General features: G+C 56.8%; 57 protein-coding genes and 1 riboswitch. Of the genes, 33 read left to right on the top strand and 24 right to left on the bottom strand.

The features are described 5' to 3' along the window. Positions 1–161: 161 nt before the first annotated feature. The 4 genes from QC823_RS06800 (at position 162) to QC823_RS06785 (ending at position 3,188) form a co-directional block, all read left to right on the top strand. A complete protein-coding gene (locus tag QC823_RS06800) occupies positions 162–860 on the top strand; it encodes an ABC transporter permease (RefSeq protein ID WP_309655605.1) in 699 nt (232 codons plus the stop codon). Next, a complete protein-coding gene (locus QC823_RS06795) occupies positions 857–1,597 on the top strand; it encodes an ABC transporter ATP-binding protein (RefSeq protein ID WP_309655604.1) in 741 nt (246 codons plus the stop codon). The genes QC823_RS06800 and QC823_RS06795 overlap by 4 nt, the downstream gene beginning before the upstream one ends. Positions 1,598–1,640: 43 nt before the next feature. Further along, positions 1,641–2,447 carry an ABC transporter substrate-binding protein gene (locus tag QC823_RS06790; protein ID WP_309655603.1) on the top strand — a complete coding sequence of 269 codons (807 nt, stop codon included), beginning with the start codon at positions 1,641–1,643 and terminating at the stop codon, positions 2,445–2,447. A gap of 87 nt (positions 2,448–2,534) precedes the next feature. Continuing rightward, positions 2,535–3,188: a peroxiredoxin gene (locus QC823_RS06785; RefSeq protein ID WP_309655602.1), complete on the top strand. Its 654-nt coding sequence runs from the start codon at positions 2,535–2,537 to the stop codon at positions 3,186–3,188. A 70-nt stretch (positions 3,189–3,258) separates the two neighbouring features. Here QC823_RS06785 and QC823_RS06780 read toward each other — a convergent pair whose 3' ends face one another. After that, on the bottom strand, positions 3,259–3,510 hold the full coding sequence (locus tag QC823_RS06780) for a hypothetical protein (RefSeq protein ID WP_309655601.1): 252 nt from the start codon (positions 3,508–3,510) through the stop codon (positions 3,259–3,261). Positions 3,511–3,637: 127 nt separating this feature from the next. On the opposite strand from QC823_RS06780, the gene QC823_RS06775 reads away from it, so the two are divergent. Next, entirely contained in the window at positions 3,638–4,501 is an 864-nt protein-coding gene (locus QC823_RS06775) for an alpha/beta hydrolase (RefSeq protein WP_309655600.1), read from the top strand. On the opposite strand, the gene QC823_RS06770 is transcribed toward QC823_RS06775, so the two are convergent. The 7 genes from QC823_RS06770 to QC823_RS06740 form a co-directional block, all read right to left on the bottom strand. Continuing rightward, the gene (locus tag QC823_RS06770; RefSeq protein ID WP_309655599.1) at positions 4,496–4,933 is read right to left on the bottom strand and encodes a protein tyrosine phosphatase family protein; all 438 of its coding nucleotides are present in this window, start codon (positions 4,931–4,933) and stop codon (positions 4,496–4,498) included. The two genes, QC823_RS06775 and QC823_RS06770, sit on opposite strands and share 6 nt — an antisense overlap. A 100-nt stretch (positions 4,934–5,033) precedes the next feature. Continuing rightward, positions 5,034–5,942 carry an MBL fold metallo-hydrolase gene (locus QC823_RS06765; RefSeq protein ID WP_309655598.1) on the bottom strand — a complete coding sequence of 303 codons (909 nt, stop codon included), beginning with the start codon at positions 5,940–5,942 and terminating at the stop codon, positions 5,034–5,036. A gap of 185 nt (positions 5,943–6,127) precedes the next feature. Beyond that, complete coding sequence (locus tag QC823_RS06760; RefSeq protein ID WP_309655597.1) at positions 6,128–7,129, bottom strand: cytochrome d ubiquinol oxidase subunit II; 1,002 nt, start codon at positions 7,127–7,129, stop codon at positions 6,128–6,130. Next, on the bottom strand, positions 7,126–8,544 hold the full coding sequence (locus QC823_RS06755; protein ID WP_309655596.1) for a cytochrome ubiquinol oxidase subunit I: 1,419 nt from the start codon (positions 8,542–8,544) through the stop codon (positions 7,126–7,128). The genes QC823_RS06760 and QC823_RS06755 overlap by 4 nt, the downstream gene beginning before the upstream one ends. Positions 8,545–8,737: 193 nt before the next feature. After that, positions 8,738–10,429 (bottom strand): thiol reductant ABC exporter subunit CydC, encoded by a 1,692-nt coding sequence (gene cydC, locus QC823_RS06750; protein ID WP_309655595.1) that lies wholly within the window; start codon positions 10,427–10,429, stop codon positions 8,738–8,740. Beyond that, complete coding sequence (gene cydD / locus QC823_RS06745; RefSeq protein ID WP_309655594.1) at positions 10,416–12,134, bottom strand: thiol reductant ABC exporter subunit CydD; 1,719 nt, start codon at positions 12,132–12,134, stop codon at positions 10,416–10,418. Before cydD ends, cydC begins: the two co-directional genes overlap by 14 nt. Positions 12,135–12,266: 132 nt before the next feature. Beyond that, positions 12,267–13,010 carry a ZIP family metal transporter gene (locus tag QC823_RS06740; protein ID WP_309655593.1) on the bottom strand — a complete coding sequence of 248 codons (744 nt, stop codon included), beginning with the start codon at positions 13,008–13,010 and terminating at the stop codon, positions 12,267–12,269. Between the two features lie 131 nt (positions 13,011–13,141). On the opposite strand from QC823_RS06740, the gene QC823_RS06735 reads away from it, so the two are divergent. Beyond that, complete coding sequence (locus QC823_RS06735; RefSeq protein WP_309655592.1) at positions 13,142–13,522, top strand: cupin domain-containing protein; 381 nt, start codon at positions 13,142–13,144, stop codon at positions 13,520–13,522. A gap of 21 nt (positions 13,523–13,543) precedes the next feature. On the opposite strand, the gene QC823_RS06730 is transcribed toward QC823_RS06735, so the two are convergent. Next, positions 13,544–13,708: a hypothetical protein gene (locus QC823_RS06730; protein ID WP_309655591.1), complete on the bottom strand. Its 165-nt coding sequence runs from the start codon at positions 13,706–13,708 to the stop codon at positions 13,544–13,546. Positions 13,709–13,823: 115 nt separating this feature from the next. Then, positions 13,824–15,578: a sensor domain-containing diguanylate cyclase gene (locus QC823_RS06725; protein WP_309655590.1), complete on the bottom strand. Its 1,755-nt coding sequence runs from the start codon at positions 15,576–15,578 to the stop codon at positions 13,824–13,826. 54 nt (positions 15,579–15,632) lie between these two features. On the opposite strand from QC823_RS06725, the gene QC823_RS06720 reads away from it, so the two are divergent. After that, complete coding sequence (locus tag QC823_RS06720; RefSeq protein WP_309655589.1) at positions 15,633–16,193, top strand: YgjV family protein; 561 nt, start codon at positions 15,633–15,635, stop codon at positions 16,191–16,193. Between the two features lie 72 nt (positions 16,194–16,265). Here the strand turns inward: QC823_RS06720 and QC823_RS06715 are convergent, their stop codons facing one another. After that, positions 16,266–17,525 (bottom strand): D-amino acid dehydrogenase, encoded by a 1,260-nt coding sequence (locus QC823_RS06715; RefSeq protein WP_309655588.1) that lies wholly within the window; start codon positions 17,523–17,525, stop codon positions 16,266–16,268. Between the two features lie 165 nt (positions 17,526–17,690). Beyond that, a riboswitch (glycine riboswitch) is annotated at positions 17,691–17,795 on the bottom strand. 41 nt (positions 17,796–17,836) lie between these two features. Here QC823_RS06715 and QC823_RS06710 point away from each other — a divergent pair. Beyond that, positions 17,837–18,154, top strand: coding sequence for a hypothetical protein (locus QC823_RS06710; protein WP_309655587.1), 318 nt, complete (start codon positions 17,837–17,839; stop codon positions 18,152–18,154). A gap of 12 nt (positions 18,155–18,166) precedes the next feature. Here the strand turns inward: QC823_RS06710 and QC823_RS06705 are convergent, their stop codons facing one another. Continuing rightward, entirely contained in the window at positions 18,167–18,739 is a 573-nt protein-coding gene (locus QC823_RS06705; RefSeq protein WP_309655586.1) for a gamma-glutamylcyclotransferase, read from the bottom strand. 79 nt (positions 18,740–18,818) lie between these two features. Between QC823_RS06705 and QC823_RS06700 the strand changes: the two genes are divergently transcribed. Together QC823_RS06700 and QC823_RS06695 are read left to right on the top strand one after the other, a co-directional pair. After that, a complete protein-coding gene (locus tag QC823_RS06700; RefSeq protein WP_309655585.1) occupies positions 18,819–19,745 on the top strand; it encodes a histone deacetylase family protein in 927 nt (308 codons plus the stop codon). Between the two features lie 18 nt (positions 19,746–19,763). Next, positions 19,764–20,636, top strand: coding sequence for a sirohydrochlorin chelatase (locus QC823_RS06695; RefSeq protein WP_309655584.1), 873 nt, complete (start codon positions 19,764–19,766; stop codon positions 20,634–20,636). A gap of 104 nt (positions 20,637–20,740) precedes the next feature. On the opposite strand, the gene QC823_RS06690 is transcribed toward QC823_RS06695, so the two are convergent. Next, entirely contained in the window at positions 20,741–21,859 is a 1,119-nt protein-coding gene (locus tag QC823_RS06690) for an alkene reductase (RefSeq protein ID WP_309655583.1), read from the bottom strand. A gap of 410 nt (positions 21,860–22,269) precedes the next feature. Here QC823_RS06690 and QC823_RS06685 point away from each other — a divergent pair, with 410 nt between their 5' ends. Next, positions 22,270–24,006 carry a methyl-accepting chemotaxis protein gene (locus QC823_RS06685; protein WP_309655582.1) on the top strand — a complete coding sequence of 579 codons (1,737 nt, stop codon included), beginning with the start codon at positions 22,270–22,272 and terminating at the stop codon, positions 24,004–24,006. Between the two features lie 117 nt (positions 24,007–24,123). Here QC823_RS06685 and QC823_RS06680 read toward each other — a convergent pair whose 3' ends face one another. Genes QC823_RS06680 through QC823_RS06670 form a run of 3 tightly spaced genes read right to left on the bottom strand, consistent with a single transcriptional unit; the run spans position 24,124 to position 26,797 of the window. After that, positions 24,124–24,765 carry a transglycosylase SLT domain-containing protein gene (locus QC823_RS06680; RefSeq protein ID WP_309655581.1) on the bottom strand — a complete coding sequence of 214 codons (642 nt, stop codon included), beginning with the start codon at positions 24,763–24,765 and terminating at the stop codon, positions 24,124–24,126. Positions 24,766–24,792: 27 nt separating this feature from the next. Beyond that, complete coding sequence (locus QC823_RS06675; protein WP_309655580.1) at positions 24,793–26,328, bottom strand: FAD-binding domain-containing protein; 1,536 nt, start codon at positions 26,326–26,328, stop codon at positions 24,793–24,795. Positions 26,329–26,353: 25 nt separating this feature from the next. Continuing rightward, complete coding sequence (locus tag QC823_RS06670) at positions 26,354–26,797, bottom strand: copper chaperone PCu(A)C (RefSeq protein ID WP_309655579.1); 444 nt, start codon at positions 26,795–26,797, stop codon at positions 26,354–26,356. Between the two features lie 165 nt (positions 26,798–26,962). Here QC823_RS06670 and hmuQ point away from each other — a divergent pair, with 165 nt between their 5' ends. Together hmuQ and QC823_RS06660 are read left to right on the top strand one after the other, a co-directional pair. Beyond that, the gene (gene hmuQ, locus QC823_RS06665; RefSeq protein WP_309655578.1) at positions 26,963–27,265 is read left to right on the top strand and encodes a heme-degrading protein HmuQ; all 303 of its coding nucleotides are present in this window, start codon (positions 26,963–26,965) and stop codon (positions 27,263–27,265) included. A gap of 191 nt (positions 27,266–27,456) precedes the next feature. Further along, positions 27,457–30,537 carry a bifunctional diguanylate cyclase/phosphodiesterase gene (locus tag QC823_RS06660; protein ID WP_309655577.1) on the top strand — a complete coding sequence of 1,027 codons (3,081 nt, stop codon included), beginning with the start codon at positions 27,457–27,459 and terminating at the stop codon, positions 30,535–30,537. On the opposite strand, the gene QC823_RS06655 is transcribed toward QC823_RS06660, so the two are convergent. From QC823_RS06655 to QC823_RS06635, 5 genes are all read right to left on the bottom strand, one after another. Then, positions 30,511–31,542, bottom strand: coding sequence for a CobW family GTP-binding protein (locus QC823_RS06655; protein WP_309655576.1), 1,032 nt, complete (start codon positions 31,540–31,542; stop codon positions 30,511–30,513). The genes QC823_RS06660 and QC823_RS06655 overlap by 27 nt on opposite strands. A 2-nt stretch (positions 31,543–31,544) precedes the next feature. Beyond that, on the bottom strand, positions 31,545–32,552 hold the full coding sequence (moaA, locus tag QC823_RS06650; protein WP_309655575.1) for a GTP 3',8-cyclase MoaA: 1,008 nt from the start codon (positions 32,550–32,552) through the stop codon (positions 31,545–31,547). A 144-nt stretch (positions 32,553–32,696) separates the two neighbouring features. Continuing rightward, complete coding sequence (gene moeA, locus QC823_RS06645) at positions 32,697–33,995, bottom strand: molybdopterin molybdotransferase MoeA (protein WP_309655574.1); 1,299 nt, start codon at positions 33,993–33,995, stop codon at positions 32,697–32,699. Continuing rightward, a complete protein-coding gene (gene mobA, locus QC823_RS06640; RefSeq protein ID WP_309655573.1) occupies positions 33,992–34,591 on the bottom strand; it encodes a molybdenum cofactor guanylyltransferase MobA in 600 nt (199 codons plus the stop codon). Before mobA ends, moeA begins: the two co-directional genes overlap by 4 nt. Further along, complete coding sequence (locus QC823_RS06635; protein WP_309655572.1) at positions 34,588–35,490, bottom strand: formate dehydrogenase accessory sulfurtransferase FdhD; 903 nt, start codon at positions 35,488–35,490, stop codon at positions 34,588–34,590. Before QC823_RS06635 ends, mobA begins: the two co-directional genes overlap by 4 nt. A 123-nt stretch (positions 35,491–35,613) precedes the next feature. On the opposite strand from QC823_RS06635, the gene QC823_RS06630 reads away from it, so the two are divergent. From QC823_RS06630 to QC823_RS06575, 12 genes are all read left to right on the top strand, one after another. Next, entirely contained in the window at positions 35,614–36,054 is a 441-nt protein-coding gene (locus QC823_RS06630; protein WP_309655571.1) for a DUF3305 domain-containing protein, read from the top strand. Beyond that, positions 36,051–36,680 (top strand): DUF3306 domain-containing protein, encoded by a 630-nt coding sequence (locus QC823_RS06625; protein ID WP_309655570.1) that lies wholly within the window; start codon positions 36,051–36,053, stop codon positions 36,678–36,680. The genes QC823_RS06630 and QC823_RS06625 overlap by 4 nt, the downstream gene beginning before the upstream one ends. Before the next feature lie 154 nt (positions 36,681–36,834). Next, positions 36,835–38,577, top strand: a complete 1,743-nt coding sequence (locus tag QC823_RS06620) for a 4Fe-4S binding protein (protein ID WP_309655569.1) — start codon at positions 36,835–36,837, stop codon at positions 38,575–38,577. 3 nt (positions 38,578–38,580) lie between these two features. Continuing rightward, positions 38,581–39,228 (top strand): TorD/DmsD family molecular chaperone, encoded by a 648-nt coding sequence (locus tag QC823_RS06615; protein WP_309655568.1) that lies wholly within the window; start codon positions 38,581–38,583, stop codon positions 39,226–39,228. A 67-nt stretch (positions 39,229–39,295) separates the two neighbouring features. After that, positions 39,296–39,496 carry a twin-arginine translocation signal domain-containing protein gene (locus QC823_RS06610; RefSeq protein WP_309655567.1) on the top strand — a complete coding sequence of 67 codons (201 nt, stop codon included), beginning with the start codon at positions 39,296–39,298 and terminating at the stop codon, positions 39,494–39,496. A 23-nt stretch (positions 39,497–39,519) separates the two neighbouring features. After that, positions 39,520–42,372 carry a formate dehydrogenase subunit alpha gene (locus QC823_RS06605; protein WP_309655566.1) on the top strand — a complete coding sequence of 951 codons (2,853 nt, stop codon included), beginning with the start codon at positions 39,520–39,522 and terminating at the stop codon, positions 42,370–42,372. A gap of 60 nt (positions 42,373–42,432) precedes the next feature. Then, a complete protein-coding gene (fdh3B, locus tag QC823_RS06600; RefSeq protein ID WP_309655565.1) occupies positions 42,433–43,047 on the top strand; it encodes a formate dehydrogenase FDH3 subunit beta in 615 nt (204 codons plus the stop codon). Between the two features lie 11 nt (positions 43,048–43,058). Next, positions 43,059–44,114 carry a formate dehydrogenase subunit gamma gene (locus QC823_RS06595; protein WP_309655564.1) on the top strand — a complete coding sequence of 352 codons (1,056 nt, stop codon included), beginning with the start codon at positions 43,059–43,061 and terminating at the stop codon, positions 44,112–44,114. 118 nt (positions 44,115–44,232) lie between these two features. Beyond that, positions 44,233–44,565, top strand: a complete 333-nt coding sequence (locus QC823_RS06590) for a DUF1244 domain-containing protein (RefSeq protein WP_309655563.1) — start codon at positions 44,233–44,235, stop codon at positions 44,563–44,565. 4 nt (positions 44,566–44,569) lie between these two features. Then, positions 44,570–45,091, top strand: a complete 522-nt coding sequence (gene moaB, locus QC823_RS06585) for a molybdenum cofactor biosynthesis protein B (protein ID WP_309655562.1) — start codon at positions 44,570–44,572, stop codon at positions 45,089–45,091. After that, positions 45,084–46,286: a molybdopterin molybdotransferase MoeA gene (locus QC823_RS06580; protein ID WP_309655561.1), complete on the top strand. Its 1,203-nt coding sequence runs from the start codon at positions 45,084–45,086 to the stop codon at positions 46,284–46,286. The genes moaB and QC823_RS06580 overlap by 8 nt, the downstream gene beginning before the upstream one ends. A 237-nt stretch (positions 46,287–46,523) precedes the next feature. Continuing rightward, on the top strand, positions 46,524–47,444 hold the full coding sequence (locus tag QC823_RS06575; protein ID WP_309655560.1) for a hypothetical protein: 921 nt from the start codon (positions 46,524–46,526) through the stop codon (positions 47,442–47,444). A gap of 8 nt (positions 47,445–47,452) precedes the next feature. Here QC823_RS06575 and QC823_RS06570 read toward each other — a convergent pair whose 3' ends face one another. Beyond that, a complete protein-coding gene (locus QC823_RS06570) occupies positions 47,453–48,394 on the bottom strand; it encodes an exopolyphosphatase (RefSeq protein WP_309655559.1) in 942 nt (313 codons plus the stop codon). Between the two features lie 127 nt (positions 48,395–48,521). Here QC823_RS06570 and QC823_RS06565 point away from each other — a divergent pair, with 127 nt between their 5' ends. The 5 genes from QC823_RS06565 to QC823_RS06545 are packed head-to-tail and all read left to right on the top strand — an operon-like array spanning position 48,522 to position 52,522. Further along, on the top strand, positions 48,522–49,460 hold the full coding sequence (locus tag QC823_RS06565; RefSeq protein ID WP_309655558.1) for an ABC transporter ATP-binding protein: 939 nt from the start codon (positions 48,522–48,524) through the stop codon (positions 49,458–49,460). Next, on the top strand, positions 49,457–50,248 hold the full coding sequence (locus QC823_RS06560; RefSeq protein WP_309655557.1) for an ABC transporter permease: 792 nt from the start codon (positions 49,457–49,459) through the stop codon (positions 50,246–50,248). Before QC823_RS06565 ends, QC823_RS06560 begins: the two co-directional genes overlap by 4 nt. Positions 50,249–50,297: 49 nt before the next feature. After that, positions 50,298–51,296 carry a nucleoid-associated protein YejK gene (gene yejK / locus QC823_RS06555; RefSeq protein ID WP_309655556.1) on the top strand — a complete coding sequence of 333 codons (999 nt, stop codon included), beginning with the start codon at positions 50,298–50,300 and terminating at the stop codon, positions 51,294–51,296. Continuing rightward, entirely contained in the window at positions 51,289–51,915 is a 627-nt protein-coding gene (locus QC823_RS06550) for an exopolysaccharide biosynthesis protein (RefSeq protein WP_309655555.1), read from the top strand. Before yejK ends, QC823_RS06550 begins: the two co-directional genes overlap by 8 nt. A 34-nt stretch (positions 51,916–51,949) precedes the next feature. Then, positions 51,950–52,522, top strand: a complete 573-nt coding sequence (locus QC823_RS06545; RefSeq protein ID WP_309655554.1) for a YqhA family protein — start codon at positions 51,950–51,952, stop codon at positions 52,520–52,522. 53 nt (positions 52,523–52,575) lie between these two features. Here the strand turns inward: QC823_RS06545 and QC823_RS06540 are convergent, their stop codons facing one another. Continuing rightward, positions 52,576–52,881: a hypothetical protein gene (locus QC823_RS06540; RefSeq protein ID WP_309655553.1), complete on the bottom strand. Its 306-nt coding sequence runs from the start codon at positions 52,879–52,881 to the stop codon at positions 52,576–52,578. A gap of 215 nt (positions 52,882–53,096) precedes the next feature. On the opposite strand from QC823_RS06540, the gene QC823_RS06535 reads away from it, so the two are divergent. Then, positions 53,097–53,375, top strand: coding sequence for a peptidylprolyl isomerase (locus QC823_RS06535; protein ID WP_309655552.1), 279 nt, complete (start codon positions 53,097–53,099; stop codon positions 53,373–53,375). Between the two features lie 141 nt (positions 53,376–53,516). Then, positions 53,517–53,984, top strand: coding sequence for a tellurite resistance TerB family protein (locus QC823_RS06530; protein ID WP_309655677.1), 468 nt, complete (start codon positions 53,517–53,519; stop codon positions 53,982–53,984). Here QC823_RS06530 and QC823_RS06525 read toward each other — a convergent pair. Next, the gene (locus QC823_RS06525) at positions 53,978–55,000 is read right to left on the bottom strand and encodes a serine hydrolase domain-containing protein (protein WP_309655551.1); all 1,023 of its coding nucleotides are present in this window, start codon (positions 54,998–55,000) and stop codon (positions 53,978–53,980) included. The genes QC823_RS06530 and QC823_RS06525 overlap by 7 nt on opposite strands. 904 nt (positions 55,001–55,904) lie before the next feature. Between QC823_RS06525 and QC823_RS06520 the strand changes: the two genes are divergently transcribed. Further along, a complete protein-coding gene (locus tag QC823_RS06520) occupies positions 55,905–56,258 on the top strand; it encodes a hypothetical protein (protein ID WP_309655550.1) in 354 nt (117 codons plus the stop codon). Positions 56,259–56,533: the final 275 nt, after the last annotated feature.

Genomic DNA, 56,533 nt, shown 5'->3' with positions numbered 1-56,533 from the left:
TTTCATGGGGCCGCTCCTCTGTGCGTTTGTGATAGTTTGACGTATTCTCATTGTCTCCGCGAAAGAGGGTTTTACGAGTCATCGCCATCGCTTTCTCAACACTTGCCCGGCCATACCATAAAAACGCCGAGCTGTATAAAGAGGTATAAGGAGGCGCGGCCGTGGAAAACAATGCGTTTTATGTGGCGCTATCACTACTGCTGAACCTAGACGCCACGCTATTTCAGATCGTCGCCCTATCGCTTAAGGTGTCGTTGTTAGCGGTTCTCGTCGCCGCTGTGCTCGGGTTTCCTTTAGGGGCGGCGGTGGCGCTGTGGCGCTTTCCTGGGCGCGGTGCGGTCGTCGTGGCGCTCAACGCACTAATGGGGCTGCCACCGGTTGTGGCGGGGCTATCCGTTTATTTGCTGCTCTCACGCGCTGGGCCGCTGGGCGAGTGGGGGCTTCTGTTTACGCCATCGGCCATGGTGATGGCGCAGGTGGTGCTGGTGCTGCCAATTCTGGCCGCGCTCTCGCGCCAGAAGGTAGAAGAGCTTCTGGGCGAGTACCGTGAGCAGTTTATGTCGCTGGGCATGTCGCGCGCGCGCATGATGCCGACCCTTTTATGGGATGCCCGCTTTGCGCTTTTGACCGTGCTGCTTGCCGGCTTTGGCCGTGCCAGCGCCGAGGTGGGGGCGGTAATGATGGTGGGCGGCAACATTGAGGGCGTTACCCGGGTGATGACCACCGCCATCGTGCTGGAAACCAGTAAGGGCAACTTACCCTTGGCGTTGGGGTTGGGGATTGTACTGCTAACGCTGGTGATGCTGATTAACGCTGGCGCTTATGTGGTGGGTGAGCTGGCTAAAAGGCGGATGGAATGACTTCATTTAATACATCGCTCACTGCCGCGACCACGCTATTGGCGCCACCAGCGCTAGGCTTCGATGACGTCACGTTTAGCCACCAGGGTAAACCGCTATTGGGGCCGTGTTCGTTTACCCTGGCAGGCGCCGGCCCAACCCTGGTGATGGGCGCGAACGGCGCGGGAAAAAGCCTGTTGTTGCGCTTGGCGCATGGCTTGCTGTCACCGACGCAAGGGCAAGTGACGTGGGACGGGCCAGCGCCGCGCCAGGCGATGGTGTTTCAAAAACCGGTGTTGTTGCGCCGCTCGGCCTTGGCCAATCTCACGCATGCCTTGGCGGTGAATCACACCCCACGCAAGGCCTGCAAGCCGCTTGCGTTTGAGGCCTTGGCGCGCTTTGGTCTCACCGCCTGCGCGGATACGCCTGCGCGCGTGCTCTCCGGCGGCGAGCAGCAGCGCCTAGCGCTGGCGCGGGCCTGGGTGCTTGAGCCCGAGGTGCTGTTTCTGGATGAACCCACCGCCGCGCTCGACCCGGCGGCGATTAAAGCCGTAGAGGCGGCAGTGCGCGAGTTTCATCAGCGGGGAACGCGCATTGTGATGACCACGCACGACCTTCACCAAGCCAAACGTCTCGCTGGGGATGTGCTGTTTCTCGCCGGCGGCAAAGTGCGCGAACATACCCCCGCTGAGGTGTTTTTTACGGCGCCTGCTTCAAAAGAGGCCCAGGCGTTTCTTGCAGGAGAGCTTATCGAATAACGGTGTTCTGACCGTTTTTGCGCCGTGACAGGAGAACGACAAGATGAAAACAACGTTATCATTTGCCCTGGTTGGCATCCTGATCGCAGGCGGGTCCGCACAGGTTCATGCCGATGACTACATTACCTTGGCGTCGACGACCTCGACCGAAAACTCAGGGCTTTTTGACGCACTCTTGCCGCAATTCAAAGAGGCCACCGGTATCGCGGTGCGCGTGGTCGCCGTGGGTACCGGGCAAGCGTTTGAAATTGCCCGCCGCGGCGATGCCGATAGCCTGCTGGTGCACGATACTGCCGGCGAGCAGCGTTTTATTGAGAACGGCGACGCCAGCGAGCGTGCCGATGTCATGGTTAACGATTTCGTGTTGATTGGCCCAAGCGATGACCCGGCGAAGGTCAGTGAAGCACAACGCACTATCGAAGCGTTGGCGAGTATCGCGAAGGCTCAAGCGCCTTTTGCCTCGCGCGGCGATGACAGCGGCACCCACCGCGCCGAGCAGCGTCTGTGGGAGCGCGCGGGGGTGGCGCCGGGAGGTGATTGGTACCGCGAACTCGGCAGCGGCATGGGGCCGACGCTCAACATCGCCGCGGCCATGGATGCCTACGTGATGGCGGATCGTGCCACTTGGCTCGCGTTTGAAAATCCGCAAAACTTAACGCTGCTATTTGAAGGCGACGACGAGCTGTTCAACCAGTACGGCAGCCTTTTGCTTTCCGAAGAGAAACACCCGCACGTAAAGCATGACTTGGCTGAGCAGTGGCACCAATGGTTGCTGTCGGATGAGGGGCAGCAGGCGATTGCGGCGTTTGAGGTCAAAGGCCAGCCGCTGTTTTTCCCCAACGCGCAATAGGCCCCGTGACGGGTGGTCGCGGTTGTAATGTGATCGATTTGCACCCATGTTATAAAAGCGTTACTCAACTCACATCAGGAGCCGATTATGTCATTACGCATCAACGAAGTTGTACCGGATTTTGAAGCCGATACCAGCCAGGGGAAAATTCGCTTTCACGACTGGATCGGGGATAGCTGGGCGATTTTGTTCTCCCACCCGAAAGACTTCACGCCGGTGTGCACCACTGAATTCGGCGCCGTGGCAACACTCGATGAAGAGTGGAAAAAACGCGGCACCAAAGTCATTGGCGTCTCGGTCGATGGCGTCGAAGAGCATAAGCGCTGGATCAACGACATCGAAACCTACTGCGGTAACGATGTGAACTTCCCCATCATCGCCGATGAAGACCTGCAGGTCTCCAAGCTGTTCAACATGCTGCCGGCAGAAGCCTACCTGCCCGATGGTCGCACCCCGGCGGATAGCGCCACGGTACGTTCGGTGTTTATTATCGGCCCGGATAAACAGCTCAAGCTCTCCATGACCTACCCGATGTCGGTGGGCCGTAACTTTGCTGAAGTGCTTCGCGCCCTCGATGCGCTGCAGACCACGACGCAGTTCGGCATCGCGACGCCGGCTGATTGGACGATTGGTCAAGATGTCATCATTCCGCCGAGCGTGTCTGACGACGACGCTAAGGCAAAATACGGTGAATTCGACACTATCTTCCCTTACCTGCGTAAGACCAAGCTGCCAAAATAAGTCGCCTAAAGGGGGCAGTATTTCCCTTTAACGAATAACGAGCCACCTCGAGATATCGAGGTGGTTTTTTTTATCGTAAGGCCCAGTTGGCATTATCCCAGGCGTGGCTCGGCTCGGGTTTGAAGTAACGGCGAGCTTCTTCTAACTCTTGTTCGGTGACATCGGTTAAACCGTAATCATACCCAAGCCGTTTGGCACGGCCTTCAATCCAGCCATTGGTATAGCGAAAGCCTGGAATGCCTTTCAGTGTCTGGTGACGTTTGCCGCGTTCACCATCAACAAAGCCATGGAGCCAGGCAAGCCGATATTTACGAATGAACATACAAAATCCTTAATACTGAGGTTCTTAATATCTAAGCTAATCGCCTTATAGTATAGTGCATATTTACTGCATTGCAGCAATTAGGGGTGGTGGCGACACACGGGCTGTCAAACAGGAGAAGGGGTAGGTGAACATTTGGCTTTACGCGGTAGGATTGTTAGCGGGTGGCTCGGCGCTGGGGATAACCCTGCAAAAGCGTTTTCATCGCCGCTTGCATCGTGAGCTTGCCGCACCCAGAGAGCCTGTGGAAACAACGCTTAACGCCCACTCATTGCGTGGCGAAACGGTGCGTTTTCCCACCCAGCGTGGGCGTTATTTGGAAGGGTGGTGGTTGTCTGCTCCTTCTCCGCAGGGGCATGCTGTGATAACTCACGGTTGGGGAACCAATCGGGCCACTCTTTTGGTCTTGGCACCGCTGCTGCTTGAAGCGGGGTGGAATGTACTGCTGTTTGACGTGCGCAATCACGGCAACAGCGACAGCGATACGTTTTCCTCCATGCCGCGTTTTGCCGAGGATATCGAAGCGGCGCTGGCCTGGCTACACAAGGCTCAAACGCCACGGCCGACCGCCCTGATCGGTCATTCGGTAGGTGCAGCCGCCACGTTGCTAGCCGCCTCGCGCCGCGACGATATCGCCACGGTGGTGAGTGTTTCAAGTTTTGCCCACCCCGATGGCATGATGCGCCGCTGGTTAGCCGAGAAAGGCGTGCCGTTTTTCCCCTTGGGGTGGTACGTGCTGCGCTATGTCGAGCGCGTGATTGGTCACCATTTCGACGCCATTGCCCCGGTAAATACAGTGGGCAAAATCCACTGTCCGGTGCTTTTGGTGCATGGGGAAAACGATACCGTCATCCCGCCTCACGATGCCCAAGCGCTGGCGGAGAGCGCAGATAATGCCACTCTGCGCTTGGTCGAAGGAGGGCACGATCTGAGCGAACGCCTTATCGATCATGGTGACGAACTGATAGCGTTTTTGCGCGACGCGCTATGATGATGTGTCCTGAGCGGCTTCTAGCGCGCTACGACGATCTTCTAGATCGTGGCCGGCTTCGCGGGCGGCATTAAGCAGTGCGGGAATATCACAACGCTTGCCCTGGCATTTAGCGTGTGCCCATAAGTGTACAGAGCGCTTGCCGCTGCGGCAGAAAGCGAGTATCGGCGTTGGCAGTTCATCCAGCGCGCGACTAAAGGCGGCAATGTCGGCGTCGCTGTATTCGCCCGGCGTGACAGGAATGCAGCGCCACTCTAGTCCCAATGATTTCGCCTTTTCACTAAGTCGTGCATCATCCGGGTGGTCTTCGGCCTCACCGGGGCGGCGGTTGCAGATAACGGATTTGTAGCCACGCTGAGCAACTTCTTCAAGATCCTCAGGCGTAATCGCTTCGCTGATGGCAAATCCCGGTTCGAGCTCATGAATATTCACGGCAGCCTCCATATCGTCGTTTGAGTGAAATACCCACGACGCCACCTGAGCCGGTGACGCCATGGGCAGTTTAGTTTGCTGCGTTGCATTGTGCCCCAGATTAATCCCAGGCAGCACCCTCTAAGGCATCCAATGGGATTTTCAGGTAGCGCTTGCCGTTGGCTTCTGGTTCCGGCAGGCGCCCGCCGCGGGTATTAACCTGCAGTGCATGCAGGATCAACTTGGGCATCGGTAACTCGCTATCGCGCTTGTCGCGCAAGGCAATAAAATCTGCCTCACTGATGCCTGCCAAATGCGGGTTCTCTGCTTTCTGCTGTTTTACCGTGCTTTCCCACTGTGGTTCGCGGCCATTCGGCATGTAGTCGTGGCCGGTGAACAGGCGCGTGTCATCTGGCAAGGCGAGAATGGCCTGAATCGAATCCCACAGCGCTTTAGCGCTGCCACCGGGAAAGTCGGCGCGCGCGGTGCCAAAATCCGGCTGGAAGAGGGTGTCGTGGACAAACGCCGCCTCGCCGATCACGTAGGTGATGGAAGCAAGCGTGTGGCCGGGCGAAAACATTACCTGCGCCTCAATATTGCCGACCTTAAACGTATCGCCCTCGGCAAAGAGGTGGTCCCACTGACGGCCGTCAGCGGGGAAGTCCGGCCAGTGGTAAATGCCTTTCCACAGTTGTTGAACGTCTTTGACGTAAGCACCAATCGCCGTGGGCGCGCCGGTTTTTTCTTTCAGGTAGTGCGCGGCCGAAAAATGGTCGGCATGCGGGTGCGTATCGAGAATCCACTGTACCGTAAAGCCTTGCTCTTTGACGTAATCAAGCAACTCATCGGCGTGATGGGTCGCGGTAGCGCCCGATTTCTCGTCGTAATCAAGCACAGGATCGATAATCGCGCACTGCTTCGTCGCCGGGTCGCTGACGATGTATTGCACGCTGAAGGTGCGCGGCTCAAAAAAACCGGCGACATCGGGGGCGTTGGCATTTGTGCTACGTGAAAGGGCAAACGTTTGCATTTAGGCCTCCTGGAAGGAGTAGGATTTGATATATAGTTCTAAATATAGCTGATATTGTTATATAAAGAAAGTCACCTCTTACTATCGCTAGAATAGTGTGGAGTTATCAAAAAAGGGGCGCCGCGAGGGCGCCCAAGTCTGCATAGGGAATATGCAGAGGGGAGATAATCGATACTAAAGATGGCTCAATGGTAGCCTTCGCCAACTTTGACCTTGCCGCGGAAAACCCAGTAAGTCCATGCGGTGTAGGCGACCACAATAGGGATGATGAAGACCACGCCAATCAGCAAGAAGAGCTGCGACTCGGGCGCTGAAGACGCATCCCAGATGGTGTAGTCGGGCGGCACGATCACCGGCCACTTACTGGCGACCAGCCCTAAGTAGGTGAAGATAAAAAGCCCCAATGCCATGACGAAGGGTTGGCCTTCTCGTTGCTGCTTTACAGCTCGATAGAGCATGCCGGCGCAGACCAGTGCCAAGATGGGGAAGATCCAAATAAGGTGAATTTGATCCAGCCAGCGCGACCTGACCTCAAGGCTTACCAGCGGAGTCCACAGGCTAACGATAGCGAACACCGCCAGCACCGCGAGCAGCAACTTCGGGGTAATACGGTATGCCCACTTCTGGACATAGCCTTCTGATTTAAGAATCAACCAGGTGGACCCCAGTAGGGCGTAGCCGGCCATTAAGCCAAGCCCCGTGAGCACGGTAAACGGTGTGAGCCAGTCGAGCGCGCCGCCAACGTAGACAAAATCTTCCACCGCAAAACCCTGGATGTAGGCGCCAACGACCGCACCCTGAGCAAATGCAGCAACGCCCGACCCCCAACAAAAAGCACGGTTCCACCAGCGGCGATTTTTACTCGACTTAAAGCGAAACTCGAACGAGATGCCGCGGAAGATAAGCCCTGCCAGCATCAAGAAAACACCAATATAAAGGGCAGGCAAAAACACCGAATACACCAGCGGGAAAGCCCCCAACAGGCCTGCGCCGCCGAGCACTAACCACGTTTCGTTGCCGTCCCATACGGGCGCGACAGAGTTCATCATGACATCGCGAGCTTCGTCATCCGGGGCAAAGGGAAACAAGATTCCTAAGCCTAAGTCGAAACCGTCCATCAGCACGTACATAATGATGCCAAAGCCGATGATGCCGGCCCAAATCAATGGCAAATATGAATCGATCATGAGCGGGCTCCTTGCATGTCGTTGTCGCTGTCATCAAACGGCGTGTGTGCAGCAGAGAGCGGACGCTTGGGACGCTCTACTTCGCCATGCGTTTCTTCTGGGTCTTCCAGCATGCCAAAGCGCACAACGCGGGTGAGGTAGTAGACACCTACACAGAACACCACGCTATACACCGTGATATAGCCAATTAGCGTGAACAACGCCATTCCGCCGGTAAGCGAGGGAGTAAGGCCTTGTGCGTGAGTCATGACGCCATATACCAGCCACGGCGCACGGCCAGTTTCGGTGACAATCCAGCCCGCTAACACTGCCAGGAAGGGCGATACGATCATGGCCACCAACGCTTTCAGGAACAGCGGATTTTCGTAAACCCGGCCACGGCGGCGCAGTATCAGCCCGGCAATGGCCACGCCGATCATGGCAAAGCCAAGCGCCACCATGATGCGGAACGCCCAAAACACAATCGCGACTGGCGGCTGTTCATCAGGTGCCGCCTCGGTAATACCCGGCACGACACCGTCAGCGCTGTGCTTGAGAATAATGCTCGCCATGCTAGGGATACCGATTTCAAAGCGATTGGTTTGCGCGTCTTGATCCGGTATCGCAAACAGCAATAGCGGCGCGTGGGATTGGGTTTCCCAATTACCTTCCATCGCGGCCACTTTAGTCGGCTGGTGCTCCAGCGTATTCAAACCATGGAAGTCGCCGACAACGGCTTGCGCCGGTGCGAGAAATAGCAGCAGCCACAAGCACATGGAAAGCGCCTTCTTGTTCGCTTCCACATCGCGCTTGCGCAGGAGGAACCAAGCACTGACCCCCGCCACGACAAAACCGCCGGTCAAAAACGACGCCATGCCCATGTGCACAAAGCGGTACCAGAATGAGGGATTAAAGATTGCCTCCATCCAAGACGTAATGTGGAAACGACCGTCAATGACCTCAAAGCCCGCCGGTGTTTGCATCCAGCTGTTGGCGGAAAGAATCCAGAACGAGGAGATAAACGTGCCCACGGCCACCATAATGGCAGCAAACAGGTGTACGCCTTCGGGCACTTTATGGCGGCCAAAGAGCAGCACGCCAAGGAAAGCGGCTTCAAGGAAGAAGGCCGTCACCACTTCGTAACTCAGCACGGGGCCAAGAAAGTTGGATGTTGCCTGGGAGAAGTTGCTCCAGTTAGTACCAAACTGAAACGACATCACGATCCCTGAGACCACGCCCATGCCGAAAACGACGGCAAACACCTTGGTCCAAAAGAGCGCTAAGCGATCCCAGGCCGGGTTTTCTGTTTTATAGAAAAGGCCGTGCAATACGGCAATATAAGACGCCAACCCAATGGTGAATACCGGAAAAATGGCGTGAAAAGAAACCACAAAGGCAAATTGCAGCCTTGAGAGTAACAGCGGATCAAGCTCCATGATGACCTCCCAGAGCACGTCGCGGGGGAAGAGATAAGCACGCCACTAACAATCAAAACGACGCGGTAACGTCCGAAGTTTATTTACTAATGGAATATGCTTATCACGTATAATCTATTGTAGAGGAAAACCTTGCGTGCAATAACCTTAAGTTAATCAGTTGGCAATGGCGTATTGTCGCAGTAAAGGGTAATTAACCGGCTAACGCCAAGGTATGCGTGATACGCGGCGGCATAGGGGCGTTCACGTTAAGGCCATGAACAAGATAGATCACACTGCGCCCCGCTAACCAAGCATCTAAAAAATTAGACAAATGTTGTGCAGTAAGTTCGTCAACGCCAGCAAACGGCTCATCGAGCAGTACAAGGTCAGGGTCTCGCAGGAAAAGCCGGGCCAATGCGACCCGGCGAGCCTGCCCACCCGAGAGTTGCCGGCCACCTTCGCCCACGCGTGTATTTAACCCTTGAGGTAGGGTATTCGCCCATTCGGCCAGGTCGACGTTTTTTAGTACCTGCCACAGAGCGGCATCGTCGGCATCGGGGGCAGCCAAGCGCAGGTTAGCCGCCAGGCTATCGTCCAACAGTTCGGTTTGCTGGGTAAGCACGGCAACGCGTTGGCGCAACGTGTCGTCCGGCCACTGCCCAAGCGGTACGCCGCCAAGTGTGATGTGCCCGGTGGTGGGGGATAGCTGGCGGCTAACCAGGGCAGCCAGGGTAGATTTCCCCGCGCCGGAAGCGCCGGTGACGGCCAAGCGATCGCCGGGGGTAAGCGTCAGCGAGAGCGATTTAAGCGCAGGCTGTAGCGCCCCAGGGTAGTGAACGGAGACATTTTCCAGCGTCAGCGTTTGGGCGCTACTCACCGACTGAGTGGCCTCAGCGTTCACCGGAATTTGCTGGTCGTTAAGCTGGTTTAAGCGCGCTGCGGCGCCTTTGGTAGCACCCAGCCAGGTGAATGAGGCCGGCAGCGCTCCGAGTGCCTCGTTCATGGCGAGTACCGCCATCGGGAGCATTACCATCACTGGGCCGCTAATGGTCCCGGCTTGCCACGCGTGGGCGGTAAGCCAAAGTGTCGCCAGCGTGGCGGCGCTGACGAGCCACCCCTGAAGCGCGTTGCCAAGGGCTGAGAGGCGCCCAAGCGTGCGCTGGTCATGCTGAAGACGAAGCTCAATATCATCAAGGCGAGCACGATGAACCGCCAAACTGCCGTACGCTTCTAGCTCCGCCAGCCCCTGAAGCTGCTCAATGGTGCGGCTACGCAGCGCTTCCAGCTGGTGAACGTGGCGTTCGCTCGCCGCCATGCCCAGCCGCGCCTGACCCAGCGTTAGCCATAGCCAGCCAAGAAGGAGCCCGGCGGCAAGTAGGGCACCGGCGTTAGGTACAAAAATCGCGACACCACCGCTGAGTAGGAGAATCGCAACCAAGGCCACCGCAGGCGGCGCGAGCAGGCGCAGATAAAGGCTATCCAGCGTATCAATGTCGGCGGTTAAACGGTTGAGCCAATCGCTGGCGCGACGTTTGGCTAGCGTGCGGCTATCGAGCCCTGCCAGCACAGCAAAAAGTTGGGTGCGTAAATCTGCCAGCAGGCGCAGCACCGTGTCGTGGTTGTAGATGCGCTCGACGTAGCGAGTCACCGTGCGGCTGACGGCAAAAAAACGAATCGCCCCGCCGGGCACATACACCTCAAGGCTGGCGGCAACGCCCGCGGCGAGCAATAGCCCAGTGATACCGGTGGCGGTAATAAACCACCCGGAGACGGCCAGAAGCCCAAGCGCTGAGAGCAAGGTGAGCGCCATGAGCAGCGCCCCCAGCCACAGCCGCGCGCGGCGTTTGGCCAGCGCCGAAAGCCACGGGCGTAGCGTGGCGAAAAGCGAATCAGGCGGAGTCATCGCGCACCTCCTCTCCTTGAACCGAGTAAAGCCTGCCGTGTTCGATATGCCAATGACGATCAGCCAAGGCCTTAAGCGCCGGGTGGTGAGTGGCAATCACCAGCGTGCGGCCTTCGCGCTTGAGCGTTTCAAGCCCCTGCATCACCGCACGCTCGGTGTGTTCATCCAAACTCGCGGTAGGTTCATCGAGGAGTACCAGTGGCGCTTGGGAGAGAAACACCCGCGCCAGTGCCAGCCGCTGCGCTTGCCCGCCGGAAAGCCCCACGCCGCGTTCACTAATAGAGGTTTCGATACCCTGGGGTAAACCGTTGACGAGATCACTTAGCTCCGCCTGGGCGAGCGCTTGGTAAAGCGCCTCGTCGCTGGCGTTCGGGTCGGCAAGGCGGAGATTTTCCGCTAGCGTGCCCTGAATCAGCAGCGGGCGTTGATCCATCCAGGCGAAGCGGAAGTCTTCCGCTATCAGGCGTTCGCCATCGCCGGGGGCAACAAAACCGGCAAGTAGCTGCAAAAGCGTCGACTTACCGCTACCCGAGGCGCCGGTGAGGATCACCGTTTCACCGCGCGAAAGCGCAAGAGAGACCGGGCCAAGCACCACGCCACGTTCCGGGTGGGTCACGTTAGCGTTTTGCAGCGCGACAAGCGTGCTGGGTGCTTGTGGGGCGACCGCTGACGCGTGATCGGTGCGTGTGGCCGGTGGCGATTCGGCGAGCAAATTGACCAAACTGTCTGCGGCCCCTAGGGCGGCGGCGCGGTCGTGATAATGCTGAGCGAGGCTTCTTAATGGCTGAAAAAATTCTGGTGCTAGCAACAGAATTAGCAAGCCACTGAACAGCGTCAGCTCATCCGAGGGGCCGTAGTCGATGTAGCCCAGAAGCCCAAAACCGATATAAATTGCCACGACGGCAATTGCCACCGCGGCGAAAAATTCCAATACCGCTGAGGAGAGAAACGCAAGGCGCAGCGTACGCATGCTGCGGGTGCGGTACCCTTCGGAGGCCGCCCACACGCTTGCGCGCGCTTGCGCCGTTTGGCCGAAAAGCTGCAAGGTGGTAAGGCTTCTCACACGGTCAATAAAGTGCCCAGAAAGCCGTGCGACCGCAGCGAACTGGTCACGGTTTAAGCGCTCAGCCCCCATGCCGACGAGTGCCATAAAAAGCGGAATCATCGGCGCTGAAAGTGCAAGAAACAGTGCTGCCAGCCAATCCTGGCTCAGGGTGATGAACAAGATGCCTAACGGCAGCAATGTGGCCAGCCAAAGTTGAACCCGAAAGCGGGCAAAGTAGCCGTCCAGTGCCTCCACTTGTTCCACCAGCTGATAGGAAAGCGACGCTGAGTGATAGTCTGACAGGTGCACTGGCCCAAGGGCGACCATATGATCTAAAAGCCGCGCACGTAAGCGCTTACGAATGGCAAGAGATGCTTGCTGGCTCAGTGTCTCTTGCCCGTAGGTGAGTAGCCCCCGTAGCGGCAGAATCAAAAACCATAAGACAAAGAGCGGGGTTAGCTGTCTTAGCGGCTGTGAATTGACCAACAGTGCGGTGACACACCAAGCAAAGAGCCCCATTTGCACCCACGTAAGCGTACCGGCAAGCAGGCCGCTAACCACGGCAACGCCAAAACGGCGTCGTTCCTCGCGCGCGAGTTGGTTGAGCAATGACTTAGCGTTCTTGCCATCTTTGTCGCTTTTAGCACTCGGTGCCGCCATGACAGTCCCTTAACGTCGAGCCCCTGAAGTGTGGACTCACAAACTTGATAAAATCAGTCGGGTAATGTCATTAGAATACGGCGAAAGTCGATCGTGACCAAGGCAAGTGCGGCAAAGCGTCTCGATAGCGCTTCAATGCATGGCGTACTGGAAGGCGTACATGCAAAAAAACGCAAGCACAACGGTGGTAGCAACGGCTCCAGGCGAGGCATCTTTAAGGGCATCGGGGAGCAGTTCGGCGAAGACCATCCACATCATAGCACCGGCGGCGATACCCAGGCCCACGGGCAAAAAAGGCGCAAACCAGGTAACAAACAAAAACGCGGGTACTGCCATCAGCGGCTGCGGCAAACTGGTGAAAATACTCCATCCCCCGGCTTTTAACACCGACATACCGCGCGGAATCAGCACCAGGCTGATGGCCAACCCCTCAGGGATATTGTGAATGGCAATCGCGGCGCTAATGAACATACCGAGCGATTCCCCGCCGCCGTAAGAGACCCCCACGCCAACCCCTTCGGCGAACGAATGAATGGTCATAATCCCGAGGATGAGAAGAGCCTTTCGCGCATTGGCGCCGCTTAATTCGTTGACATCCGGCGCACCGCGGCGGGAAATAATCCGATCAGAGACCACGACGAGCAAAAGCCCCAGGGCCATGCCTAACAGGGTTAACCAAGGGGCATCGCCACTGCCTTCACCTACCAAACTGTGACTGGCAGCCAGCATCAGCCCGGCAGCGAGTGCGTTAAAAAGGCTGAGCCAACGAGGACTGAACTGCTTCACAAATAGAAACGGGAGCGCACCTAAGCCGGTTGCGATAGCGGTAATCATTGCGGCAACAAACACGACCCAAACGGTAGCCTCGACAGACATAATAAGCTCCAATTCTATAAAAGAATTACGTTATTCAATTTAGCATTTTTCTCGCAAGCTGCTAAGGTAATGATGTTAGGGAAGGCAGATATAGTCCTTACGATATTTTCACCCGATAGCGGGAGCTCTATATGATGAAAGAAGTTCGTGAAACCACGCTGCCCATTGTCAAAATGGCTAAGGAAAACGAAGAGTTTCGTCACGTCATCTGGACTGGTGATAACACCCAACTGGTGCTAATGGCGATCCCCGCCGGCGGTGAAATCGGCGGGGAAGTCCACCAAGGTCATGATCAATTGCTTTACTTTGTCGAAGGGGAAGGCGAGGCAACGATCGGTGAGACCAAGGTGTCTGTGCAGGCAGGGGACGTCAGCATCGTGCCGTCTGGTGTGTTTCATAATTTCCGCAATACCGGCAGTGTCATGCTCAAACTCTACACCACGTATTGCCCGCCAGAGCACGCGCCCGGCACTGAACACGAAACCAAAGATCAGGCTGACGCCGACGAATAACCCTGCATCGCAGTGGGCATCTTAAAATGTTGACTGCTCGGAGCTATCCGACTCTGACTGCCCTGTCCGTTCGGGGTTAAGCTCTTGCTCAATCCAGCTTGTGACGTCGCGGCGGTAACGCCGCTTCACCAGCTGTTCGGTATGGATGTTTTGTGGGTAGAGGCGCGTGCGCTGTTGGTATGGCAAGGCACAAGGCATCCTACGGATACCGCGTTTGTATCCACTCCCTTCTCACGCCGCGACTCAGGAAGTGGTTTTACGCGCTTTTGGATAAAGTGATTGTCTCTTAAGGCAATATCGCTTAATGCACCTGGTCACGGGTGCTGATGATAGGCGGTGCGCCGATGACCTGATTGCGGCCTGCGTGTTTTGCGCCATAGAGGGCTTCATCGAGGCGCTTTATGCAACTGTGAGGGCAGTCGGTGGGCTGCAATATTGTCACGCCAAGGCTTGCGGTGATCGTTCCCACTACGCCAAAGCGGTGCGAGGCGATCAGCTGGCGTAATCGCTCGGCGAGGTAGTGGGCTTCGCTCATGCCAGTATCGGGAAGTAGCAGTACGAACTCTTCACCGCCCCAGCGCGCGAGAAAATCCGGCACACGCAAGCTATTCTGGATGAGTTGAGTCAGCTCTACCAGGACCTGGTCGCCGACATCATGGCCGTGAGTGTCATTAACGGGCTTAAAGTGGTCGATATCGAGCAGTATTAGCGCGGTGGAAACGCCGTTGCGGCGGCGGCGGGCAAGCGCTTTTTCTATCTCTTCGTCAAAACGTTTGCGGTTAAAGGCGCCTGTCAGGTGGTCGGTAATGGCGTTGCGCGCAAGTTCGGCTTCCAAGTGTTTCTGTTCGGAAATATCGCGGATCATGGTTGAAGTTTGGTCGACGTTACCGTGTTCATCGTAGTGGACGATGATCACCTGCGAGACGGGCACTTCGTCGCCGTCAGGGTTAAGAAGCGCTGACTCGCCCTGCCAAATGCCGGCACGGAGGGCCGTGGGCATGGCCTTCTGCTCGATACGCTGGGCGGCCCACTCGGGATGAAAGAAGCGTATCGTTTCAGCAATGCTGCGTGTGGCTTGGGGTAGCGCATGACGCCGCCAGCCTTGCTCGGGGTTCCATTCATCGCTGACACTGGCCGCTGGCAGCCCGTGGAAGCGGCGCCCGGCGCTGTTCATGTACAGCATGCCGCCGTCGGGGCCGTGCATGGTGATAAAGTCCGAGGTGCTATCGAGAATCGCGACCAGTCGGCGTAGGTTGTGCTCAAGGGTTTTTTGCTCGGTAATATCTTGCACGGTACCGATCATCCGCCGTGCTTGGCCTTTGGGGCCGAACTCTATCTGGCCGCGTTCGTGTACCGTGCGCACATTGCCATCGGGGGGTACCACCCGGTGCGTGATATCGTAGGGCGCACCGCGCAACGCGGCATCAAACGCCGCCTGCACACGCTCGCGGTCGTCAGGGTGAACGGCCTGCATAAAAATCGCATGGGTGATGGGCTCGCCTAGGGGGCGACCGAACATTTGATAGATCTGTTCGCACCAGCGGATTTCACCGCGCTCAAAGTCGGACACCCAGTTGCCTAAGCGGGCAATGCGCTGCGCTTCGAGTAAGTCTTGCTTGCGCTGAAGCAGTGCTTGGCGCTGTGCTTCCTGCTCGCTGATATCGCGTACCGTGGCTTGTAGTACGGTGCCTTCCGGCAGATCGAGGCGGTAGAGCATCACCTCGGCGGGAAACTCGCGCCCGTTAAGGTCGCGCATCTGCCAGTCAAAGAATGCTTGGCCGGTGTTAAACGCCAACCTAATGTGAGCGGTGCTTTCCATATCACTGCGCTGGCCGCTTGGCTGCGTGGGCGGTGAGAGCTTGACGATATCTAGCTTAGCGAGTTGCGTAGGGTCTTGAATGCGAAAAAGCGCAAGGGCGGCGGGATTACAATCAAAGATGCGTCCATGCTGAAAAAACAAAATGGCTTCGCGCGACTGGGTAAACGCGGCACGATAGCGGCGTAAGAGGGCGATATCGTCGGCGGGCGCATCGTGTATCGAGTCGTGGTTTGCCATCTCAAATCCTTTCGAGGCATCAAATTTAGAGCGCTACTACGGAGACATCAGCGCATGTTAAGTGAAATGAGTGTCAGCGCGCTAGCCGGACAGTTTTTTGGTCTGGTCGCTTTGGTTATCTGCCTGGTGGCGTTTGCAAGTAAAAACGATGACCGCCTGTTGGTGTTGCTGATTTCTGCCAATGTCGCCTTCGCCCTGCAGTTTGTGTTTTTCGCCAGCTGGACGGCCGCCGCGCTGACGTTATTGGTTATCGTGCGGATTATCCTCGCCCGGCGTTTTGTGGGCAGTAACGTCGTCATGATCGGTGTGCTTGTCGCCAATGTCGTCGCTGCCACGCTGACCTGGCAAAGCGCGGTGGATACGTTGCCGCTAACAGCGGCCACCCTAGGTACCGTGGGTATGTTTATGTTACGTGGTATCGCCATGCGCGTGGTGTTGGGGTTGGCGGCATTCGCTTGGATGCTCAATAACGTCATTATTGGCTCGGTTGGCGGCACATTGGCCGAGGGACTCATTGTGGTGACCAATATGGTTACCATTATTCTCATGCTCCGCGCCAAGCGACGCTATCCCGACGTATTTGAAGAAAAGGTAGAGCAAGAAGGCGTGAAGTAAGGAGGCAGAAACACTACTGAGCGCGGCGCGGCAGGGGCTCGACGCGTGCCGCGCTCAGGGTGAATGGCCTACTTAGCGGGCGAGGGCGGCGCTTTTTTGCGCCGCGCTGTTTTCCACCGCATCAGCGAGTAGCTCTGCGGTAATGGCCGATAGCGTCCAGCCTAGGTGCCCGTGGCCGGTGTTGTAAAACACCGTTGGCCGCTTTCCGCTTCCGACGCGCGGCATCATGTTCGGCAGCATTGGGCGCAGTCCCGCCCACGGCACAACACGGCGGGTGCTGACATTGGGGAAGCACTCCTCTACCCAACGAATCAGCGGGCGAATGCGGTCGTCACGGATGTCGCGATTGAGGCCGTTAAACTCCGCCGTACCCGCGACACGAAAACGGTCATCCCCTAAGCGGCTGGTGACCAGCTTGGTTTCATCGTCGAGCAGGCTGACCGTCGGCGCGCCTTGCTGCGACGCTGGATCATCGAGTTCTACGGTGATCGAATAGCCTTTGACCGGATAGATATTAACCCGGTCGCCAAGCTTAGCTGCCAGCGCACGGCTGCCAACGCCCGCACAAATCACGATGCCGTCAAAGGTTTGGCGCACGGGTTCACCGTCCGCTTGGGCGGTGACCCAAGCGGTGCGCTCATCGGCGCCGACATCCTGCACGCTATGGCCATAGTTAAGCGTGGCGCCGCGGCGCTCGGCGGCTTGGGCGAGTCCGTGGGTGAACTTATGAATATCGCCGGTGGCATCGCTATCGGTGAAGAAACCGCCGTAGTAGCTTCCCGCCAGTGTCGGCTCGATGGAGCGCATTTCCTCCTGGGTGACCGCACGGCGTTCAAGCCCACCTTTCGCAAGTAATTGAGATACCTTGGCGGCGTGGTCAAACCCGGCTTTGTCGCGGTAGATATGCAAAATGCCTTCGCGCTTGAGGTCGAAATCAATGGCTTCTTCCTCGGCCCACTGAAACAGGTGTTCACGGGCGGCGATGGCAAGTCGCGCGGTTTCGCTCGTATTGTCAGCGTATTGTGGAATGTAACGAATAAATTCGCCGAACCAGCTCAGCTTGTGCCAGGAAGGACGCGGGTTGACGAGCAACGGTGCGTCGCGGCGCAGCATCCAGCGCAGGCCTTTGCTCACCGTGGGCCAGTGGTTCCACACCTCGGCGTTAGAAGCGGAGAGCTGCCCGCCATTGGCGAAGGAGGTTTCCATGGCAGCGTAACGGTTTTTTTCAAACACAGTGACATCGAAGCCGCGCTTGATCAGGCTGTAAGCGGTGGTAATGCCGGTGATACCGCCACCGATGACGGCGATATGGCGCGGGGAAGTAGAAGGCATGTTGTCTCTCCGGGGGTTAGGCGTCAGGGAAATACACGCTGGGTTAACGCATGTTAAGTCAACGTGTGCCCCTTCCGTCTATAACCTGAGAGATTCACAAGCGGTTGGCTTGTTTGCTCCTTCGGTGGGCTAAATGACGCTAAAACAGCCGCTCTTCGGAAAGTGATCGCGCAAACGGTCCGGGGGCCTGAGAGTTTCCGGGGCGGTTGCTCCTTCGGCGCTGCCGCTATCAACATAGAGGGATAGGGCAGTCTCTCCCGCAAGCGCATAAATCATGCTAGCGTGCATTAATACCGCGTAAGGGAAACATTGTGCAACCCATTAAAGGTCTAATGATGCAAGCAAACGGTTTTTTTCAGGGAATTGGCGAAGCCGTTGGCGAAGCGGTTCATGCGCTGGTGACGTTTTTACTCTCGGTGTTTACGAACTTTTTCGATGCCTTTGAGGCGTTTATCGACGGTTTGGCCCGTTCATTGGGCATCAGCCCGACCTTTTTCAGTATTTTGGTGCTGGTGATTGGGTTGTGGATTTTGTGGGGGGCGCTGCACGCTTTTTTACGCGGCGCGCTGCTAGGCGGGATTGTGCGCACCGCCGTGGGTCTTGTGGTGCTCGGTTGGCTGTTGATGTAGACAAGGAAGTGATCAATTGATGGCGTCTTGCCCTTTTACGCGATCCGCCAGGGCAAAAGTGTGCGGGTCATCGATACCGAGCTTGCGCAAGGCGCCAGCAAGGTTGAGCAAGTACTCGCGATTCGCGCCGCTCGGGCCGTGAGCGCGATCAATGTGGGCGGCGATGGCGTCAAGCGGCGCGTCGCCAAGGTAAGCAGGATTCTCCTCGGTGGCGAGGTAGACCAGCCCTTCATCCTGGCTACCGTCGTCAAAGGTAAGCGTGGTGAGTTCGCGTAAATAGCCGTTTTTTTCGCGTATATCCAACGGCTTGAGCGTTTCGCCCGTGATACGGTAGGCCATGCCGTGACACACAGTCCCTGGCGATGCGATCAATGTCACCACGCGCCCGGGCGCCTCGGGTGTGCCGCGATGATCGTGTGACCCTTGCCAAAAGCGTCGCTCCCAGCCGCGGATAAACGCACGACGGCGCTCAAGGTAGGGGAAATCCGCTTTCCAGATTAACGAGCCGTAGCCGAATAACCAAACGGATTCGTCATCGCCTACGCGCTGGCGCTGCTGGTTAAGCGTGCGAGTATCAAGCTGCATACAAGACTCCTGTAGTTTTGCTGAAATGAGCTTTGCTGACATGATTTTTGCTTAAATGACACGGACATAGCGCGAAAAAATGCCACTGACTGTCGTTCACCACCCGGGGTATACGATTGATATGCCCGAACACCATCCCTTTCCGATGGCCAAATTCCGTGTGCTGCGCGAGCAGCTGGGGGAGGCAGCGCTCGCCTTGCCGATTGATTGGCAGCAGCCCGAACCCGTCACGCTCGAAGCGCTTTTGCGTGTCCATGACCGTGAGTATATCAATGCGTTGTTAGCAGGGCAGCTTGAACGTGCCGCGCAACGGCGAAGCGGTTTTGTTTGGTCAGCATCGTTGGTCGAAAGGGTTCGATTGGAGACGGGCGGCACGCTGCTAGCAGTGGAGGCGGCATGCGCGATGGGGCTAGCATGCAACTCGGCGGGCGGCACGCACCATGCCCATGCGGATGCCGCAAGCGGTTACTGCTTGATTAACGACTTGGCGGTAGCCGCCGCCCATGCATTGGCAAAAGGGTGGGCCTCACGCGTACTGATTGTTGACCTTGATGTACATCAGGGAGACGGTACAGCGCGGCTTTTTACGCATGAGCCTGACGTGTTGACGTTTTCTATGCATGCTGCGCGCAATTTTCCGGTGCGCAAAGCCAAAAGCGACTTGGATATTCCCCTGGCGAACGGGTTGGATGATGCGGCCTATATGCAAACCTTAACCTCTTACCTGCCTGGGCTACTGGCCGCCTACCAGCCGGATTTAGTGCTTTACGATGCCGGTGTCGATGTTCATCGGGATGACCGGCTAGGGTACTTAAACCTGACGGATGCGGGGCTTTACCAGCGCGATGGCTATGTGTTGAGCGCCTGTGTGGCGCGAGAGATTCCCGTTGCAGCGGTGATCGGCGGGGGGTATGACCGCGATATTGCCGCATTAGCGGCACGTCATGCTTTATTGCATCGTGCCGGGGCGGATGTGCTAGCCGGCAGTTTTCATTCACACTATTAACGACACCAGAGGGCCGTCATGCGCGCGATTTTTCTCACTGATAACGGCTCACTGCGACCGCAGGCGACATTTAATCTGCGTCGCGTGGCGGAAAAGCTTAGCAAGATGTGCGGTGAGCCGGTGCAAGCCGCCTCGCTTTTGCACGCTAATAAAATTCCTGCCGAGCAACTTGGCGGCGAACCCGCGATAACGCTCGGGCCAGCGGCGACGCGCGCCGCTGAGCAGGGCGCTAGTGAAATTGTCGTCGTGCCGTTTTTTTTCGGCCCTAGCCGGGCGCTGACCGATTACCTGCCGCAGCGCATGGGCGAGCTGCAAGCCCGCTTTCCGCATGTGGCGGTGAAGGTAGCCAAGCCATTGGTGGATGAACGTGGGGCGGTGGATTTGCGCCTTGCGCAGTTGCTGGCCGATAACGTACGCGAGCGTATGGCATCGGGCGAGCCGCCAAAAGTGGTGTTGGTCGATCACGGCAGCCCCATTCCCGAGGTCACCGCGGTGCGTAACCGTTTGGCGGGGCAGTTAAGCGTGCTGCTGGCAAACGAGACGGCCTGCGTGTGCGCCGCCTCCATGGAGCGCCGCGAGGGCGAGGCCTACCGTTTCAACGAGCCGCTTTTGCAGCATCTACTGGCAGACGCTTCTTTTCATCGCGGCGAGGTGGTGCTCGCTATGCTATTTCTCTCGCCGGGGCGCCATGCCGGCGAGGGCGGCGACATTGCCTCCATTTGCGCAGCCGCCACACAAGCGCATCCCGCACTTCGCGTGGTGCCAACGCGCCTGGTGGGTGAACATGACGGGATCACCGCGATACTCGCCTCACGTCTAGAGGCGGTGGATAGCGGGGAAGTACTGCTGATGCTGCCCGCATTGGGGGCTAAAAGCGGGGAGAAGCAATAGTGCTGGGAGAAGCAATGGCGTGGAGAGACGCAATAATACGGGGAGAACTATAGGGCGTAAAAAGCACCACCTGTGTGGTGCTTTTGGGGCTTAGCAGGGCAGTATCATTCGAAACGATCGTAACCGTTATGCATAAAGGGATAGTCGGTGTAACCCGTTTCATCCCCGCCGTAGAACGTTGTGTGATCTGGCTCGTTGAGCTTAGCCCCTACACGGAATCGCTCAACGAGATCCGGGTTGGCAATATAAGGTCGACCAAAAGCCACGGCGTCCGCGGTGTTGTCCTCTAAGCGTTTTGTGGCGCTGTCGGCGTCGTACTTGCCACAATAAATGATGCTGCCATTAAAGCGTTCACGTAGCTGCTGGCGAAATCCCTCCGGAAAGGTAATATCGCCGCCGGCCCAGTTGGGCTCGTTCAGGTGGAGATACGCCAGGCCGCGCTTGGCGAGCTGCTCGGCGAGGTAGTATGCCATCTCTTCGGGCTCGTCGTCGGTTAGGCCGAAAAGCTCGATAAAGGGCGTTAAACGAATGCCCACACGCTCGGCACCAAAGACCTCTGTAACCGCATCGACCACCTCCAGCGGGAGGCGCGCGCGGTTTTCAATCGAGCCGCCGTACTGATCGGTGCGCTGATTGCTGCCGGTGGCGAGAAACTGATTGAGCAGGTAAGCGTTGGCGGCGTGTACTTCCACCATATTAAAGCCGGCGCGCTTGGCGCGCAGGGCGGCCTGACGGTAATCCTCAACGAGGCCGGGGATCTCCTCAGTCTCAAGCGCGCGCGGCGTGCTGGTGGGGTGCTGCCCGGCGGTGCCATCTTCAAACTCAACAAAACACTGCGCGCCTTCGCCTTTCAGGGCGCTGGGGGCCACGGGCTGTTGACCTTCGGGCTGAACCATCTCATGAGAGACGCGGCCTACGTGCCAGAGTTGTAGCGCAATGCGCCCACCCTTGGCGTGTACCGCGTCGACGACGTCTTTCCAGCCGGCTTCTTGCGCGTCGGTCCAGATACCGGGTGTGTAAACATAGCCGCGGGCGGTAGGCGAAATATTGGTCGCTTCACTAATGATCAAGCCGGCACCGGCGCGTTGGCCGTAGTAGGCCTGCTGGATTTTGCCGGGGATACTGTCAGGCGTGCGGGCGCGGGTCAGCGGCGCCATTACCACCCGATTGGGAAGGCTCAAGCTCCCGAGTTGAAGCGGGCTAAGTAACGCGTTGTGCGACATGCAAATATTCCTATGGGGTGACGTTTTTGCGTAAAAGGGTTGAGGCTTATCCACCATAGAGGTATTAGCGATGATCGCCAAGAGGCTGGGAATAAGGGATTGGGAATAACGTGCTTAGTGTAAAAGTGCTTAAGATAAAAGTGTTTAGTGCAAAAGTACTTAAGATAAAATTTTTTGGAATAAAAAAGTGTCTGTATTGAAAGCGCTACTATCCAAAGCGTATGACGTTTTGCGTATCGCGTTAATCACTCAGCATGGCAGAATCATAATATCCGTTGATATTAATCAACCAAGTAGCTGAAATGTGCTTTGCAAAAAACGTACAATGCTTATTAATCAAGTATGACATTAAATAAGCTAGAAAACTGAGTGACCATCCCATGGCCACCCCATCGGCACGAGGAGTTTAAATGCGCATAACAATTAAAGCGCGTCTGATCGCGGTGATCAGCGTGATATTACTATTGATGTTGGTCGTTGGTGCCATGGGCTTTGGCGGCATGGTCTCATCCAATCGGGCGGTGGATGAGATTTACAGTCAGCATCTGCGTGATACTCAACGTTTGGGAAATCTCAACGAGTACGCCAAAGACATCATCATGGAGCTCGCGTTATCCGGCCAGCATGATCCTATGTTGCCAGTCAGCGATCTTCACGATCACCAGGTACAGATGCACATGGACAATATCGTCCAGAATCTTTCGCGCTTTGATGCGACCTGGCAAGAATTTACAGAGAGCTCTCAGTCGGAGCAAATGGAGCAACTCTCTGAGCGTGTGATTGGCGAGTACCGAGAACTGATGCGCGGGGCGGCAATGGCAATGCCACCTTACTCCGCCGGTGACTACGATACGGCCAACGAGATAGCGTTTACGCAAGCGTTGCCTGCTTATCGTCAGATGAATAGCAGTTTCCAAGAACTACTCGCATTAGAAGAGCAGGAAGCATTAGCGGCGTACCAGAGTGCTGAAAGCCAAGCGACGTTAATGCGAAATCTCATGATTGCGGCGCTGGTGGTGGCGGTTGTGTTAGGCGGCATTATGGGGTGGCTGTTGATTCGGCGCATCACTCGGCCTTTAGCGATGGCGCGCCAGCACTTTCACGCCATGGCGGAGGGTGATTTAACTAGCTCTATCAACACCTCACATCGCGACGAGATCGGCGATATGCTGATGGAGCTTGAGGACATGCAGTCCAAGCTGCATTCGTTAATTGGCGACATTAAATCGTCGGCGGACGCTATCTCAACCGCGTCTTCGCAAATTTCCACGGGCAATATAGACCTTTCTCAGCGTACCGAACAGCAGGCCTCTAGCCTGCAAGAAACCGCGGCCAGCATGGAGCAGGTCGCCGCCACGGTGAAAAACAACACGCAACATACGGCTGAGGCGAATCAACTGGCCCACACCGCTAGCACCTCGGCGAGCCAAGGTGGCGAAAAAGTGACTGAAGCCGTGGGGAAAATGCACGAGCTAACCGATAGCTCGGAGAAGATCAGTGGCATTGTGACGATGATCGACGGCATTGCCTTCCAAACCAATATCCTCGCGCTTAATGCGTCAGTGGAAGCGGCGCGTGCCGGTGAGCAAGGTCGTGGGTTTGCTGTCGTCGCGCAAGAAGTGCGCAGCTTGGCGCAGCGTAGTGCTGATGCCGCGAAGCAGATCCAAGAGTTGATCGTGCAAAACGATGAGATCGTCTCGCAAGGCAGCACGGTGGTTGAGGCCGTGGGTGACTCCATGAAACAGATCGTCACCAATATCGGCAGGGTGTCGAATCTGATGGAGGAAGTGAGCCAGGCATCCACTGAGCAGAGCTCGGCGATTGAGCAGATGAACACGGCCATTAACCAGATGGACGATGTCACTCAGCAAAACGCCGCGCTCGTTGAGCAGACAGCGAATGCGTCCGCGTCGATGGAAGAGCAAGCACGTGACCTGGCCAATGCGGTGGCATTCTTTAAGTTGGGTGCCACCAGTGCGCGTCCGGCCTTGGCATCGTCCTCCAATGAGCTAAGGCGCCCAGCGCTTGGCGGTGGCGGTCAGTCTGGTGCACCGTCTCGTTCGGAAAGTGCGCGCCACTCGCAACCCAAGAAGCAACAGCACGCGTCGGCGCAGCACAACGACGATGACGATTGGGAGACATTCTAACGGGATGTAGTCGCCGTCAAACGCTAACGGTAAAACGCCGCTGACTCCTTGGGAGTCAGCGGCGTTTTTGTTGGGGCAAGCGTTGCGCGCGCGTGCGTTTATCCTTTATGGCTCCGATTATCCTTTGCGACAAAACGGCCAGACTTGATAAAACTTGCGGCACTGGAACTCCGCTTCGCAGCGTTGAAGCTGCGCACGGTAACGGCCAGCGCGGGCAGCGACCTGGCGCGCCGCGCGCTGCACTGCCGGTTTGGCGCGGTAGCTGCCGCGCTGATAACCACCGGCGCCTTCGTGATAAGCGAGATAAAGGTGCTCAGGGTTATTGAGCGAAATGCCTGTTTGCGCGCGGGTACGGGTGTTGTACCAGCCGATAAAGTCGGTGGCGTGCTTCATATGGGTGCGCCGGGCGAAGGTACTGCCGGCCTGGTCGCGGTATTCCCCCCAAACCGGATCTTGTGCCTGCGCGTACCCTTTGGCGGATGACGGGCGCGGGCCAGGAATAAAGCCAAGGTAGCGTTTTCGCGGTGGGCGAACGTGACTACGAAACGACGATTCCTGTTGAATAAAGGACATTTGCGTTTCTATGGGTGTGCCCCATTTCTCTTCAGCGTCGCTCGCGTAGTCGTACCAACTGGGCTGTTCGCGAAAGATTTCGCAGATGTTGCTTTGGTCTTGCGGTGGACTGGGCGCAAAGGCCGCGCAACCTGAGAGCAAAAGCATCAGCAAAAGCGCTGTAGCAAAAGGCGTGTGTTGAAACATGGTGATTCCCTTGGCGGTGTTGGTGTTTTATTTATCGAACAACGATAGCTGATTTGGCGGCGTTTTTTGCCGTTTGCCGGTCTTGGGACGGCGTTGACTGGCGAGTGCTGATACCAGCTTCTGGCTCGCCTCACGAGCCTGGGGTGAGCGCCTTAGTTGGTAGAGCTGCGACTTCCAGTAGCGCGCTTCGGCGTCAAAATCATGAGGTAACGGATAATCCTTGCCGGGGGAAAAGTCAAAGCGCTGGCGTAGCGACGCCGGTAGCGCCCACGGCATGCTGCGCCATTCCAAGGGTAGTCGTGCAAGCTCGGGAACCCAGCGCGCCACAAAGGCGCCATCTGGGTCGTTATCGGCCGCTTGTTTGATGGGGTTATACACTCGCAAGGCATTGGTGCCGGTCGCGCCGGACTGCATTTGTACCTGAGGGTAGTGAATGCCGGGCTCATAATCGGTAAATAGCCGCGCGAGATGCAGCGCAGGCTCGCGCCAGTGCAGCCCCAACCCAAAGGTGGCGAAAGAGATCAACATGGCGCGCATACGAAAATTCAGCCACCCGGTGGCAATCAAACTGCGCATGCAGGCATCCACCAGCGGCACGCCGGTGTGGCCGCGCTGCCAAGCGATCAGGCGAGGGGCTTTCGGGTCGCGCTCGCGCAGGCCACGAAGCGCCGGGTGCAGCGTATGGTGCTCCATGCTGGGTGCGCTTTCTAGCTTTTGCATAAAGTGGCAATGCCAATAAAGCCTTGACGTAAACGCGCGCAGCGACGCGGCCCACTGAGCGTTATCTGTGTGTTTTTGCCGCTGACGGCGCAGCGATTGCGCGATTTCGCGCATCGAGAGCGTACCCCAGGCCAAATGCGGCGAGAGCCGTGAGCCAAACTCCCAAGCTAATAACGGTTTGGAGAGCGAGCCACGATAGCGCCGCCCACGGCGTGTGATAAAACTCTGCCATAGAGCGTGCCCTTCTCGGCGACCACCGAGTTGGCGTTCAGGGCACGGCGTTTGATCGACGCCAAGCGCCAGGGTGGCGAGCTGCTCGCTGGGCACATGGTGGAATGCTTCCCAGCCATTTGCCGCGCGCGCGTTTTGAGGGGCTGGGTAACGAGGCGCGGCCATTAACGCTTCCCACTGAGCTTCCCAGCGATGGCGCTTTTGCAAACCGCGTACGATGCCGTGCTGGCGAGGCTGATGCCATGAAATGCCGTGCTGTCGACACCAAGCAGCGACGCGTTGGTCGCGGGAAAAGCTCCAGTCATTGCCGGTTTCTTGGTGAGAGCGCAACGCAAAATCGCCGTAGCGAGCTTTTAGCGCCTCTAGCAATGTTACAACATCGCCCTGCCAGCAGCAGAGCGGTAAGTGAAGAGTGGCGAGTGCTTGAGATAAATCACACAATGACTCGGCGGCAAACTGCCAATGACGTAAGGCGCTATCCGGCGTTTGCCACTGTTCAGGCTCAATGGCGAAAACCGGCAGCACCGGGCCGACGGCTGCCGCGTGAAAAAGTGGCGCGTGATCATGAACGCGCAGATCACGCTTAAACCAAACCACCTGAACGCGAGACATCAAGGCACCCCTCAGGTCGAGGTGTTTAGTGGCTCATCGGCATGACCGGTTGCACCGGTGCGGTAAGTTCGAGGGTTTCACCGTTATCAAAGGTTAGCGTCAGTGCTACCTCATCGCCTTCGCGCACGGTGCTTTCCAGGCCGATGAGCATTAGGTGAAGCCCGCCGGGGGCAAGAGCAACGTTGCCATTCGCCGGCACCTCAATATGCTCGACTTGGCGCATCTGCATGACGCCCTCGATAACCACATGGTTGTGGAGCTCGGTGTGAGGCGTGAGGTCGTTACCCGCCTCGACTAAGCGCACCGGCGCATCACTTGCGTTGTGCAGTGTCATGAACGCGGCGGTGGCGGGGGATCCAGGCGGCACTTCGCGCACAAAGGGCGCGTCTGCGTTGATAGCCTCGGCGTAGGCTGAGGTGGTCATTAGTAGCGCGCTGGCGGCAGCGGTCAGAAATAGCGATTTCAGCATGAGTCAGTCTCTTGTGATGGTGGGTAACCCAACCAATATCATACAAGGTTTTCTGGCGCTGCCGCTAAGCGTGCGACATTGCGTCTAGGTGGTGCAGGTTTACCTATTTGCAAAAGCGATTGATCGCGGTAGCGTAGAGGTATCGACATCTAAGGAGAAAGTGCTATGTATATCGCCATGAACCGTTTTCGTATTGCCCCCGGCCGTGAAGAGGACTTTCTCAACGTCTGGCGTAACCGTGACAGCCATCTCGACGAGGTGCCTGGGTTTAAGCAGTTTCAGATGCTGCAAGGCGAAAAGCAGGACGATCACACGGTGTTTATTTCGCACAGCGTCTGGGAGTCGGAAGAAGCGTTTCGCGCCTGGACGCAATCCGAGGCGTTTCGCAAAGCGCACGCCAATGCCAAAGCACCAGAAGGCATCTATCTCGGCCCGCCCAAGTTTGAGGGGTATCACGTGGTGTTATAAGGCGTCGTGATGGCAAATAAATGACAAAATTATGCTTAGTTAATGATACGTGTCATTAATAAGTATTAATTACGCAAACAAAATGCTTAAAAATTGTGCTAAATCAGGCATCCTCTGTAAATTCGATATCCCCTAACGACGATATTTTCATAATGACAATATTTTCATAACGACAATAGGTACTTGGCGCTATGCCAGATATACCAGACCAATTGGCGTCTGAATCGCGCTTATATCAACGCTTACGGGTTAATGCTATTGCGATTTATGTGCTAGCGCTGATCGCCATGGCGGTCATTTTTACTTGGCTGTTGAGTGATCAATATCGCCAAGAGATAGACGCGGCACATGAGCGCAACTCAACGCGCGCTGACCTGGTGAGCGAATGGGTAAACAGTACCTTTGCCCTAAGCGAGCATGCGCTGAAGGATATTGCCCAGCTTTTAGAGCCTCCCTTGCTGCCCCGTGTGGGCGAATACCATAACCTTGAACAGTTGCTGGTTAAGCGCCGCGACAGTTTACCGTTGATAGACGAAATCACCGTGATCGATGAACAGGGGAGTGTCCTGGTCAGCTCGAACGCGGATCAACCGCCGGGGTTTGACGTCAGCACGATGCCGTTTTTCCGCGCATTGCAACAAAACCAGCAGATTGACGATTACGTCACGCCGCTGTTGAGGTCAGCAGCTGATAACGAGTATGTGCTCTTCCATACGCGTCGTTTGCGCGGTTTAGACGGGCACTTTGAGGGTCTGGTAGTGGTGCGTATCGACCCACGCGTGTTCGATGCGACCTTACAGCGCTTGTCTGTGCGCCGTGGCGAAAGCATGGCGATCATGGATGACGCCGGTAAGCTATTGGCCCGCCGCCCCGATGAGACGGCAACGCTAGGCATGGAGGTGAATAATGCCGAAGTGACGCGTTTTCTTGCGGGCAGTGAGCCCACCCAGACAATGCGCATGACGTCACCGGTTGATGGCGAAGAGCGTCTTTACTGGATGCAGGGCTTGGATAACTTGCCCTTTGCTGTGGTGGTAGGGGATAGCATTGACACGCTGCTAGCCCCCTGGCAGCAACGGCTGATTATTTTGGGAATAATTGCCGCGGCCATGGCGGTGATGGGGATTGTTGTGGTGCGCCACTACCTCAATCGGTTGCGTATGTCGCAGCAATTGCATACCCGCATGCAAGAACGCGAAGAAGCACGAGCGCAGGTGCAAATGCGCGAAGCACGCCTTGAAGCGCTGGTGCGCTCGATTCAGGACATGATTTTTGTCTTTGATGAGTATGGCCGTTTTACCTATATCCACGCCTTGGACGAGGCACAGCTACTGTGCCCTGAACATGAGGCCATCGGCCGCCATTACAGCGAGGTGTTACCCGAAGATGTCGCTCAGTTGCTGACGGGGACGCTCTATCGTGTGCAGCATAAGCGTGAGATACAGGAACTTGAGTATTCACTGCAGATCAACGAGCAAGTGCGCTATTTTCACGCCATTTTAAGCCCGCTGGCCGATGCGACAGGTTTATTTAACGGCGTGTTGGCCGCCGTGCGCGATGTGACGCAAGCCAAAATCAATGAAGCGGAATTACGCATTGCCGCTACCGCGTTCAAAACGCATCTGGGGATGATTATTACCGATGCGCGTGGTCGCATTCTTAAAGTCAATGACACCTTTACGCGAATTACCGGCTATCAAGAGCGTGAAGTACTGGGTAAGAACCCCCGGGTTTTTAGCTCCGGGCGCCACGACGCCGCGTTTTACAAGGAAATGTGGACGAAAGTAAATGAAACGGGCAGTTGGGAAGGCGAAATCTGGAACCGGCGCAAAAATGGGCAAGTGTTCCCCGAGTGGCTGACCATCAGCGCCGTTGTGGATGAGGACGCACGGCTGACGCATTACGTTGCCACGCTGAATGACATCACCGAAAGCAAAGCCGCCGAGCAGGAAATTCATCAGTTGGCGTTCTACGACCCGCTCACCGGGCTTGCCAATCGACGTTTATTTATTGACCGCATGGAAACGGCCCTTAAAGAGAGCGAGCGCCACGCGCAACACGGTGTGCTGCTGTTTATCGATTTGGATAATTTTAAGCAGGTCAACGATACCCTAGGGCACTACGCGGGTGACCAGCTGTTGCAAAACATGGCGCGCGAGCTGTCTCAGATGCTGCGCGATAGCGATACTCTTGCGCGCCTAGGAGGCGATGAGTTTGCCGTTTTGATTCACGCGCTTAACCGTGATGTCGAACAAGCCGCTCGACTCGCAGAGGGCATCGCGTTGAAGTTGCTCACCGCGATTCGTCGCCCGATCAATGTGAATGGTGAAACCGTGCTGGTGACCGGAAGTATCGGCATTACGTTGTTGGATAACAGCGTGGATACGGTTGATGACTACTTGCAGCAAGCGGATATGGCGCTCTTTCAGGCGAAAGAGGCGGGCCGTGACACGTTAAGTTTCTTTGACCCCGGCATGCAGGCCGCGCTGGTATCGCGGGCACGGTTGGAAAAGGATCTTCGCCAAGCCTTGACCAATGACGAGTGGCGGTTGGTGTATCAACCTCAGGTTGATATAGAAGATCAACTGACCGGTGTGGAAGCGCTGCTGCGCTGGCAGCACCCCGAGCGCGGGATGGTCTCGCCGGGGGAATTTATCCCTATTTTAGAAAGTACCCGGTTGATTAACGACGTGGGCATGTGGGTACTTGAAACCGCCTGTAAGCAGCTTAACGAGTGGCAGCATCAACCCGATACAGCGCACCTCACTGTAGCGGTCAACATTAGCCCGATTCAGTTTCGTGAAGACAGTTTTGTGCCTAAGGTAAAGGCGATATTGCGCCGCACCGGCGCGCCCGCGAATAAGTTAAAACTCGAAGTCACCGAGACGCTCTTTGTGGAATCACAAGAAAATACCCAGCGCAAAATGGAGCATTTGCGCGCGCAGGGCGTGCGCTTCTCCTTGGATGATTTTGGCACGGGGTATTCGTCGCTGGCCTACTTAGCGAAACTACCGCTGGATCAGCTTAAGATCGATCAGAGCTTCGTGTTTAAGGTGCTCGATAGTCCTGCCAATGCCGCGATTGTGGAGAGTACGATTGCCCTGGCGCAGAGCCTTGGGCTTTCGGTCATTGCCGAAGGTGTGGAGACCCGTACGCACAAGAACTGGCTAGCACGCCACGGATGCTATGCCTTCCAAGGGTACCTGTTTGGTCGGCCGATGGTGGTCGAAGAGATTGAAGCGTTGCTATACACAGGCGTTGAGGCGCGCTAACAGCGGTTCCGCCGCGATCGTCTCTGCGCTGGGGTGAATCACCTCTAAGCGTGAATCCTGCCGCCAGGGGGTGCTGTCTAACTGAAAGGTACCGCCTGAGCGGTTGAGCCGTTTCCAGCCGTTATCGGTGTGAAAAACGCCTTTGATACGCGCCTCCAAAGGGAGTTCGCCTAAAGTGGCCGCGAGTCGGTCGAGATCAAAACACGCGCCTGGGTGCCAGCGCATCCCGATGCTTGCGTAACCCAGCGATGTCCCGACGTCTAGCTGTGGTTTTCCAGGCGCGGGCGGGAAATCAAAGAAGCCGCCGTCTATGCTTGGCGAGGCACTTGGAACCCCGCTTTGCCCTTGGATGGAGCGTTGTGCTTGGTGAGCATTGGGTATCGCGCCACTTTCCGCCTCGCGGGCGCGGCTTTCGAGTAGCAGAGCAATCGGCAGTTCACCGTCAGGTACGTCACGTACCCATTTGCGCGGTGGCCAATGCGCGTTGGCATGTTGGTGGGCGGCGTCGATCTGCTCGGCACTGCTGTGGTCATGCATCGTGATGGCAATGGCATCCGCGATGGCGAGTTGGTCTTGAAAGGTTTCGTGCTCGCGGGCGCGGGGCTCATCCAGTCGGCGCGGGTCGAGTGTGGCGATAATATCGCGCACTTCAAGTGAGTCCACGAACGCTTCGCTGCGCAGCAAATCGATCAGCCCCGCTGGGTGGCCAAGGCCTGAAGGCTCAATAATCACCCGATCAGGCTGGGTGCGCGCCAGGAGGCTAACAAGCCCCGCTTGCAGTACAAAGGCCAACTGGCAACACAAACAGCCTCCCGGTAATCCCTTCACCGCGACGTCGTCGCGCTGCTCAAACATCGCCTGATCGATGCCGATCTGGCCGAATTCGTTGACTAAAATCGCCCAGGTTTCCTCCACAGGCTTCTGTGCAATCAGACTGTGGATAAGCGTGCTCTTACCGCTGCCCAGAAAGCCGGTGATGATATGCACCGGTACCCGTCTTGCCACGTTTAACCTCCTGTCATGTTCATAAAGCGCACTACCTGCACGTCGCCATCGGTGGTGAAGTGGTGGCGCTCGGGCTTTTTCGGCAGCGCATTGACGATGGCGGTTTTGAGCGCGTTCATATCGCCGGGATGGCGGCGCAGCACGGCGCGCAGGTCCACCGAGTGCTCATTGCCTAAGCACAGCAACAGACGCCCTTCGACGGTGACACGCACGCGGTTACAGCTGGAACAGAAGTTGTGGCTATGAGGCGAAATAAACCCAATACGTGAGTCGCTGTCCGCCATTTTGAAGTAGCGCGACGGCCCCGGTGTGGCTTCAGTAGTGGGGGTGAGCGCATAACGGCGCTCGATGTGCGCCTGCACTTCGTCGCTTGAACAGTAGGTTTCATCGCGGTTGTGGTCGGAGACATCGCCTAGCGGCATTTCCTCGATAAAGCTGATGTCGAGTCCTTCGTCGCGGGAAAAATCTACCAAATCCAGGATTTCATCGTCGTTGCGGCCTTTAAGAATCACAGCGTTAAGTTTGATGCGCTCAAAACCGGCTTCTTTTGCGGCGTGGATGCCGTCGATCACCTTGGCCAGCTCGCCGGTGCGCGTCAGGCGCTTGAAGCGGCCGGGGTCGAGCGAATCGAGGCTAATGTTCAACCGCGTTAAGCCGCCCTGACGTAGGCGCTGGGCATGTTTGCGCAAGCTTGCGCCGTTGGTGGTCATGGTGAAGTCGTTAAGCCCCGGGAGCGTGCCGATTTCATCGACTAACTGCTCGACGCCGCGGCGTACCAGCGGCTCGCCGCCGGTTAAGCGGATTTTCTCCACGCCCATTTCGGTGAACGCGCGGGCCACCATGCCCATTTCTTCTAGGGTGAGCACCTGCGCGCGCGGGAGGAAGGTCATCTCTTCGCTCATGCAGTAGACGCAGCGGAAGTCGCAGCGGTCGGTGACCGATAGCCGAACGTAGTTGACCCGACGGCCAAAACTGTCGATGAGTTGTTGTGTTTTTACGTGCTCTGTCATGGTCAATTGAGCCTCTTCTCTTTATGCCGTTCGTTTCGGCTATGTCATTCGTTCCGACTGTGCCGCTCATTCCGACTGTGCCGTTCGCCCTGAGCTTGTCAAAAGAGCTTGTCGAAAGAGCTTGTCGGGTGAACTCTGACGGCTTTATGTATTGACGCTATCAAGCGGTTGGATCGTTACCGTCTCGCCAGGGGTGATATCTGCTCGCTCATCGGGCAGCTCGATTAGGCAATTAGCGGCGACCATTGAGGTCAAAATCCCTGACCCTTGCGCGCCGGTGCTGCGTACGTGAAGTTGTCCTGTTACGTCATGTTGGTAGACGCCGCGAATAAAATCGCAGCGATTCAGGCGACTTGAAAGCGTTTCATCGGTGATGGCGGTGAACCGCCTCGGTGGCGCTACCGGTTGGTGTTCTAAGCGCTGTAAAAGCGGTACCACAAACTGTAAAAAGGTAACCATAACCGCCACCGGGTTACCCGGCAATCCCACCAGAGGGGTACGCCTTTCGCCCAGTTGACCGCAAGCGAGCGGTCTGCCGGGGCGAATCGCCACGCGCCAAAAGGTAAGCCGCCCCAGTGCTTGTAGCGCGTCGCGGGTAAAGTCAGCCTGGCCGACCGAGACACCGCCGCTGGTGAGTACCAAATCGCTTGTTTCGGCGGCGTGGGCCAGCGCCTCACGAATCGCGTCGGCGTCATCGGGCAAAATGCCGAGATCCACTACCTCGGCGCCATGCTCATGCAGTAATCCGGTCAGGGTGAAGCGGTTGGTGTCGTAAATCCCGGCGGCGGGAAGCGGCTCGCCCGGAGCGGTCACTTCGTTACCGGTAGAAAACACCGCGACCCGTGGGCGGCAGTAAACGCTCACGTCGGCAAAGCCAAGCGAGGCGATAAGCCCCAAGCGCGCCGCATCAAGCCGGGTGCCTGTGGAAAGCGCCATGGCGCCTTTGCGAATATCTTCTCCGGCCTGGCGCACGTTCTGGCCACGTTTGACGCGCTCGGGGGCATTAATGATGACGTGATCACCGTGCTCTGCTAGCTGTTCACGCATAATAACTGTGTCGGTGCCCGCCGGTAGTGGCGCGCCGGTGGTAATCGTGACGCAGTGGCCGGCCGGCACGGGGTGTTCCCAATGCTCGCCAGCAAACACCGTGCCGGAAAGCGTCCAGCGCGTTTGCTCGGCGTTTTCCCAGGCCAGCGCGACGCCGTCCATCGCCGCGTTGGTGTTTTGCGGCACGTTAATGGGGGCGTGAATGGCGTCTGCCAAGCGCCGCCCGTGGGCGAGTGACAGCGGGATACGCTCGGTGCCGACCGGCTGCTCGACCAAGGTGGCCAGTGCGGCGCGAGCCTCGTCGACGCTTAACATTTGCTCGCCGAGGTCAAAGCACGAAAGCGTTGAAGACGCGCGTGCGGCAGGCGGCAGCGTGGAATGAGGAGACGGCGTCATAAAGCGCCTTCCTTTAAGGCCGCTTCCAGGCGCGCTTTTTCTTCATCGGTATTCAAGTTAGCGAAGGCCGAGGCGGCGTCTTCCATCATGATACGACACCACGGATGGTGCGCGTACCAGCGGTCGATCTTACGTTCGCCCGCCGCGAGCGCCGCATACAGATCATCGGCGAGATCAGTGCGGATCAACGCGACTACCGGGTGCAAACGCTCGCCATCAAAAGCCACACCGATGTTATTGTCACCGATCCCTCCCACCAGGCGCGCGACCAGATCCCGCGGAAGCGCCGGCGTATCGCAGGGGGTGATAAGTAGCCACGGCGTTTTTGCCGCGCGCAAACCGCTGTAAATCCCCATCAACGGGCCTTGAAAACCGCCCTCGGCGTCTTCGATCACACGATCAGCGAAGGGGAGGTAAGCGTCGATGTTACGGTTGGCGTTGACGAGTAGCTCCGCCACGTGACCCCGCAGGCGCAGTCTCACGTGCTCAACCAGCGGTGTGCCGGCAAACGGCTCTAATCCTTTATCGCGGCCGCCCATGCGGCGGCCCTGGCCACCGGCGAGAATCATGCCGGTGATGTCGCTTGCAGGGATCATGAACGGGCCTCCGTGGTGGCGTCAGCGCTGTTAGCCATTGCTGGCGCTGAGAGTTCTTTTGAGCTGCGCTCTTTGGGTGGACGCGGCGGAATGGCGTCGAGCGTCAGACGGCCGTCGGCGTTGAGCGCTTGAAAATTTTTGCCTTTAGCGCGGGCGATCAGCATCACGCCAAAGCGCTCGGCAAGTTCGACGCCTTTTTGCGTCACGCCGGAACGCGATACCAACACGCTGATGCCCATCTGGGCGACTTTAAGCACCATCTCCGACGTCAAACGCCCGGTGGTGTAGAATATATCGGCGTCGTTACTTTCGGCTTCATGCAGCCATTGGCGCCCGGCAAGGGTATCCACGGCGTTGTGGCGGCCCACGTCTTCGACGAAATCAAGCACTTCGGCCTGACGGCACAGCGCGCAGCCGTGAACGGCGCCGGCGCTGCGGTACGTTTCGTTGTAGGCGTTGAGGTTTTTCAATAACGCGTAAAGCGTTGATTGCGCAAGCGGCGTTTCCGGTAACGCCGTGAGGGAGGTCTGGTCGAGTAGCTTGCCAAATACCGTGCCTTGACCGCAGCCGGTGGTCACAGTGCGCTGGCCTAAGCGCTCATCAAGGTCGTCGGGCAAATGGCGCGTGGCGACGACCGCGGCTTCCACGTCCCAGTCCACTTGCACGGCAATCAGGTCTTCCGCTTGGCGCAAAAGCCCTTGATTGCGCAGGTAGCCAACAACCAGCGCCTCCGGGTCATCGCCAAGGCTCATCAGCGTGACGATTTCGCGCTTATTGAGGTATATCGTCAGCGCCCGCTCGGCGGCAATCGCCTGCTCGCGGGTATCGCCGTAGGCGTCGAGCACCTGCACCTGCGTGGTGGCGGGTAAGCGGGCATGACTTAACGCAATTGCGGGCATCCGGCGTTCCTCGCTTATTTTAATACTTGAGTAAAATTGTCGATATTGACGATGATGGCGCCCTGTGTGCTTACTTGTCTAGCCTAGTGTTTGATTTCACTTGCCGACGGGAGAGATCGCGTGATGTCTGACAATACACGGCCGCTGAGCGTAACGCTTACGGCAGAAGAGAAGCACGTGGGTAAGTTTCGCCTGCGCCAATGGCGAATTGATTCGCTCACGCCTGGCGAAGAAGGCCCTTACACGCTGTGGCTGCAGCTGACCATGACCGAGCGCGCCGCTTACCGTTTTAACCTAACCTCGCAAGCACCGCGTTTATTTGTGCGTGCCGGGTTTACCGGGGAGGACCCATCGCCTGATGCCATCAGCGCAAGCCAAGACGTCGCCGCGAGCTGGATGGACGGCGAGCAGCAAGTGCTGGAAGCGCCGATGCCGATGGCGATTCAGATGTGGATCGAAGGGTATCTTGCCCGCCACGGTGAGGCGCCACCCGAAGGGCGCAAGAAAAAGCGCAAAGGGGCTGGCCGTGCCAAAGAACAGCCAACCAAGGAGAATCCGCAATGAGCCGTTTTGAACGCTGGTCGCGGGCCAAGCGCGGCTTGCCCGTGGACGAGGTATCTGATGACACTCCGTCGCGCGTTGAAACGCCTCCCCTTGAGAAGGCGGTCACGTCCGCAGAAAATGAGTTTAAGGATTCCGAACGTTTCCATCAGGTGGAAGAGGGCAGTGAAGAAGGAGGTGATGCGGCCGATGAAACACACGAGGCCACCGCGCCGCTCGAGCCGGGAAGCTTGGATCACACGCTACCTGACCCCGACACGTTAGCCGCAGGGAGTGATTTCAGCGCTTTTATGTCACCCGGAGTGAGCTCGGCGCTGCGGCGAAAAGCGCTTAGGCGGCTGTGGTCGACCGGTGATTACAACGTGCGCGATGGTCTTAACGATTACGATCACGACTTCAAAGCACAAATGAAGCCCATGGCGGCGGAGATGGCCGATAAAGTGCGCCAGTGGACCAAAAAAGTCGAGGAAGCGCTGGATGAGAAGCCCGCAGAGCACGCTGATCCCGAGCACGCTGATACCGAGCCCGAACCGTCTCAAAAAGATGACACGGTGCCAGAGACGCAAGACGACACCGATGATAAACACAGCGAATATTATTCAAACGTTGAACAGCATGACCACCGTTGAAAATAGTTTGGCAAGTAGGCCATTTTCGCCATACGCTAAATAACAAGATTAACTCAGCGTGATATCACCAACGGCTTATATTAAAATAGCCTTTATTAATATAGAAAAGCATATTTCATACATATAACAAGAAGACACCTGACCGTGAGAACACATGAACCAACATATCCAAGTGGCGTCAGTCGATGACGCACGTAACGCCCAGGCGAAAGAGGCGGTGCGTCAGCGCATCTCCTGGCCAGTCAATCTAACGCCCGCCAATGTGACCTACCACAGTCGGGGTCATGCGCTACTGCTTGGCAGTGAGCGCGACACCCGACAAGCCGCCCGCGCTCTGCAAGGGCGGGGGCTGGCGTCATTGACGCTGGTCTTTACCGCGCCCAATGCCACCCAAACAGACGAGGCAGAAGCGAACGGAAAAAGTAGCGATGATGATCTGCTCGCGGCCACCGAGACGCTCACTACTCAAGCGCTAACCCGCGCTCAAGCACAAAAGCTGCGTATCAGCGGCCATCTAGGTGCGTTTAAGGTGGAGATCAATGGCGATGAACCGCTTGATCTTGCCCGCGCGCTGATTGAGCGCGAAACGTTCGATATGATTCTCGATGTGAACTCCACGCCCTGCCTGCCGGTGGAGTTACCGCCGCCTGGCTACGTGGTACTTGACTGGCAGCAGGTAGAGGCACGCAGCGACGCGCTTGAGCAGTTTACTGAACTGGTGGGTGAGTTTGATAAACCGCGCTATTTCCAAGTCAATAGCGACCTTTGCGCCCACTCGTCTAGCGGCAATGTTGGCTGTACGCGTTGTTTGGATGTGTGCCCGGCCGATGCGATTTCAAGCCACCAAGGGCGCATTGAATCGCAAATTGAAATCGACCCTTTCCTTTGCCAGGGCGTAGGCAGCTGCACCAGCGCCTGCCCCACCGGGGCGATTGAGTTTCGCTTGCCCGAAACCCGTCGTCAGCAGGAGACACTCTCAACCTGGCTTGCCGCGTATCGCGACGCCGGTGGCAGTGCGCCGGTGTTGCGCTTTGTGACTTACGACACATTGGAGGAAGAGCAGCAAGCAGGCTCTCATGTCGCCGGGCACGTGCTTGATGTCCCGCTTGAGGAGCTTGGCGCTGCCGGCCACGACCAGTGGTTGACCGGGTTGGCTGCCGGCGCCGGCGAGATTCGCCTGCAGTATCACGCCAATATGCCCGCCAGATTAACCGCGTTTCTCGGCCAGCAAGTCGCACAGGCGCGTACGCTGCTTGAGTCACTAGGGCTTGACGCGGATCGCATTCAGCCGCTTGCGGCAGATGACCCCCAGGCACAAAGCGCGATGCCCAAGCATTTGCCCCTCACTGATGAGCCGCTCACGCTTAACGCGCCGGAAAAACGCGCACGCTTTAACCAAGTGCTGAGCCGGTTGGCGGGCTTAGGCGAGCCCAGCGGAGAGCGTCATGCCATGCCAAGTGGTGCGGCGTATGGCGCCATTAACGTGGATAGCGACGCCTGTACCCTGTGCATGGCGTGTGTGAGCAATTGTCCGACCCCTGCGCTGAAAGCCGGGATCGATCAACCAGCGCTGAGTTTTCTGGAGGCGGACTGCGTGCAGTGTGGTCTGTGCGAGGAGGCCTGCCCGGAAAACGCCATCACCCTGGAGCCTGGCTTTCTCGCCGCGTCCGAACGCGCCGAACGGCACGTTTGCCATGAAGAAGCCGCGTTTGCGTGCATCTCTTGCGGCAAGCCGTTTGCCACGGTAAGCACCGTTGCCACGATCAAAGAGAAGCTGGCGGATCACCCCTATTTTGCCGGTGACGCCATGGCGCGCCTCGAAATGTGCGAAGACTGCCGCGTAAAAGACGTCTGGCAGACCTTGGCTCGTGACCCCAACGCGCAATTGAAGGTGTAAGCAATGAGCGATGAGACGCCATTATCCCACAATACGTTGGCTGAAGAGCGCGCGTTACGGGCCGATATTTACGCGCTGCTTGCGGCGCTTTTACGCCAGGCCCCCGATGCTGAGCTGCTTGATTGGTTAGCCGAGCTCGAAATCGAGCGTGATGGCACCCGCCTTGCCGCTGCGTGGCAAGGCTTGGCAGAGGCGGCGGCCGCAGCAACGCCTGAGGCGCTGGAGCGCGCGCATTTTCGTCATTTGGTCGGCGTAATTCAGGGCGAGATCACGCCTTACGCGTCGTGGTACCGCCAGGGCGAACTGATGGAAGCCGCGCTCGTTGCGTTGCGCCAAGATTTGAAAACGCTCGGCATTGAACGTAGCGAACATACCCGCGACCCGGAGGACCACTTAGCGGCGCTGTGCGAAGTCATGGCCATGTTGGTTCACACGGACACGATGGACGCGGATGAGCACGAGCAAGGGAGATTTTTTTACCACCACTTAGCGCCTTGGGCTGCCAGCTGTATGGGTGACCTAGCGCAGGTGGATACTGCTTTCTATGCAGCGCTAGGCGAATTAGGCAGCGCTTTTATGGAGAGCGAACAGGCACGTTTGCGCGTGGCGGCAAGTGAGGTGCCCGTGCGTATCGTTGAGCCGCAGCCCTAGCGTCTCGGTCAACGCTGCCTGCCATGCATAATAGTATAAAAGACCTGGCATGAAAGAGGAGAGCCCCATGCAGAAGTCACACAACCCTGAGCGCCGCCGGTTCATGAGAACCGTGGGTTTAGGTACCGCTGCTGCCGGTGCGGCCGCCGCGGTAGGCCATGTCACCTTGGCCAATGCCGACGCCCCCGCCAATGAGCGCGATAAAGAATCGGTTAACTACCGTGAAACCGACCATATCCGAGCCTTCTACGCGACGCTGCGTGATTGACGGCCAACGCCAGGAGAATTGCCATGCGTTTAACTCGCAAAACAACCGCGTCCAAGGCGAGCGGTCTGGGTATCAGCCGCCGTCAGTTTTTAAAGCGTAGCGGGGCGGCTACCGGTGGTGTCGCTGCGGCTGGCTTTATGGGCGCTCCCATGATGCAGCGCGCCGAATCGGCGGATAAAACCCCGGTACTGGATTCGCCAGTGGAAACCAAACGGACCATTTGCTCGCACTGCTCGGTCGGCTGTGGCGTGTATGCCGAGGTTCAGGAAGGAATATGGACCAAGCAAGAGCCTGCCTTTGATCATCCGATTAACCGCGGCGCCCACTGTGCTAAGGGCGCTTCTTTGCGTCAGCACGGTCATTCCAGCCGTCGTTTGAAATACCCCATGAAGCTCGTCAATGGCGAATGGCAGCGCATGAGCTGGGACGATGCCATCGAAGAGATCGGCAACAAAGTGCTGGAACTTTCCGAGCAGTACAGCCCGGATAGCATCTACTGGCTAGGTTCGGCCAAGTTCAATAACGAGCAGGCGTATTTGATGCGCAAGTTCGCTGCGCTCGCCGGCACCAACAACACCGACCACCAAGCGCGTATTTGTCACTCCACCACCGTTGCCGGCGTGGCCAATACCTGGGGTTACGGGGCGATGACCAACTCGCTCAATGATATCCAAAACTCGAAGTCGATCATGTTTATCGGCTCTAACCCGAGTGAAGCTCACCCGGTGGCGATGCAGCATATTTTGCTCGCCAAAGAGCGTAGCAACGCTGAGATCATTGTGGTGGATCCGCGCTTTACCCGCACGGCGGCCAAGGCCGATAAGTTTGTGCGTCTTCGCCCCGGTTCTGACGTTGCCTTTATCTGGGGGCTTTTGTGGCACATTTTTGAAAACGGCTGGGAAGATAGCGAATACATCAACCAGCGCGTTTACGCCCTTGATGAAGTGCGCGCCGAAGTGGCGAACTTCACGCCGTCGGAAGTTGAGCGCATTACCGGTGTGCCCGAAGAGGCGATGTATGACACGGCCAAGCGGCTAGCGGATAACCGCCCCGGGTGTATCGTTTGGTGTATGGGCGGTACCCAGCACACCACCGGCAATAACAACACCCGCGCTTACTGCATCCTGGAGCTGGCGCTGGGTAACATCGGCAAATCGGGTGGCGGTGCCAATATCTTCCGCGGCCACGACAACGTGCAAGGCGCCACCGATTTGGGGCTTATGTCGCATTCGCTGCCAGGCTACTACGGCCTGGCCGAAGGTGCCTGGCGGCATTGGGGGCGCGTTTGGGGCTTGGATTATGAGTGGCTACAAAGCCGCTTTGATGACACTGAGTACGTTGACGGCAAGCCGATGCACTCAAGCGGCATTACGGTGTCGCGCTGGGTCGATGGCGTGTTGGAAGAGGACGAGAACATCTCCCAGCGCTCCAAGCTGAAAGCGATGTTCTACTGGGGGCATGCGGTTAACTCGCAAACCCGCGGGCCGGAAATGCAACAGGCGATGAAGCAGCTGGAAATGATGGTCATCGTCGACCCTTACCCCACCGTTGCTGGCGTTATGCACGACCGTACCGACGGCGTTTATCTGCTGCCTGCGGCAACACAGTTTGAAACCACCGGCAGCGTGACCGCGACTAACCGCTCAATCCAGTGGCGCGATAAAGTCATTGAGCCGCTGTTTGAGTCCAAGCCTGACCACGAGATCATGTATCTCTTGTCACAGAAGCTAGGCTTTGCCGAGGAGCTCTTTAAAAACATACGGGTGGAAAACAACGAGCCGGTAATTGAAGACATTACCCGTGAGTTCAACGCCGGTATGTGGACGGTGGGTTACACCGGCCAGAGCCCAGAGCGTTTGAAAGAGCACCAGCAAAACTGGCACACGTTCAGCTTCCGCGATCTCAAGGGTCAAGGTGGCCCCGCCGATGGTGACTACTATGGGTTGCCGTGGCCTTGCTGGGGCACCGCCGAGATGGGGCATCCCGGAACGCCGATTCTCTATGACACCAGCAAACCGGTGGCTGAAGGCGGCCTGACGTTCCGCGCCCGCTTCGGGGTGGAGCGTGATGGCGAGAATATCCTGGCTGACGGCTCTTTCAGTGCCGGTTCTGACATTGAGGATGGTTACCCGGAATTTACCGCCCAGATGCTTAAAGACCTGGGTTGGTGGGATGACCTGACCGCTGAAGAAAAAACCGCTGCCGAAGGCCAGAACTGGAAAACCGACCTTTCCGGCGGTATCCAGCGCGTGGCTATCGAGCACGGCTGTGCGCCGTTTGGTAATGCCAAGGCGCGCTGTAACGTCTGGACTTTCCCCGACCCGATCCCCAAACACCGCGAGCCGCTCTACACCAGCCGCCGCGATTTGGTCGAGGATTACCCGACGTGGGACGACGTGGCCTCACATTATCGTCTGCCCACGCTTTACCAGAGCATCCAGCAAAACGACAACAGCGATCGTTATCCGATCATTCTGACCTCGGGTCGCCTGGTGGAGTACGAAGGCGGCGGTGAAGAAACGCGCTCTATGTCGTGGCTCGCTGAGCTACAGCAGGAGATGTTCGTCGAGATCAACCCGGCACTGGCTAACGATATCGGCATCCGCGATGGCGATATGGTGTGGGTTGAAGGGGCTGAAGGCGGCCGCGTGAAAGTGAAAGCGCTGGTGACGCCGCGTGTCGCGCGGGAAGTCGTCTTCATGCCGTTCCACTTTGGCGGCATGTTCCAAGGCGAAAGCCTGCACGACCGTTACCCTGAAGGTTCAGCGCCTTATGTATTAGGGGAAGCGGCGAACACCGCAACCACCTACGGCTACGACACCGTGACACAAATGCAGGAAACAAAATGCACGCTGTGTCGTATTGAACGCGCCTAAGCTCAGACCTGACGTACCAACGGTGCGGGAGCCATTTCCGCGCCGTTAAAGGAGAACACCATGGCTCAAATGAAATTTATGTGTGACGCAGAGCGCTGCATCGAGTGCAACGGCTGTGTCACCGCCTGTAAAAACGCCAACGAGGTCGAGTGGGGCATTCAGCGCCGCCGCGTGGTGACCCTAAACGATGGTGAAGCCGACGAGATGTCGATTTCGGTGGCGTGTATGCACTGCGACGACGCGCCCTGCATGGCCGTCTGTCCGACCGACTGCTTCTATAAAACCGATGACGGCATCGTGCTGCACGACAAAGACCTGTGCATCGGCTGCGGCTATTGCCTCTACGCCTGCCCGTTCGGCGCACCGCAGTTCCCCAAACAGAATGCTTTTGGCGAGCGCGGCAAGATGGACAAGTGTACTTTCTGCGCCGGTGGCCCAGCAGAAAGCAAAGAAGAGGAATACGAAAAGTATGGCGCCAACCGCATCGCCGAGGGCAAGTTACCGCTATGCGCGGAAATGTGCTCCACCAAGGCGCTGCTCGCCGGCGATGCTCAAGAAGTGGCCGACATCTTCCGTCAGCGTGTGGTGCAGCGTGGCCATGAAGACGGTGCCTGGTCCAACAACCCACGGGCTAGTGCGGACAACCTCGCCTATGATGCTGCCCGTAAAGGGTAAGGAGGTCCATCATGAACCTGATACGTTCAGACCTGTGGCGGTGGTTGTGTCTGGCACTCGTGCTTGTGGCAACGCTGGGGTTTACTCAGCTTGCGGTAGCACAGGCCGACCCTGAGCGCGAGATGACCACTGCGGCCCCTGCCATTGATGCGGATCAGTGGCGTCAAGTCCGCAGCGGTGAAACCGGTGCCAACTACCGTGATTCGCGTGCTGACAGTAATTACAACCTCATCAACGCCAGCGGAGAAACCTGGCGCCAGCTGCGTAACCGTTGGGTATCCCCGTATGGGTTGATTGTGGTGTTGGGGATGGCCGGTGTGATCACGCTGTTCTACCTTATCGTGGGGCGTAAACAGCTGGATGAGCCGCGAACCGGTAAAAAGCTGTTTCGCTGGCCGCTGTTGATGCGGTCGCTACATTGGACGGTAGCGACATTGTTCATCGTGCTGGCGCTGACGGGCTTGAATTTGTTGTACGGCAAGTTTGTGTTTCGCACGCTGTTTGGCGATGCGTTTTGGGCCAGCATGATTTCCGGCTCCAAGCTGCTACACAACTACCTGGGTCCCATCTTCGGCATCCTGCTGGTGGTGCTGCTGCTCAAACTGCTCAAAGACAATATGCCGAAAAAGCATGACTTGATATGGTTCAAGAAAGGCGGCGGCATGATCGGTAAAGGCCACGTGGATGCCGGCTTTGCCAACGGTGGGGAAAAAGCGTGGTACTGGTTATTGGCAACCGTCGGGTTGCTTGTGATCGCAAGTGGCTTTGTGCTCGACTTCCCCAACTATGGCCAGGGACGCGACACCATGCAGTGGGCCAATATCATCCATGCGGTGGGTGCACTCGGTTTAACGGCGGTAGCGCTGGGGCATATCTATATCGGCACCCTCGGCACCGAAGGCTCGCTGGAAGGTATGACCACCGGTTATGTGGATGAAACCTGGGCCAAAGAGCACCACAACTTGTGGTACGAAGAGGTCAAGGATCAGGCGCTTTCGGAAGAGGAAATCGCCGCACAAAAAGGGGATAACAGCCCGGGTGACGCCGAACCATCACGGCCCAGCTAATTTGTATCCTTTAGTGATGAGTCATTAATGATGCGTTCGACTTTTGACACCGCCTACAGGCGGTGTCTTTTGTTATCCTTTCAGCACGTTAATCGTTTTCTTATATTCAGGAGTCACCATGCAGCAGTTTGACGATGCTACCCGTACTGAACTCGAAGCCGCCGCCTTTCGCCGTCTGCTCCAACACCTCGATGACAATAAAGACGTTCAGAATATCGACCTGATGATTCTGGCCGATTTCTGCCGTAACTGCCTTTCCAAATGGCTGGTCAGTGCCGCCGAGGCGCGCGGTGAAGCGCTCGACTACGAAGCGGCGCGCGAGTACGTGTACGGTATGCCCTACAGCGAGTGGAAAGCGGCTTACCAAAAGCCCGCAACGCCCGAGCAGTTAGAAGCGTTCGACGCCCGCCAAGCGCAGAAAAAAGCCCGTTCTCAAGATCAGGAGGCGTAACGACATGAGCCAGGCAATGATCCCGTTAAGCGTAGCGGTGCTGACCATCTCCGATACCCGCACCGAAGAGACCGACCGCAGCGGCCAAGCGCTGGTCGAGCGGGCCACGAGTGCCGGCCACCGGGTGGCGGAAAAGCGTATCGTGGCGGACGATGTCTACCAGATCCGCGCGCTGGTGTCGGCGTGGATTGCCGACCCCGAGGTGCAGGTCATTATCACCACCGGCGGTACCGGCTTTACCGGCCGCGACTCCACGCCTGAGGCGGTCTCCGTGCTGCTCGATAAGCGCATCGAAGGATTTGGCGAGCGGTTTCGCTTGCTCAGCGGCGAGGAAATCGGCAGCTCCACCATCCAAAGCCGCTGCCTTGGCGGGTTTGCCAACGCCACGGTGATTTTTTGCTTGCCAGGCTCCACCGGCGCCTGCCGCACCGGCTGGGACGGCATTCTCGCCGAGCAACTCGACAGCCGCCACAAGCCCTGCAACTTTGCCAACCTGGTGATTCCCGAGCGGGGTCAGCATGGCTGAGCTGGCTTTGATCGACGACGCGCTTTCTGCGCTGCTGGCGGACATTCACCCGCTTAAAAGCGAGCGCATCGCGCTTACGGACGCGCCTGGGCGTGTGTTGGCCGAGGACGTTAACGCTCAGCTTGACGTGCCGGGGTTTGATAACAGCGCGATGGATGGTTACGCGCTACGCGCCGCTGATGCTGGCAAGCGGTTGCCGGTGAGCCAGCGTATTGCGGCGGGGGTGTCGGCCACGCCGCTTGCCCCTGGCACCTGTGCGCGGATTTTTACCGGCGGTGAAATCCCGCCGGGTGCGGATTGCGTGGTCATGCAGGAGCGCGTCGAGCGTGACGGCGACGTCGCCGATATTCCAGCGAATATTCCGACAGGTGATAACATCCGCCGGCGCGGGCGTGATGTGCAAACGGGCGCGACCCTGTTGACCGCCGGCACTCGCCTGGAGGCCGCTGCCCTAGGCCACTTGGCAGGGCAGGGCGTGGTAGAGGTTGATGTGCGTCGGCGCCCTAAGGTGGCGCTGCTTTCGACCGGCGATGAGATCGTCGACCCAGGTAAGCCGTTGGCGCCAGGGCAGCTTTATAACTCCAACCGCCCGATGCTTAAACGCCTGCTAGAAAACTTCGGCGCTGAGGTGGTCAGCCTGGTCAGCGTGCCGGATGATTTCGCTCAGACCGTGGGGCTGTTGCAACAAGCCGCTGAAGACGCCGATGTGGTGGTCAGCACCGGCGGGGTTAGCGTCGGCGAGGAGGATCACGTCAAAGCGGCGCTGGAGCAACTGGGTGAGCTTAATCTCTGGCGGCTGGCGATTCGCCCTGGCAAACCGCTGGCGCTTGGGCGCTTACCCAATTCTCGGGGAGGGGCGCGCTTTGTGGGGCTGCCGGGAAACCCGGTATCGAGCTTTGTGGGCGCTTGGCTGTTTCTGCGCCCGTTGATGGGGGCGCTTCTGGCAACCCCGGCGCTGGCGTCGTTGCCTGAGGTCACCGCCCACGCGGGGTTTTCCACCTCAACCGGCCCTCGCCAGCACTATATGCGTGTGCAGCTGCGCTTCACGCCGGAAGGGGCGTTAGCAGAGGCATTTGAGGATCAAAACTCGGGGGTGCTGTCGACCTGTATCACGGCGAATGCGTTTGCGGTGATACCGCCTGATGCCCAAGTCAATGAAGGGGATCGAGTGACGTGCTTGTGGCTTGAGGGGTGAATCACTAGAGCTGCGTCGCTAAGGCGTAAACTGTGTATAGCTTTTCTTTATTTGGCGTTCGTATAGCGTATGCCGTTTGGGAGCGAATTAAATAAACGCGATTTATCCGTTGGTTGAGTGTGATGGGTGGCGCCATAGACAGCCTTAATAAGGCTAATTCTTTGACAGAAGTAATACATGGTCGTAAGCTCGCGGCCAAATGGAACAACGGCGCAAGCTAATTAATCAGGACGCATTATGTTATCGCTCTCAAGTTCGTCACTTCTGCGTTTATTGCGCTCATTGGCTGAGCAAGCAGGCTCTGACACGGGAATGTTGCCTGCCGTCGGTACGGCGGCTTGGCCTAAACTACGCCACGATATCCAGCGCTTTTTTGATCTCACCCCCGAGCAGACGGAAACATTATTACCCGACAGCGCTGTCACACTAGATGAATGGGCTCGCTCACTTAGCGCTGAGGCGCCGCGGTTTTCGACCCTATGGCTTTATGAGCTTTCTGCCGCTGGCGCGTTTAGCTTTGAGCTCCCAGAGCAGCATCCGCACGATGCGGGAGCGTTGTGTGACGAGGCGAAAGCGCTGCAGCTGCTGTTAGGTTCGACAACATCGGCGTCGCGCACCGTGATCCACTGGCTTTCACCGCAAACCGTCTCAGGGTTTATGTTTACCCTGTTGTTGCCGGAGCAAGCAGGGTGGCGCTCGCTGTCGCTTTTTGATTATGCCAATGCATTGCACACCCTGATGCCGGGCGATGCGATGGTAACCAGCGCTGAGGGCTGGCATCAGTTAGCCCAGCGTTTGCCGGCGCTGCCGATGAATGTCACCGCGATTGCCACCGAGCCGCTCGCGGTAAAAACGTATCGCACGTTGTTGGCGAAAGGCGTCTCGCAGGTGATTGAGCTCCACTGTCAGCCAGAAATCGGAGTGGTGGCGGCGCGTCGCTCACAGCAGGCGCCGTTTGAGCTTTTACCCCATTGGCACCCTACCGAGAGTGATGACGTGCTGCTGTGCATGATGCACGGCGAGCCGAAGGAAGTGACGCTGAGTCAGCCGCTTTACTGGGTAGGAGGCCGGCATTTTTTAACGGCGCCGGCAGCGGATAAAGCGCCTGAACGTTTAGGTAGGCATAGCGCGGCGCTGAATCGTATCAGCGCCGCGTAAATAAGGTGTCAGCCGTCAGCGTTGATCTTGGCGATAATGTCGGTGAGCGTGCTTTCGGCCTTATCGTTGTCGATTTGGCAGGTGCCAGCATTAAGGTGACCACCACCGCCGTATTCAAGGCACAGCTCGCCCACGTTGGTTTGGCTTGTGCGGTTCAAAATTGATTTGCCAATCGCAAACACGGTATTTTGCTGTTTTAAACCCCACATGACGTGGATGGAAATATTGCACTCCGGGTAAAGCGCGTAGACCACAAAACGGTTGGTGGCGTAAATGGTGTCTTCGTCGCGCAGGTCGAGCACGACGAGGTTGCGGTGAACCGTGGCGCAGCGGGTTATTTGTTCTTTCGCTTTATCTTCGTGGTCACGGTAAAGCTCGACACGCTCGCGCACGTCATCAAGCGCGAGGATCTCTTCGATGGTGTGCTCACGGCAGTAGTCAATCAGCTTCATCATCAACTGATAGTTGGAAATACGGAACTCACGGAAACGCCCTAAGCCAGTGCGCGCGTCCATGATGAAGTTGAGAAGCACCCAACCCTGCGGGTCAAGAATTTCGTCTTTGTTGAACTGCGCGGAATCACCTTTATCGACGGCGTCCATCATGTCGTCCCAGCGCGCCGGGAAGGCGTCGTGGCCGCCGTAATAGTCGAACACCACACGGGCCGCAGAAGGCGCATCAGGGTCGATAATGTGATTATCAGCGCGTTCGGTGTTGCGCAGGGTTTCACTTAAGTGGTGGTCAAAGGCCAGATGGCAGCCGGGCACGTAGGGCAAATTGGTGGTGATATCGCGATCGGTGATCTCAATCTTGCCATCCTGCATGTCCTTTGGGTGGACGAAGGTAATGTCGTCGATCAAATCCAAGTGCTTCAGAAGGGCGCCGCAAACCAAACCGTCGAAGTCGCTGCGAGTGACAAGCCGGAATTTGCGGGTGTTAGTAGAAGTCATGAACCATCCTTAACGTTGTATTCAGTTTAAAAAGTCATAAGACGATACCAGCCCTTATCACGTAGGGGAACGGGTGGTATGTGCGTACAATCGAGGTCTTATCCATTTTCGGTGCCAGGAGCAGGCAGTGAGCGATTCTATTATACGTATCGAAGGCCTGAGCAAGACCTTTGCTGGGGGCTTTGAGGCGCTTCGGCAGGTGGACCTGTCAATTCAGCGCGGTGAGATTTTTGCACTGCTCGGCCCTAACGGCGCAGGCAAAACAACGCTGATTAGTGCGGTGTGTGGGCTGGTATCGCCCACGCAAGGCACGGTGTGGGTGGACGGTTTTGATAATGTTAAGGAATTCCGTCCTGCCCGTGAACGCATTGGGCTGGTGCCCCAGGAATTGACCAACGAGGCGTTCGAGACTGTCTGGAACACGGTGAGTTTTAGCCGTGGTTTGTTCGGTAAGCCGCCCAATCCGGGCCATATCGAGCAAGTGCTCAAAGCCCTGACGCTGTGGGAGAAGCGCAACAATCGGCTGATTACTCTCTCTGGCGGGATGAAGCGCCGTGTGCTCATTGCCAAGGCGCTTTCCCATGAGCCGCGTATTTTGTTTCTCGATGAGCCTACCGCTGGCGTTGACGTGGAGTTGCGCCGCGAAATGTGGGAGGTGGTGCGCGAGTTGCGCGACCGCGGCGTCACCATCATTCTCACCACGCACTACATTGAGGAAGCCGAGGAAATGGCGGATCGCATCGGCGTGATCAACCACGGCAAGATCGTGTTGGTGGAAGAGAAGCACGCGCTGATTGAAAAGCTTGGGCGCAAAGAGCTCACCGTTCAGCTCTTTGAGCCCCTAGACACGTTGCCGCCGGCGCTTTCTGGCTTTGCGCTAACGCAAAATGAGGTTGGCGATGAGTTGATATACCGCTATAAAAGCGCCTCACAGCAAGCCGGTGATGACGGCATATCGGCGCTGCTGGGTGCGCTCAATACGGCCGGTATCGGCGTAAAAGATCTGCATACTCGACAGAGCTCGCTGGAAGATATCTTTGTCGACTTGGTCAAGGAGCGCACATGAATTTCTTTCGTTTCAACGTATCCCATTTAAATCTTTATCCAGTTCGTGCCATCTACATGGCCGAGATGATGCGCACCCGGCGCACATTGCTGCAAAGCGTGGTGTCACCGGTGATTTCCACCTCGCTCTATTTTGTCGTGTTTGGCGCGGCAATCGGCTCGCGTATCGAGGAGATTGGCGGGGTGAGCTATGGGGCTTTTATTGTGCCTGGGCTGATCATGCTGATGCTATTGACCCAAAGTGTCTCCAACGCCTCGTTCGGCATTTTCTTCCCCAAGTTCTCCGGCAGTATTTATGAGCTGCTCTCCGCGCCGATTTCGTTTTTTGAGATTGTCATCGGCTATGTTGGCGCGGCGGCGACCAAGTCGGTGGTGCTGGGGATTATTATTCTGGCCACTGCCGGGTTTTTCGTGCCGCTGGAAATTGCCCACCCGGTTTGGATGCTGCTCTTTTTGCTGCTCACGGCGGTAACGTTTAGCATGCTCGGCTTTATCATCGGTATTTGGGCGGATGGCTTTGATAAGCTGCAACTCGTGCCGCTTTTAGTGATCACACCGCTGACCTTTCTCGGCGGCAGCTTTTATTCCATCGATATGCTGCCGCCTTTTTGGCAAGGCGTGACGCTGTTAAACCCGGTGGTGTATCTGGTGAGCGGCTTTCGCTGGAGCTTTTACGGCATCAGCGACGTGAGCATCGTCGCCAGCGTCGTCATGATTCTGCTCTTTCTGCTTGTGTGCTTGGCCACTATCGCCTGGATTTTTCGCACTGGCTATCGTCTTAAACCATAAAAACGCGTCTTAAGCCATTAACACGCCACCGTGGGGAACGCTTCACGCTATGCCGCTATTGCAAAGTATTGTTCATCGCCTCGATCCAACGCTCGATGGCGAACGCCTAAGCGTTACTGCCGCCAGCGAACCGCATCCGCAAGAGAGTGCGGCGATGGAAACGTTAGTGGGCGAGTTAAACGCCACGTACAACACTAAGCCTAAGGGGTGGGGGCGCTTTGTTGATGGGCAGGCGCAAGGCTTCGCCCATGAACTGCGCGCCTACCTAGACGAAGCACAAGACTTTGCGGCCTTCACCCAGACGTTGACCGAGCGCTTGAGTACCGCACTGGCCGAGCATCTCTCTGTTGGGGGTTATCTGCTATTTACGCATCAGCAACAGGGCGAAACGCAAACCCTATTCCTGGCGCTGGTGCATCAGCGCGACGGCATTGGCCTCAATGCCGCGCACCACGCGGAGCCGGCGGCACAGCTCAATACGCGCCAGCTAACGTTGTCTGCGCGCATCAACCTTACTCAGTGGCAGGAAGGGGAGGCGGCAACGCAATATGTCTCGTTTTTAAAAGACCGTGGCGGCAAGAAGCTTGCTGAAGTCATTGCGCAGTGGCTTGGGGTTGAGGAAGGAGTGGATGCGCCCGCTGAGACGCGTACGTTGCTCAAAGCATTTAGCGACTACGTAGAGAAAGAAGACCTTGAAGACGAGGAGAGCCGTGAAAAGACCGATGCGCTGGTAGGGTACGCCAACGAACAGCTGCGTCGCGGCGAACCGATGACGCTCGATGAACTCTCGGAAGTGGTCGATGAAAAGCAACCTAAGGCATTTTATGAGCATATCCGTCACGCCGATTATGGGTTGGCAGCGGAGATCCCGCCGGATAAGCGCACCCTCAACCAGTTCCGTCGCTTTACCGGCCGAGCCGGCGGCGTATCGATCAGCTTTGATTCGCACCTGCTAGGTTCAAGCGTGGAGTATGATGAAAGTGCCGATCGCCTGATTATTAAACAGGTGCCCAAACAGCTTAAGGAGCAACTCAAGCACCGTGACTGAGAGGCGAGATGAGGTTGAGCAGCATCGCGACGACGGGGCGCAGGCATATAACCTGTCGCAATTAATTGTCATGCTTGAGCATATGGGACGCGTTAGCTCACGCGTGAGCGTGGAGGACATTCTCAATACGGTAGGCCGACGTTCATTTGGCCCGATGCTGTTAGTGGCGGGCCTGATTACCTTGGCCCCACTGATTGGCGATATTCCCGGTATGCCGACGCTGATGGCGGCAGTTGTACTGCTGACGGCCGTGCAATTACTGGTGGGGCGAAAGCAATTCTGGTTGCCGCAGTGGCTACTGCGTCGGCATATTGCGCGCACCAAGTTCGATCGTTCCCTGCCGTATTTGAAAAAGCCAGCCCGCTGGATTGATCGCTGGCTGCGCATACGCTTGCCGTGGCTAACCGACTTTTGGGGGAACCGTTTGACGGCGCTAACGGCGCTTATTGTTGCGTTGGCCATGCCACCGATGGAGTTTATTCCCTTTTCTGCCAATGGGGCGGGGCTGGCGCTATCGCTTTTAGGTCTCGGGTTAGTTGCCCGCGACGGATTGGCGGTTTTGCTAGGTATTGGCATCACTGCTGCCACCATCATTGTGGTGGCGGCGAATCTTTTGTAATGGAGCGAAACCGTACAGGACAGGAGTACGCCCAATGACAGGTCACACCCCCAATCAACAAGACAATAACCCTATAAAAACACCCGAACAGCAGCACCCTTGGGAGCGGAAGACGGAACGCTGGTTATGGAACTCTCGATTTTTGGTCATGCTGGCTGTGGTGCCAAGCCTTTTGGGTTCGGTGTGTTTGTTTGTCGTTGGCACCATCGATATCTTTAAAGTGGTGGCAGGAACGCTTCGCTATTATCTTTTGGGCAGCGATACCAACATACACGACTCCCTTGTGCCCGATATTATTGTTGCGGTGGATATCTATCTGATCGCGATTGTGCTGCTGATCTTTGGGCTTGGTGTGTACCGCCTGTTTGTTTCGCGGATCGATATCGCTGAAGCCAGTAACCGCAAGCACCCGTTTAACGTAGTGTCGCTGGATCAGTTGAAAGATAAAATAGCCCGCGTCGTGATTCTGGCGGTAATTATCGAGTTCTTTCGTGCGGTGGTGGATATTCGCTTCGACACGCCGTTAGATGCGATTTATCTCGCGCTTTCGGTGCTAGCGCTCGCCGCGGCGCTTTACTTGATGAGCTTGGGGCATAAAGACGAGTAAGGTAACGCAAAACGCCACCCGAAGGTGGCGTTTTGGTCAGGGCGGCTAATGGCTTAAGCGCAGTCAGCCGCGCCTTCGCCAAACATGTCAAACATCAGCTCGCGGCCCATGCTGGTGAGCACAAAGCGACCGTATTCGTTAAATGTGGCGGCTTCGCTTGCTTCTAGCACTTGCTGGCAGGTTGCCCATTCTGATGCGCTACTTTTTAGTGACGACAAGTCGTTACGTGCTAAACCGCGATGCGGCAAAGTAACGGTTTCTAAGACGTGGCCATGGTTGTAAAGCAACTCGGCGACGGTAGAAAGGCACTGGCGCAAACTGCGCTGTACATGTGCTGCGGTAGAGGTATCGGGAGGCATACTATGTTCTCCTGCAAACAGCCCAAAATGGGTTTGTTGCAGCGCATTATAAACGAAAGTCTCTATAATACCAAGGTTGTAGTTGAAGTTAATGGGCATGCGCAACGGTAAGCGAGGAGTGAGGGCGAATAACAACGCAACAGAAACCGTTCAGCTGCTTTATCTGCGTGATAAACTGGAATGCCGCTTTGGGGCTTTTTATTAAGGAGACTGTTATGGCACGCGCCAGCGCCCGTCATATTTTGGTAAGCAGTGAAGAGCAGTGCAATGCACTGAAGCAAGAAATTGAAAACGGTCGTGATTTCGCTGAAGTGGCTAAGGAGCATTCTAGTTGCCCCTCTGGACGTCAGGGCGGCGATCTTGGCAGCTTTGGCCCGGGGCAAATGGTGCCAGAATTCGATAAAGTCGTCTTTAACGATGAGCTGAATAAGGTACACGGGCCAGTACAAACCCAGTTTGGGTATCACCTGCTTGAGATTACGAGCCGCAGTTAATGGCAGCCAAAAGACGTTAAGCGCCGCGGCCTAACGGCTGCGGCGTGAGTGCATGTGCTGCTCTTTTCAGGCACTAATCGTGATATCTGTAGTCGTAAAAAACAGGTTTCACGACAGGCCTTTGCCACCGGAGCGAATAACGTGCTGGATGCGATTACTCATTTCTTCCAACGCGCACTGGCAGCGCCAGAACAGCGCGATAACCAAACCGTAACGCTAGAGCTTGCTTCGGCAGCGTTGCTCTGCGAAGTCATGCGCGCCGACTATGATCAAACCGATGACGAGCGGGCTGCGCTCAAGCAGATGTTAATTCGCCGTTACCATTTAAGCGATAGCGCGGTCAGCGAGTTAATGACGCTGGCAGAAGCGGAAGTGGATGACGCCGTCGATCATTACCAATTTGTTAGCCTGGTTAAACAACATTACGGTTATGAGCAGCGCTGTGAGCTGGTGGCCTTAATGTGGCAACTGGCCTGGGTAGACGGCAATATTGACCCGCTCGAAGAGCATCGTATACGGCGTTTAGCCGATCTTTTACACGTTAGGCATCGTGACTTTATTCGTAGCAAATTACAGGCAGAAGAGCATTACAACGCCAAGGATCATTGATCTGCTGGTTGCGCTGAACCCCCGTCTTCTTTTAGCAGCCCCGCCACTAGCTGATGCAATTGCTGCTGAAACTCGCCGCCGGGCGAAGGGGGTGTAGGGTCAGCGGTAATCACCACGGTCATTTCTCGCTCTGGGATTACGTAAAGCGCCTGCCCGCCGTATCCTCTACCGTAGTATACCGGTACATCTACCAGGGTGGTGATAAACCAGCCGTAGCCGTAACCATCGCCTGTCCAGGGCGATCTTCCTCTGGGTGTCCAAGAGGCGTCGACCCAGCCTTCCGGTAATACCCGGTTGCCATCGATCATGCCGTTATGGCGGTAAAGCTCGCCGATTTCCACCAGCGCCCTTGGCGAGAGCCGCATATCATTGCCGCCGAAGTAGATACCCTGAGGATCTTGTGGCCACGGGGGTATCGCAATATCCAGCGGCTTGCCAAGCAGGCGCTGGGCAAGTGAATGGGTACTTTCTCCGCTGGCCTGGGTCAGTGCGGCGGAAAGCAAGTGACTGGTGCCCGTTGAATAAAGCATTCGCCCGCCGGGCTTATCAACAAAGGGGCGAGTTAATGCATCATTGACCCAATGCTGACTTGCCACCCAAGCACCGTAGTTGCTGCCCGATGTTCGCTCCAGGCCTGCTTGTAGGGAAAGTAGGTGCGAAACGGTAATATCGTTTACCCGAGGATCTACCCCGCTAGGTAGTTGGCCTAAAAGCGCTACTAGGGGCTGCTCGGTAGAATCAATAATACTTTCCTCAATCGCCGCACCGGTGATTGCCGCAAGTACGGTTTTGGAAAGGGATTTGATATTGGCGGGAACGGCTGTTCCAGGGCCACCCTGGTGAAGCTCGTGAACAATTTCCCCGTCGTGGGCGATGACTATGGCATGCAGACGGCTAAACTCTGCAGCCCGTTGGTCAAGCGCTTTTAGCGCAGTGGCTGATGGTTCGCTCGCGGTCGCAAAAGTCGCCAAAAACGCAGTAAACGTATAGGTAAGCAGTAGGGCTATAGCGCGCATTGCAACACCTTGTATCGCTTTCGCGTTGGCGGGTACTTGGGAGGCAGAAAAGAAAAAAACACCCGTAGGTGCTTGATTCTTCGACTTAAGTGGCGGCGTCGTTTGAACCAACTAAGTAAGTCACTGTTATTTAATGCCTTTACGTTTTTGTCTTTGGTTAGGCATACACCAGGGCATACACGGTGCTCGCTGCTGGGCTTATTTTTAGCCTGATTCGGTGGATAAACCAGGAATCGAAAAGGCGTGTTAAATCGACGTTATTCGGTGCCGGTGTCTTAGCTGTTGCGAACCTCCATAGCTGTTGCGTTTTGTGGCCTTCCCGTTGCGCTACTGACTCTGCATAAACCTTGGCGCCTGCCAGGTGGTGAGGCTGATTTTTATATTTCGCGGGTGTGAGAATCTTATGGGGGCGGCGGACTCGCCAGGGTGTGCGCTGTAAGGATTCGACCTCCCCCTACCCATACCGGCCACCAGGCGCGATTGGTCATGCGTGGCCAGGTGAGTTAGCGGTATCACAGCGGTATGTTGGCGGTTTCCGATTGTAGCGCCAGGGCGATTCGACTCCCCCTACCCATTAGCCTTGGCCATTTCCGGTTGGTATGCACCCACCAGGGGGGTTGAGCACCTTGGCTTATCTCTTACATATCGTGTCGGTAATTTCCTGCAGACGCCTGCTATTAAGCAAACTATACTAATTTTGATTAGTGAGAGAATGGCTTGATGGACCTGGCTTGAAAAGCTACGCGCCTACAAGGTTGTAATTTCAGACAAAAATAGAGTTGTTTTACGTAAGAATTGATTGCTAACAAGGCCAAGCACAGCGACATCTACTACATTGCGGATTCGCCTACATTTTATAGCCGCGCATGTTGGAGGCGTTAGGCAACCACAAAGGAGAAATACCATGAAGAAAACAACACTTGTCGCAGCGCTGCTGGTCAGTGTCACAGGCGCGGTACATGCTGATGGATATTTGCATGGCCAGCCTGGTACGTCATACAACGATATCGGAGGCACCACCTTTGGTTCCGACGGTACGAGCTATAACCGCATAGGCAATACCACCTTTGGTTCTGATGGCAGCTCTTCAACCCGCATTGGCAATAGTACGTTTCACTCTAATGGGACATCGTCTAACCAAATCGGCAATACCCAGTTCAACTCAGACGGTACGTCAGTCAACCGAATTGGCAACACAACCTTCGGGTCAGACGGAACAACCTGCACGAAAATCGGAAGCTCAACATTCTGCGACTGATGCCTAACAAGTAGCTGTTGTCGGGTACGCCTGCGCTGATGCTTCGGCAGTCAGCCAAAGCGATGAGCGAGAACTGCGCGAACGCACTTACCGTGTATTTGGTTTGAAGTGATCTTGATTTTTGACATCACTACCAGCAACCGCTAGCGCTCAAGTTATGTCATATGGATAGATAGCTCGATAACGGTGATTTTCAACCCAGTTGTCCAAATGGCTGCGCTTAAGCAGCCCGTTTATTACGCTCGATTTCGTGCATTTTTACCGGGTTGAGCGAC

This window comes from Vreelandella vilamensis, assembly GCF_031451755.1.
GTDB lineage: Bacteria > Pseudomonadota > Gammaproteobacteria > Pseudomonadales > Halomonadaceae > Vreelandella > Vreelandella vilamensis.
The sequence above is the reverse complement of the archived record's forward strand: the minus strand, read 5'-3'. Positions and strand labels throughout refer to the sequence as shown.

Bases quoted from the DNA above. Each gene is read 5' to 3' on its own strand.
- hmuQ (WP_309655578.1), top strand. From the start codon at position 26,963: ATGTATATCGCCATGAACCGTTTTCGTATTGCCCCCGGCCGTGAAGAG.
- QC823_RS06690 (WP_309655583.1), bottom strand. From the start codon at position 21,859: ATGTCGCACAACGCGTTACTTAGCCCGCTTCAACTCGGGAGCTTGAGC.
- QC823_RS06535 (WP_309655552.1), top strand. From the start codon at position 53,097: ATGGCACGCGCCAGCGCCCGTCATATTTTGGTAAGCAGTGAAGAGCAG.
- QC823_RS06625 (WP_309655570.1), top strand. From the start codon at position 36,051: ATGAGCCGTTTTGAACGCTGGTCGCGGGCCAAGCGCGGCTTGCCCGTG.
- QC823_RS06525 (WP_309655551.1), bottom strand. From the start codon at position 55,000: ATGCGCGCTATAGCCCTACTGCTTACCTATACGTTTACTGCGTTTTTG.
- QC823_RS06520 (WP_309655550.1), top strand. From the start codon at position 55,905: ATGAAGAAAACAACACTTGTCGCAGCGCTGCTGGTCAGTGTCACAGGC.
- QC823_RS06760 (WP_309655597.1), bottom strand. From the start codon at position 7,129: ATGATCGATTCATATTTGCCATTGATTTGGGCCGGCATCATCGGCTTT.
- cydD (WP_309655594.1), bottom strand. From the start codon at position 12,134: ATGGCGGCACCGAGTGCTAAAAGCGACAAAGATGGCAAGAACGCTAAG.
- QC823_RS06545 (WP_309655554.1), top strand. From the start codon at position 51,950: ATGACAGGTCACACCCCCAATCAACAAGACAATAACCCTATAAAAACA.
- QC823_RS06755 (WP_309655596.1), bottom strand. From the start codon at position 8,544: ATGGAGCTTGATCCGCTGTTACTCTCAAGGCTGCAATTTGCCTTTGTG.
- QC823_RS06765 (WP_309655598.1), bottom strand. From the start codon at position 5,942: ATGCAAACGTTTGCCCTTTCACGTAGCACAAATGCCAACGCCCCCGAT.
- QC823_RS06670 (WP_309655579.1), bottom strand. From the start codon at position 26,797: ATGCTGAAATCGCTATTTCTGACCGCTGCCGCCAGCGCGCTACTAATG.
- QC823_RS06635 (WP_309655572.1), bottom strand. From the start codon at position 35,490: ATGCCCGCAATTGCGTTAAGTCATGCCCGCTTACCCGCCACCACGCAG.
- QC823_RS06580 (WP_309655561.1), top strand. From the start codon at position 45,084: ATGGCTGAGCTGGCTTTGATCGACGACGCGCTTTCTGCGCTGCTGGCG.
- QC823_RS06740 (WP_309655593.1), bottom strand. From the start codon at position 13,010: ATGTCTGTCGAGGCTACCGTTTGGGTCGTGTTTGTTGCCGCAATGATT.
- QC823_RS06660 (WP_309655577.1), top strand. From the start codon at position 27,457: ATGCCAGATATACCAGACCAATTGGCGTCTGAATCGCGCTTATATCAA.
- fdh3B (WP_309655565.1), top strand. From the start codon at position 42,433: ATGGCTCAAATGAAATTTATGTGTGACGCAGAGCGCTGCATCGAGTGC.
- moaB (WP_309655562.1), top strand. From the start codon at position 44,570: ATGAGCCAGGCAATGATCCCGTTAAGCGTAGCGGTGCTGACCATCTCC.
- QC823_RS06780 (WP_309655601.1), bottom strand. From the start codon at position 3,510: ATGTTCATTCGTAAATATCGGCTTGCCTGGCTCCATGGCTTTGTTGAT.
- mobA (WP_309655573.1), bottom strand. From the start codon at position 34,591: ATGATCCCTGCAAGCGACATCACCGGCATGATTCTCGCCGGTGGCCAG.
- yejK (WP_309655556.1), top strand. From the start codon at position 50,298: ATGCCGCTATTGCAAAGTATTGTTCATCGCCTCGATCCAACGCTCGAT.
- QC823_RS06570 (WP_309655559.1), bottom strand. From the start codon at position 48,394: ATGACTTCTACTAACACCCGCAAATTCCGGCTTGTCACTCGCAGCGAC.
- QC823_RS06615 (WP_309655568.1), top strand. From the start codon at position 38,581: ATGAGCGATGAGACGCCATTATCCCACAATACGTTGGCTGAAGAGCGC.
- QC823_RS06725 (WP_309655590.1), bottom strand. From the start codon at position 15,578: ATGGCAAACCACGACTCGATACACGATGCGCCCGCCGACGATATCGCC.
- QC823_RS06680 (WP_309655581.1), bottom strand. From the start codon at position 24,765: ATGTTTCAACACACGCCTTTTGCTACAGCGCTTTTGCTGATGCTTTTG.
- QC823_RS06610 (WP_309655567.1), top strand. From the start codon at position 39,296: ATGCAGAAGTCACACAACCCTGAGCGCCGCCGGTTCATGAGAACCGTG.
- QC823_RS06685 (WP_309655582.1), top strand. From the start codon at position 22,270: ATGCGCATAACAATTAAAGCGCGTCTGATCGCGGTGATCAGCGTGATA.
- QC823_RS06720 (WP_309655589.1), top strand. From the start codon at position 15,633: ATGTTAAGTGAAATGAGTGTCAGCGCGCTAGCCGGACAGTTTTTTGGT.
- QC823_RS06700 (WP_309655585.1), top strand. From the start codon at position 18,819: ATGCCACTGACTGTCGTTCACCACCCGGGGTATACGATTGATATGCCC.
- QC823_RS06575 (WP_309655560.1), top strand. From the start codon at position 46,524: ATGTTATCGCTCTCAAGTTCGTCACTTCTGCGTTTATTGCGCTCATTG.
- QC823_RS06595 (WP_309655564.1), top strand. From the start codon at position 43,059: ATGAACCTGATACGTTCAGACCTGTGGCGGTGGTTGTGTCTGGCACTC.
- QC823_RS06560 (WP_309655557.1), top strand. From the start codon at position 49,457: ATGAATTTCTTTCGTTTCAACGTATCCCATTTAAATCTTTATCCAGTT.
- QC823_RS06620 (WP_309655569.1), top strand. From the start codon at position 36,835: ATGAACCAACATATCCAAGTGGCGTCAGTCGATGACGCACGTAACGCC.
- QC823_RS06735 (WP_309655592.1), top strand. From the start codon at position 13,142: ATGATGAAAGAAGTTCGTGAAACCACGCTGCCCATTGTCAAAATGGCT.
- QC823_RS06795 (WP_309655604.1), top strand. From the start codon at position 857: ATGACTTCATTTAATACATCGCTCACTGCCGCGACCACGCTATTGGCG.
- QC823_RS06705 (WP_309655586.1), bottom strand. From the start codon at position 18,739: ATGCAGCTTGATACTCGCACGCTTAACCAGCAGCGCCAGCGCGTAGGC.
- QC823_RS06785 (WP_309655602.1), top strand. From the start codon at position 2,535: ATGTCATTACGCATCAACGAAGTTGTACCGGATTTTGAAGCCGATACC.
- QC823_RS06605 (WP_309655566.1), top strand. From the start codon at position 39,520: ATGCGTTTAACTCGCAAAACAACCGCGTCCAAGGCGAGCGGTCTGGGT.
- QC823_RS06790 (WP_309655603.1), top strand. From the start codon at position 1,641: ATGAAAACAACGTTATCATTTGCCCTGGTTGGCATCCTGATCGCAGGC.
- QC823_RS06540 (WP_309655553.1), bottom strand. From the start codon at position 52,881: ATGCCTCCCGATACCTCTACCGCAGCACATGTACAGCGCAGTTTGCGC.
- cydC (WP_309655595.1), bottom strand. From the start codon at position 10,429: ATGACTCCGCCTGATTCGCTTTTCGCCACGCTACGCCCGTGGCTTTCG.
- QC823_RS06630 (WP_309655571.1), top strand. From the start codon at position 35,614: ATGTCTGACAATACACGGCCGCTGAGCGTAACGCTTACGGCAGAAGAG.
- QC823_RS06675 (WP_309655580.1), bottom strand. From the start codon at position 26,328: ATGTCTCGCGTTCAGGTGGTTTGGTTTAAGCGTGATCTGCGCGTTCAT.
- QC823_RS06695 (WP_309655584.1), top strand. From the start codon at position 19,764: ATGCGCGCGATTTTTCTCACTGATAACGGCTCACTGCGACCGCAGGCG.
- moeA (WP_309655574.1), bottom strand. From the start codon at position 33,995: ATGACGCCGTCTCCTCATTCCACGCTGCCGCCTGCCGCACGCGCGTCT.
- QC823_RS06590 (WP_309655563.1), top strand. From the start codon at position 44,233: ATGCAGCAGTTTGACGATGCTACCCGTACTGAACTCGAAGCCGCCGCC.
- moaA (WP_309655575.1), bottom strand. From the start codon at position 32,552: ATGACAGAGCACGTAAAAACACAACAACTCATCGACAGTTTTGGCCGT.
- QC823_RS06715 (WP_309655588.1), bottom strand. From the start codon at position 17,525: ATGCCTTCTACTTCCCCGCGCCATATCGCCGTCATCGGTGGCGGTATC.